47 protein-coding genes are annotated in these 54,815 nt (G+C 45.6%); 31 read left to right on the top strand and 16 right to left on the bottom strand.

Translation table 11 applies throughout. The features are described 5' to 3' along the window. Window positions 1-171 precede the first annotated feature (171 nt). Entirely contained in the window at window positions 172-1,065 is an 894-nt protein-coding gene (locus tag AB4517_RS13970) for a DMT family transporter (protein WP_017070098.1), read from the bottom strand. 138 nt (window positions 1,066-1,203) lie between these two features. Between AB4517_RS13970 and rmuC the strand changes: the two genes are divergently transcribed. The 7 genes from rmuC (at window position 1,204) to tatC (ending at window position 7,539) form a co-directional block, all read left to right on the top strand. Then, complete coding sequence (gene rmuC / locus AB4517_RS13965; protein WP_017063049.1) at window positions 1,204-2,736, top strand: DNA recombination protein RmuC; 1,533 nt, start codon at window positions 1,204-1,206, stop codon at window positions 2,734-2,736. A 65-nt stretch (window positions 2,737-2,801) separates the two neighbouring features. Beyond that, window positions 2,802-3,581, top strand: coding sequence for a bifunctional demethylmenaquinone methyltransferase/2-methoxy-6-polyprenyl-1,4-benzoquinol methylase UbiE (ubiE, locus tag AB4517_RS13960; protein ID WP_026012235.1), 780 nt, complete (start codon window positions 2,802-2,804; stop codon window positions 3,579-3,581). 98 nt (window positions 3,582-3,679) lie between these two features. Next, complete coding sequence (locus AB4517_RS13955) at window positions 3,680-4,285, top strand: SCP2 domain-containing protein (protein ID WP_017063051.1); 606 nt, start codon at window positions 3,680-3,682, stop codon at window positions 4,283-4,285. Next, on the top strand, window positions 4,282-5,916 hold the full coding sequence (gene ubiB / locus AB4517_RS13950; RefSeq protein WP_017065813.1) for a ubiquinone biosynthesis regulatory protein kinase UbiB: 1,635 nt from the start codon (window positions 4,282-4,284) through the stop codon (window positions 5,914-5,916). Before AB4517_RS13955 ends, ubiB begins: the two co-directional genes overlap by 4 nt. 53 nt (window positions 5,917-5,969) lie before the next feature. After that, the gene (gene tatA, locus AB4517_RS13945) at window positions 5,970-6,224 is read left to right on the top strand and encodes a Sec-independent protein translocase subunit TatA (protein ID WP_017060154.1); all 255 of its coding nucleotides are present in this window, start codon (window positions 5,970-5,972) and stop codon (window positions 6,222-6,224) included. Between the two features lie 3 nt (window positions 6,225-6,227). Further along, window positions 6,228-6,635: a Sec-independent protein translocase protein TatB gene (gene tatB / locus AB4517_RS13940; RefSeq protein ID WP_017060155.1), complete on the top strand. Its 408-nt coding sequence runs from the start codon at window positions 6,228-6,230 to the stop codon at window positions 6,633-6,635. 148 nt (window positions 6,636-6,783) lie between these two features. Beyond that, a complete protein-coding gene (gene tatC, locus AB4517_RS13935) occupies window positions 6,784-7,539 on the top strand; it encodes a twin-arginine translocase subunit TatC (RefSeq protein ID WP_017060156.1) in 756 nt (251 codons plus the stop codon). A gap of 288 nt (window positions 7,540-7,827) precedes the next feature. Here tatC and AB4517_RS13930 read toward each other — a convergent pair whose 3' ends face one another. Beyond that, on the bottom strand, window positions 7,828-8,589 hold the full coding sequence (locus AB4517_RS13930; RefSeq protein WP_372148500.1) for a TatD family hydrolase: 762 nt from the start codon (window positions 8,587-8,589) through the stop codon (window positions 7,828-7,830). A gap of 208 nt (window positions 8,590-8,797) precedes the next feature. Between AB4517_RS13930 and hemB the strand changes: the two genes are divergently transcribed. The 3 genes from hemB (at window position 8,798) to polA (ending at window position 13,831) form a co-directional block, all read left to right on the top strand. Then, window positions 8,798-9,841, top strand: coding sequence for a porphobilinogen synthase (gene hemB / locus AB4517_RS13925; protein WP_017060158.1), 1,044 nt, complete (start codon window positions 8,798-8,800; stop codon window positions 9,839-9,841). A gap of 76 nt (window positions 9,842-9,917) precedes the next feature. Further along, window positions 9,918-10,352: a GNAT family N-acetyltransferase gene (locus AB4517_RS13920; RefSeq protein WP_017063054.1), complete on the top strand. Its 435-nt coding sequence runs from the start codon at window positions 9,918-9,920 to the stop codon at window positions 10,350-10,352. A 680-nt stretch (window positions 10,353-11,032) separates the two neighbouring features. Then, window positions 11,033-13,831: a DNA polymerase I gene (polA, locus tag AB4517_RS13915; protein ID WP_372148499.1), complete on the top strand. Its 2,799-nt coding sequence runs from the start codon at window positions 11,033-11,035 to the stop codon at window positions 13,829-13,831. A 507-nt stretch (window positions 13,832-14,338) separates the two neighbouring features. Here the strand turns inward: polA and AB4517_RS13910 are convergent. Further along, the gene (locus AB4517_RS13910; RefSeq protein ID WP_017060161.1) at window positions 14,339-14,938 is read right to left on the bottom strand and encodes a GTP-binding protein; all 600 of its coding nucleotides are present in this window, start codon (window positions 14,936-14,938) and stop codon (window positions 14,339-14,341) included. 218 nt (window positions 14,939-15,156) lie between these two features. After that, the gene (yihA, locus tag AB4517_RS13905) at window positions 15,157-15,819 is read right to left on the bottom strand and encodes a ribosome biogenesis GTP-binding protein YihA/YsxC (protein ID WP_372051193.1); all 663 of its coding nucleotides are present in this window, start codon (window positions 15,817-15,819) and stop codon (window positions 15,157-15,159) included. A gap of 148 nt (window positions 15,820-15,967) precedes the next feature. On the opposite strand from yihA, the gene AB4517_RS13900 reads away from it, so the two are divergent. The 5 genes from AB4517_RS13900 to hemN all read left to right on the top strand — a co-directional run bounded on the left by AB4517_RS13900 (window position 15,968) and on the right by hemN (window position 20,571). Further along, window positions 15,968-16,585 carry a cytochrome c gene (locus AB4517_RS13900; protein WP_012602993.1) on the top strand — a complete coding sequence of 206 codons (618 nt, stop codon included), beginning with the start codon at window positions 15,968-15,970 and terminating at the stop codon, window positions 16,583-16,585. Between the two features lie 557 nt (window positions 16,586-17,142). Then, window positions 17,143-17,781 (top strand): class I SAM-dependent methyltransferase, encoded by a 639-nt coding sequence (locus AB4517_RS13895; protein WP_010433503.1) that lies wholly within the window; start codon window positions 17,143-17,145, stop codon window positions 17,779-17,781. Further along, window positions 17,781-18,338 carry a Der GTPase-activating protein YihI gene (yihI, locus tag AB4517_RS13890; RefSeq protein ID WP_372148498.1) on the top strand — a complete coding sequence of 186 codons (558 nt, stop codon included), beginning with the start codon at window positions 17,781-17,783 and terminating at the stop codon, window positions 18,336-18,338. The genes AB4517_RS13895 and yihI overlap by 1 nt, the downstream gene beginning before the upstream one ends. 6 nt (window positions 18,339-18,344) lie before the next feature. After that, window positions 18,345-18,833 (top strand): DUF2489 domain-containing protein, encoded by a 489-nt coding sequence (locus AB4517_RS13885; protein ID WP_017060164.1) that lies wholly within the window; start codon window positions 18,345-18,347, stop codon window positions 18,831-18,833. A gap of 346 nt (window positions 18,834-19,179) precedes the next feature. Then, the gene (hemN, locus tag AB4517_RS13880) at window positions 19,180-20,571 is read left to right on the top strand and encodes an oxygen-independent coproporphyrinogen III oxidase (RefSeq protein WP_017070103.1); all 1,392 of its coding nucleotides are present in this window, start codon (window positions 19,180-19,182) and stop codon (window positions 20,569-20,571) included. Between the two features lie 83 nt (window positions 20,572-20,654). Here the strand turns inward: hemN and AB4517_RS13875 are convergent, their stop codons facing one another. The 5 genes from AB4517_RS13875 to glnA form a co-directional block, all read right to left on the bottom strand. Beyond that, a complete protein-coding gene (locus AB4517_RS13875) occupies window positions 20,655-23,237 on the bottom strand; it encodes an EAL domain-containing protein (RefSeq protein WP_372148497.1) in 2,583 nt (860 codons plus the stop codon). A gap of 108 nt (window positions 23,238-23,345) precedes the next feature. Then, window positions 23,346-24,749, bottom strand: a complete 1,404-nt coding sequence (glnG, locus tag AB4517_RS13870; RefSeq protein ID WP_017063059.1) for a nitrogen regulation protein NR(I) — start codon at window positions 24,747-24,749, stop codon at window positions 23,346-23,348. 121 nt (window positions 24,750-24,870) lie between these two features. Next, window positions 24,871-25,947 carry a nitrogen regulation protein NR(II) gene (glnL, locus tag AB4517_RS13865; protein WP_019826501.1) on the bottom strand — a complete coding sequence of 359 codons (1,077 nt, stop codon included), beginning with the start codon at window positions 25,945-25,947 and terminating at the stop codon, window positions 24,871-24,873. Between the two features lie 168 nt (window positions 25,948-26,115). Continuing rightward, the gene (locus AB4517_RS13860; protein WP_137002243.1) at window positions 26,116-26,685 is read right to left on the bottom strand and encodes a DUF4124 domain-containing protein; all 570 of its coding nucleotides are present in this window, start codon (window positions 26,683-26,685) and stop codon (window positions 26,116-26,118) included. A gap of 392 nt (window positions 26,686-27,077) precedes the next feature. Continuing rightward, entirely contained in the window at window positions 27,078-28,487 is a 1,410-nt protein-coding gene (gene glnA / locus AB4517_RS13855) for a glutamate--ammonia ligase (protein WP_017059221.1), read from the bottom strand. A 562-nt stretch (window positions 28,488-29,049) separates the two neighbouring features. Here glnA and typA point away from each other — a divergent pair. After that, entirely contained in the window at window positions 29,050-30,885 is a 1,836-nt protein-coding gene (gene typA, locus AB4517_RS13850; protein WP_017059220.1) for a translational GTPase TypA, read from the top strand. A gap of 162 nt (window positions 30,886-31,047) precedes the next feature. Here typA and AB4517_RS13845 read toward each other — a convergent pair whose 3' ends face one another. Then, window positions 31,048-31,578 (bottom strand): AAA family ATPase, encoded by a 531-nt coding sequence (locus AB4517_RS13845; RefSeq protein WP_171732302.1) that lies wholly within the window; start codon window positions 31,576-31,578, stop codon window positions 31,048-31,050. 31 nt (window positions 31,579-31,609) lie between these two features. After that, entirely contained in the window at window positions 31,610-32,251 is a 642-nt protein-coding gene (locus AB4517_RS13840; RefSeq protein ID WP_029235101.1) for a DUF2959 domain-containing protein, read from the bottom strand. Between the two features lie 204 nt (window positions 32,252-32,455). On the opposite strand from AB4517_RS13840, the gene AB4517_RS13835 reads away from it, so the two are divergent. Genes AB4517_RS13835 through AB4517_RS13825 form a run of 3 tightly spaced genes read left to right on the top strand, consistent with a single transcriptional unit; the run spans window position 32,456 to window position 34,755 of the window. Beyond that, window positions 32,456-33,397 (top strand): virulence factor BrkB family protein, encoded by a 942-nt coding sequence (locus tag AB4517_RS13835; RefSeq protein ID WP_032546762.1) that lies wholly within the window; start codon window positions 32,456-32,458, stop codon window positions 33,395-33,397. Continuing rightward, a complete protein-coding gene (gene dtd, locus AB4517_RS13830) occupies window positions 33,369-33,803 on the top strand; it encodes a D-aminoacyl-tRNA deacylase (protein WP_004735590.1) in 435 nt (144 codons plus the stop codon). The genes AB4517_RS13835 and dtd overlap by 29 nt, the downstream gene beginning before the upstream one ends. A gap of 16 nt (window positions 33,804-33,819) precedes the next feature. Beyond that, a complete protein-coding gene (locus tag AB4517_RS13825) occupies window positions 33,820-34,755 on the top strand; it encodes a bifunctional GNAT family N-acetyltransferase/hotdog fold thioesterase (RefSeq protein WP_017065806.1) in 936 nt (311 codons plus the stop codon). A 64-nt stretch (window positions 34,756-34,819) separates the two neighbouring features. Here AB4517_RS13825 and AB4517_RS13820 read toward each other — a convergent pair whose 3' ends face one another. The 4 genes from AB4517_RS13820 to hslR form a co-directional block, all read right to left on the bottom strand. Next, window positions 34,820-36,790, bottom strand: coding sequence for an AsmA family protein (locus AB4517_RS13820; protein WP_372148496.1), 1,971 nt, complete (start codon window positions 36,788-36,790; stop codon window positions 34,820-34,822). A gap of 154 nt (window positions 36,791-36,944) precedes the next feature. Further along, window positions 36,945-38,570 carry a phosphoenolpyruvate carboxykinase (ATP) gene (gene pckA, locus AB4517_RS13815; RefSeq protein ID WP_017062492.1) on the bottom strand — a complete coding sequence of 542 codons (1,626 nt, stop codon included), beginning with the start codon at window positions 38,568-38,570 and terminating at the stop codon, window positions 36,945-36,947. A 337-nt stretch (window positions 38,571-38,907) separates the two neighbouring features. Further along, window positions 38,908-39,801 carry an Hsp33 family molecular chaperone HslO gene (gene hslO / locus AB4517_RS13810; protein WP_017063067.1) on the bottom strand — a complete coding sequence of 298 codons (894 nt, stop codon included), beginning with the start codon at window positions 39,799-39,801 and terminating at the stop codon, window positions 38,908-38,910. Window positions 39,802-39,819: 18 nt separating this feature from the next. Next, complete coding sequence (hslR, locus tag AB4517_RS13805) at window positions 39,820-40,206, bottom strand: ribosome-associated heat shock protein Hsp15 (protein WP_017062490.1); 387 nt, start codon at window positions 40,204-40,206, stop codon at window positions 39,820-39,822. A gap of 331 nt (window positions 40,207-40,537) precedes the next feature. On the opposite strand from hslR, the gene gspC reads away from it, so the two are divergent. The 12 genes from gspC to AB4517_RS13745 all read left to right on the top strand — a co-directional run bounded on the left by gspC (window position 40,538) and on the right by AB4517_RS13745 (window position 52,070). Next, the gene (gspC, locus tag AB4517_RS13800; protein WP_017062489.1) at window positions 40,538-41,419 is read left to right on the top strand and encodes a type II secretion system protein GspC; all 882 of its coding nucleotides are present in this window, start codon (window positions 40,538-40,540) and stop codon (window positions 41,417-41,419) included. A gap of 41 nt (window positions 41,420-41,460) precedes the next feature. Beyond that, window positions 41,461-43,485, top strand: coding sequence for a type II secretion system secretin GspD (gene gspD / locus AB4517_RS13795; RefSeq protein ID WP_102428475.1), 2,025 nt, complete (start codon window positions 41,461-41,463; stop codon window positions 43,483-43,485). Further along, entirely contained in the window at window positions 43,485-44,987 is a 1,503-nt protein-coding gene (gspE, locus tag AB4517_RS13790; protein WP_065585034.1) for a type II secretion system ATPase GspE, read from the top strand. Before gspD ends, gspE begins: the two co-directional genes overlap by 1 nt. Window position 44,988: 1 nt before the next feature. Then, on the top strand, window positions 44,989-46,209 hold the full coding sequence (gene gspF / locus AB4517_RS13785) for a type II secretion system inner membrane protein GspF (protein ID WP_102320993.1): 1,221 nt from the start codon (window positions 44,989-44,991) through the stop codon (window positions 46,207-46,209). A gap of 88 nt (window positions 46,210-46,297) precedes the next feature. Then, window positions 46,298-46,741 (top strand): type II secretion system major pseudopilin GspG, encoded by a 444-nt coding sequence (gspG, locus tag AB4517_RS13780; protein WP_017062485.1) that lies wholly within the window; start codon window positions 46,298-46,300, stop codon window positions 46,739-46,741. 78 nt (window positions 46,742-46,819) lie between these two features. After that, window positions 46,820-47,413: a type II secretion system minor pseudopilin GspH gene (gspH, locus tag AB4517_RS13775; RefSeq protein WP_017062484.1), complete on the top strand. Its 594-nt coding sequence runs from the start codon at window positions 46,820-46,822 to the stop codon at window positions 47,411-47,413. Then, the gene (gspI, locus tag AB4517_RS13770; RefSeq protein ID WP_017062483.1) at window positions 47,400-47,795 is read left to right on the top strand and encodes a type II secretion system minor pseudopilin GspI; all 396 of its coding nucleotides are present in this window, start codon (window positions 47,400-47,402) and stop codon (window positions 47,793-47,795) included. Before gspH ends, gspI begins: the two co-directional genes overlap by 14 nt. Then, window positions 47,782-48,549, top strand: a complete 768-nt coding sequence (gene gspJ / locus AB4517_RS13765) for a type II secretion system minor pseudopilin GspJ (RefSeq protein ID WP_372055319.1) — start codon at window positions 47,782-47,784, stop codon at window positions 48,547-48,549. The genes gspI and gspJ overlap by 14 nt, the downstream gene beginning before the upstream one ends. Continuing rightward, entirely contained in the window at window positions 48,533-49,582 is a 1,050-nt protein-coding gene (gene gspK, locus AB4517_RS13760; RefSeq protein ID WP_372148495.1) for a type II secretion system minor pseudopilin GspK, read from the top strand. The genes gspJ and gspK overlap by 17 nt, the downstream gene beginning before the upstream one ends. Next, a complete protein-coding gene (gspL, locus tag AB4517_RS13755; protein ID WP_372055315.1) occupies window positions 49,551-50,780 on the top strand; it encodes a type II secretion system protein GspL in 1,230 nt (409 codons plus the stop codon). Before gspK ends, gspL begins: the two co-directional genes overlap by 32 nt. Before the next feature lie 20 nt (window positions 50,781-50,800). Beyond that, window positions 50,801-51,289, top strand: a complete 489-nt coding sequence (locus AB4517_RS13750) for a type II secretion system protein M (protein ID WP_019826466.1) — start codon at window positions 50,801-50,803, stop codon at window positions 51,287-51,289. Between the two features lies 1 nt (window position 51,290). After that, entirely contained in the window at window positions 51,291-52,070 is a 780-nt protein-coding gene (locus AB4517_RS13745) for a type II secretion system protein N (RefSeq protein WP_372148494.1), read from the top strand. Between the two features lie 83 nt (window positions 52,071-52,153). Here AB4517_RS13745 and AB4517_RS13740 read toward each other — a convergent pair whose 3' ends face one another. Beyond that, a complete protein-coding gene (locus AB4517_RS13740) occupies window positions 52,154-54,631 on the bottom strand; it encodes a cadherin-like domain-containing protein (RefSeq protein WP_372148493.1) in 2,478 nt (825 codons plus the stop codon). Between the last annotated feature and the right edge of the window lie 184 nt (window positions 54,632-54,815).

The raw sequence follows: 54,815 nt of genomic DNA, 5'->3' as shown, positions 1-54,815 counted from the left end.
GCTTTGCAGCAGGCCAGTGGGTTTAAGCTTTTAGTTTACTCACTAGATTTTAAATTATATAAAAATGGCGAGTCATACGACTCGCCATTTTTGTATCTAACATTGTGCTCTAGCTCTAGATTCGACTTTATCGATAGCTTTTCGTGCTCAATTGAATCTTTTAGCTCTTATTTACGCCGGTTTGTTTTTTGAAAACTTGATCTGTTGAATCACTAAGCCAGCAATGATCAGTACCAAGCCAAACAGGGTCGCTGGGTGAATCTCTTCGCCGATAATAGTGGAAAGTAGCATCAACGAGATAAACGGCGAGGCAAAAATTAGGTTGCTGATACGTGCCGTGTTGTTGGTCAGTTTTAATGCCGAGAGCCACAAGACAAAGGTAATGCCCATCTCGAACAGGCCAACATAAGTTACGGCCATCCAACCTTTCGCTGTGATTTGGCTAAAGCTCTCGCCTTCAAAAAGGGTTAAACCGATCGCGAAAGGTAATGCCACTAAGAAACCAAGCAGTACGCCAACCACTGGGTCAGCCTTGTTTTTGGTGTTGAGAATCCAATATCCTGCCCAAAGCAGAGTAGAAAGCAGCGCCAGTGCCACACCGAGTGGGCTATCGAACTGCATGCCTAACACATCGCCTTTGGTGGCAATAACTACCACACCCGCATAGCTGAAGGTACACGCAATCCAATCTTGCTTACGAATCTTTTGCCCCAGAAAAACCGCCGCCATTAAGGTTAGCGTGATAGCCCAGCTGTAGTTGATGGCTTGAGCTTGAGAAGCGGGCAGCAGGTCGTAGGCTTTGAATAGAATCAGGTAATAAGCCAATGGGTTAACCAAGCCGAGCAGCAGGTAATACCAAGGGTTTGAAAGGAACGTTGTACTCAGCTGAGAGAGCTTACCTTGAAAGGCGCAGACTGCGATCAGCGCAATCGACGACACAATACTGGCAATGGTCAGCATTTGAATCGGTGAAAACTCAGCAAGGGTCAGCTTAAAAGCAGTAGCGACCGTTGACCACAGCAGTACTGCGGAAAGGCCAAAGCCCAAGGCACGACGTTCGTTCATGGCAACTCATTCTAATTTGATGGGACAGAATACGGAGCGCCTAGTCTATCTGTCGAATTTTAATACGGCAAACTGGACATTTATCCAGTATCAAAATACCATTTAATGAGTTATTTCCAATTAGGCTAAATCATTATCATGCAATGGATTATCGAACATCAGGCAACGCTTATTGCTGCAATTTCTGGCGCGCTCGTCAGCGGCGGTGTCGTGGGTTGGTGGATTAAACAGAAGCTCTCTTTTCAGCAGCGATTGCTCGAGCAGCAGCTAGAGTCCGATCGTTTGTTGCATGAATCTCAGCAAGCTCAGCTCAAAGCATCACTCGCAGAGGCGCAACAAGAGCTCGATGAGTTAGATGATGACCGAGACAAAGCGGCATTCGAGCTCAAGCAGGCGCACGGTAAGGTGATGGCTGCAATGGAAAAACTGCGCTACTTTGAGGCGGTAAAGCAAGAGCGCCAGCAGTACGCTGATGAGATCAATGTGCTTAAAGATCATAAGTCTGAATTAGAAGCCGAGCTGCGCGAGCAAGAAGCAAGGCATGACCAAGAAAACCTCGCCAATAGCGAAAAGCTGCAGTTGCTAGAGCAAGCTGAATCACGACTTAAGCAGCAGTTTGAATTGTTAGCGAACCAACTGTTTGAAACCAAAACCGCTAAGGTCGATCAGCAGAATAAGCAGAGCTTAGAAGGTTTGTTGTCTCCACTAAGAGAGCAGTTGGAAGGCTTTAAGAAGCAGGTTAACGATAGCTTCAGCCAGGAAGCCAAAGAGCGTCATACTTTGGTGCATGAGCTTAAAAACCTGCAGCGTCTTAATGAGAGTATGACGCGTGAAGCGGTGAACCTGACTCAAGCGCTAAAGGGTGACAACAAACAACAAGGTAACTGGGGCGAGGTGGTACTGGCACGGGTGCTTGCTGAATCAGGACTGCGCGAAGGGCACGAATACCAAACGCAAGTGAACCTACAAAACGATGCGGGCAAGCGTTATCAACCGGATGTGATTGTGCATCTGCCACAAGATAAGCAAGTGGTGGTCGATTCCAAAATGGCGTTGGTGGCATTTGAACGCTACTTCAATGCCGAAACCGATCAGCAACGCGATGCTGCATTGCGCGATCACTTGGTGTCACTGCGAGCGCACATCAAAGGCTTGAGCCAGAAAGATTATCATCAGCTCAAAGGCATACAGAGTCTGGATTACGTGTTGATGTTTATCCCGGTTGAACCAGCATTCCAAGTGGCGATTCAGGCGGATCCTAGCTTGGTGAAAGACGCGATGGAGCAAAATATCATCTTGGTCAGCCCAACCACTTTGCTGGTGGCACTGCGTACCATTGATAACCTGTGGCGTAACGACAGACAGAACCAGAACGCACAGGTTATCGCAGAACGTGCGAGCAAGCTTTACGACAAGCTGCGCCTGTTTGTTGATGATATGGAAGGCCTTGGCAGCTCACTTGATAGAGCAAACCAAAGTTATCAAGGGGCGATGAATAAGCTAGTCACAGGGCGAGGCAACGTGATTCGTCAGGCCGAAAGCTTCAAGCAATTGGGTGTTGAAGTGAAGAAACCGATCTCGATTGGTTTGGCCGAAATGGCGCAAAATGAGGCTTTTTCAGAAAATGCCTCCTTAGTAGAAAGACAACCCGCTGAGGATAAAGTAAACTAATCGGCCGCAGCGCCTCTAAACACGGAGCGTGCTGTCGATGAGAACTTACCATGGTAGATAACAGCATTATGGACACAAGCGTGCAGACAAATTCAGCAGTAGAGTCAGAAACCACACACTTTGGTTTCGAAACAGTCGCGAAAGACGAAAAAGTCGCGAAAGTAGCAGAGGTATTTCACTCTGTAGCCGCTAAATACGACATCATGAATGACTTAATGTCGGGTGGTGTTCACCGCTTGTGGAAGCGATTCACGATTGATTGCAGTGGCGTTCGCCCTGGTCAGCGTATCCTAGATCTTGGTGGTGGTACTGGCGACCTTACTGCGAAATTCTCGCGTATCGTTGGTGAAAAAGGCCACGTGGTTCTTGCTGATATCAACAACTCAATGCTGAATGTTGGCCGTGATAAGCTGCGTGATAGCGGCATTGTTGGCAACGTACACTACGTACAAGCGAACGCTGAAGAGTTGCCATTCCCAGATAACTACTTCGATTGCATTACCATCAGCTTCTGTCTGCGTAACGTAACCGATAAAGACCAAGCGCTGCGTTCTATGTACCGCGTACTTAAGCCGGGTGGCCGTCTGTTGGTTCTTGAGTTTTCTAAGCCAGTGCTTGAGCCACTATCAAAGGTTTACGACGCATACTCTTTCCACCTGTTGCCAAAAATGGGTGAGTTGATTGCTAACGATGCAGACAGCTACCGTTACCTTGCAGAATCTATTCGTATGCACCCAAATCAAGAGACTTTGGAAGGCATGATGCAAGAAGCGGGCTTTGAAAATACAAAATACTTCAACCTAACGGGCGGCATTGTTGCGCTGCACCGCGGTTACAAGTTCTAGTCGAACTTGGTAGCAGGCTCTTAGGGCGTGCTAAACAATAAGAATAAAGACAGAACGGATAGGTTAAGGCTTATCCGTTTTCAAAGGTAAGGACAGTCATGCCATTTGATCCATTGGTAACCGCGGTTATTGAAACCTCTTTAAATACTTTCGTGAACGATGATCCAGCCTTGGTTCGTCGTTTGTCTCGTTTAAAGGGGCAGATCATTCAAGTTAATTTGAAAGAGTTGAATAAAACGCTCACTTTCGTTTTCAGCCAACAAATCGATGTGTTGTCGGAATACGAAGGGCAGCCTGATTGCTACCTATCTTTGAATTTATCGGTGTTACCGGAACTGCGTGAGCAATCGAACATCACCAAGCTGATCAAGCAAGATAAGCTGATCTTAGAGGGTGATATTCAACTGGCACAGAAATTTGCTCAGCTGATGACAGACTGCAAGCCTGATTTGGAAGAGTGGTTATCGCGCGTAACGGGTGATGTGGTTGCGCATACCTTGGTGCAAGGCGTTAAAAACGTCGGTGGCTTTGTGGCAAAACAGGCGACTAAGCATCAAAACCATGTTGCTCAAGTTCTGACTGAAGAGTGGAAGATCGCACCTGCACCGTTAGAAGTCGCGCATTTTTGCGACCAAGTTGATGACGTAAAAAGCTCTGCTGCTCGTCTTGAAGCTAAGTTGAACGCTCTGTTGGAGAAAGCATGACCCCAGCAGAACTGAAACGTCTTTATCATATTATCAAGGTACAGTTGGAATACGGCCTTGATGAGTTGATGCCGGAACACCAACTGACTAAAGCCCCTTTGTTGGCGCGAAAGTCACTGTTTTGGCTCAAGAACAAGCATCAAGATAAAGAGTTGGGTCATCGCTTGCGCCTTGCGCTGCAAGAACTTGGTCCAGTGTGGATCAAGTTTGGACAGATGATGTCGACACGTCGTGATCTGTTCCCTCCTCATATCGCCGATCAGTTGGCGTTGTTGCAAGACCAAGTTGCGCCGTTTGATGGTCAATTGGCGAAGCAAGATATGGAAAAGGCGTTGGGTGGCAGTTTAGACAACTGGTTTACCGACTTTGATATCGAGCCACTGGCTTCTGCTTCTATTGCTCAGGTGCATACCGCAAAGCTTAAAGAGAGCGGTCGCGAGATTGTTCTGAAGGTCATTCGACCTGATATTCGCCCGGTGATTGACGCAGATCTAAAACTGATGCACCGAATGGCGCGTATAGTCGCTAAGTCGCTTCCTGAAGCACGTCGTTTGAAACCGGTTGAAGTGGTTCACGAGTACGAGAAAACGTTACTTGATGAACTCGACCTGCGCCGTGAGGCGGCCAATGCCATTCAACTGCGACGTAATTTTGAAGGCAGTGAAGAGCTGTATGTTCCAGAGGTTATCCCTGATCTAAGCAGCGAAACCCTGATGGTGTCAGAGCGAATCTATGGTATTCAAGTCTCCGATATTGAGACGCTAGAAGCCAACGGCACCAACATGAAATTGCTCGCGGAACGCGGTGTGACGGTATTCTTCACCCAAGTATTCCGAGATAGCTTTTTCCATGCAGACATGCACCCGGGCAACGTATTTGTTAACCCAGAGAATCCAGATAACCCTCAGTGGATTGGTTTGGATTGTGGCATTGTTGGTACGCTCAATAGCGAAGATAAGCGCTATTTAGCAGAGAACTTGTTGGCTTTCTTCAATCGAGATTACCGTAAAGTTGCTGAGCTACACGTTGATTCGGGGTGGGTGCCACACGACACTAACGTCAATGATTTTGAGTTCGCGATCCGTATGGTGTGTGAGCCAATCTTTGCAAAACCACTTGGCGAGATCTCATTTGGCCATGTGTTGCTAAACTTATTTAATACAGCAAGACGTTTCAACATGGAGGTTCAACCTCAGTTGGTGCTTCTGCAAAAGACCTTGTTGTATGTCGAAGGCCTAGGCCGTCAGCTGTATCCGCAACTTGATTTGTGGGCAACGGCGAAGCCTTTCCTTGAAACCTGGATGATGAATCAGGTGGGGCCGCAAGCTGTGATCAACGCAGTAAAAGAGCGTGCGCCATTCTGGGCAGAAAAACTGCCAGAGCTGCCAGAGCTACTTTATGACAGCTTGCGCCAAGGTAAAGCGATGAACCACAGAATGGATCAGCTTTATCAAGGTTACCGAGATAGTAAGCGTCAGCAAGCAACTGGAAAGTTTTTGTTTGGCGTTGGAGCCACTTTAGTCGTATGCTCCGCAATATTAGTTTCAAGCCCTTATGAGCAGCTATCTATGGGCTGTGGCATCGCAGGTGTCACATTTTGGTTGCTTAGTTGGCGAGCTTACCGTCGTTAGACAGTAGACTCTCTTAATATTTTTATGTGTAGACAGACCCGAGGACAATGACAATGGGTGGTATCAGTATTTGGCAACTTCTAATCATTGCTGTAATTGTAATTTTGCTATTCGGAACAAAGAAACTGCGCGGTATGGGTGGTGACTTAGGTTCAGCGGTTAAAGGCTTCAAAAAAGCGATGAGCGATGAAGACAAGCCTGCAGATAAGAAAGATGCAGACTTCGAACCAAAGAATATTGAACAGCAGAAGACAGAAGCTCACGCTGAAACAACTGCTGAAACAAAGAAAGACAAAGAGCAGGCGTAAATCGTGTTTGATATCGGTTTTTGGGAACTGGTATTAATATCTGTCGTTGGGTTAGTGGTTTTAGGGCCTGAGCGTTTGCCCGTGGCGATTCGCAGTATTTCCAAGTTTGTTGGACAAGCGAAAAGCATGGCAAACAGTGTGAAAGATGAACTTTCTCATGAGCTTAAGGTGCAAGAGCTGCAAGAAAACCTACGCAAGGCGGAAAAAATGGGTATGGAAGATTTATCTCCAGACCTTAAAGCGTCAGTCGATGAACTCAAGCAGGCCGCTGCTGAGGTTCAACGTCCGTATGCTAAGCCTGAGTCTGATAAGCCAAGTGAGACTAAACCTAGTGTCATGGAAACTGTGGAATCTGAAACCATTCAGGTCAACAGCGAAGCTTCAGCACCGTCAGATAAGAAAGCCGAATAGTCTCGCAAGGAGGAGTCGCCGGATACTTGATTCGCTAGATGTTTAAATAGATATCTATTCAAGTAAATAACTATTCAAGTGGATACCAATTTAACTGGATAGATACACGCGCGGCTCCTTTTCGATCTTCCTGTTTAAGAGGTTTGACATGTCTTCGACTGAGCAGACACAGCCTTTAATTAGCCACCTTCTAGAACTACGTAATCGCCTACTACGTGCGATTGTCGCGGTGCTAGTGATATTTGTCGGGCTAATTTATTTTGCTAATGATATTTATGAATTCGTATCAGCACCTTTGGTAGATCGTCTACCGGAAGGGGCGACGATGATCGCAACCGATGTTGCATCGCCATTTTTCACACCGCTGAAATTAACCTTGATCGCGTCTATATTCCTCGCGGTTCCGTTTATTTTGTATCAGGTGTGGGCTTTTGTTGCTCCGGGTTTATACAAGCATGAAAAACGCTTGATCATGCCGCTATTGGCTTCAAGTTCATTGCTGTTTTACTGTGGTGTGGCGTTCGCTTACTTTATTGTATTCCCGTTGGTATTTGGCTTTTTTACGGCCATATCATTAGGGGGAGTAGAGTTCGCAACCGACATCTCGAGCTATCTTGATTTTGTACTCGCGCTGTTCTTTGCTTTTGGTATTGCCTTTGAAGTGCCTGTTGCGATTATCTTGTTGTGTTGGACGGGGGCAACAACGCCTCAATCTCTGTCTGAAAAGCGTCCTTACATTGTGGTGGGTGCTTTCATCATCGGTATGATGCTGACACCACCAGATATGATCTCGCAAACACTGTTGGCGATTCCAATGTGTATTCTGTTTGAGATTGGTCTGTTTTTCGCACGCTTTTATACGCGTAAGCCAGATGCGGATGAAGAGGAAGAAGCTGAATCTTGATTCGGAATGCTTCAGTAAAAATCACATAATAAAAAAGCGGCCTAGGGCCGCTTTTTTATTATGTCTGTTTATCGAATTTTTAACTGATAGCCACAGTTCTGACATATATAGAGCTCTTTGATGCCCAAAATTTTATGCCATAGGGTTCGATGTTGACGTTGTAAGTGTTGTGAATGGTCACACATAATCAACTACCTCAATATGCAGGTGGTTGATACTATACATGTCACTTAGCTTTCTCAAATAAATTCAGGAAAAATCCGTAATAATTACTTATTAATAGATTTGTCATAAATTAAACAATGCCTTAGCATTTTTGGTGGTTATGTTTTCGACTTCTTCAAGGGTAATTCCGCGTAATTCGGCGATGCGTTTTGCTACTAATTCTGTGTAGGCTGGTTCATTGCGTTTACCGCGATTCGGTGTTGGTGCCAAGTATGGGCAATCTGTCTCTAGAATGACGTAATCCATATCGAGATGTGGGATCACCTTGTCCATCCCAGAGTTCTTAAAGGTCGAAACGCCGCCTAAACCTAAATGAAAGCCTAGCTCGTTGATCGCTTGAGCTTCCTCTAAGCTGCTACCAAAGCAGTGGAATACCCCGCGTAAGCTGCCATCTTGTTCTTTACGAAGTAGGGCAAGTGTCTCTTCAATGGAATCACGAGTGTGGATCACCACAGGTAGATCAAGCTCTTTTGCCCACTGCAGTTGAGTCACAAACGCCATCTCTTGTTCAGCCTTGAAGGTTTTATCCCAGTACAAGTCGATACCAATCTCACCCACGGCGATAAAGTCATGCTTATCAAACCAAGCTCGAATGGTTTTGAGGGTTTGCTCGATATTCGCATCCACATGACAAGGGTGTAAGCCCATCATTGAACGGCACACATCAGGAAACTGCGCTTCCGTTGCTAACATTGGTTCGATAGATTCTAAATCGATGTTCGGCAATAGAATGGTATCAATCCCTTGAGCCAGTGCGCGCTGCACAACTTGTTCGCGGTCTTCATCGAATTCACTAGCGTAAATATGAGCATGGGTGTCGATCATTGTTTTGTCCTGAAAGCGGTCTTTACTGAGTTGTCATGAGTATACGGCAGTGTGAGGAGAAGGTCATTTTTTGCCACTTATCCCTATTTTTGAGTGGGTTTCATATTTTACTGCTAGCGTCCTGAGCCATCAGTGATATGCTTTTGCCTGTATTTAGCACTTTTCATATCTAAGTATTTCGGTGCTTAGACTAGGCAAGGAGAATCTAGTGTCTGTTTCAATTCAAGGTCAATTCCCAGGTCGCCGTATGCGCCGTATGCGTAAGCACGACTTTAGCCGTCGCCTAATGGCAGAAAATCAATTGTCTGTGGATGATCTAATCTACCCAATGTTTATCCTGATGGGTAAAGACCGCCGCGAGCCTGTCGAGTCAATGCCAGGTGTTGAACGCTTGTCGATCGACTACATGCTTGAGGAAGCAGATTACCTGTCAAAGCTGGGTGTTCCTGCGATTGCTCTATTTCCAGTCGTGAACCAAGATGCTAAAAGTTTATGCGCAGCTGAAGCTCATAACTCAGAAGGTTTGGTGCAGCGCGCTGTACGTTTACTAAAAGAGCATGTGCCAAACATTGGCGTTATTACTGACGTAGCACTAGACCCGTTCACCACTCACGGCCAAGACGGCATCATCGATGAAGATGGTTACGTGATGAATGACGAGACGACTGAAGTCTTGATCAAGCAAGCATTATCACACGCTGAAGCGGGTGCTGACGTAGTTGCCCCATCGGATATGATGGATGGTCGCATTGGTAAGATCCGTGAAGCGTTAGAAGAAGCGGGCCATATTCATACTCAGATTATGGCGTACTCTGCAAAATATGCATCGTGCTACTACGGCCCATTCCGTGATGCAGTTGGCAGTGCTTCGAACCTGAAAGGTGGTAACAAGAAGAACTACCAGATGGATCCAGCCAACAGCGATGAAGCGATTCATGAAGTCGCGATGGATCTTAATGAAGGTGCGGACATGGTGATGGTGAAACCAGGCATGCCTTACCTTGATATTGTTCGTCGTGTTAAGCACGAACTGCAAGCGCCTACGTTTGCTTACCAAGTATCTGGTGAATACGCGATGCACAAAGCGGCGATTCAAAACGGCTGGCTGAAAGAGCGCGAAACCGTCATGGAATCACTGTTGTGCTTTAAGCGTGCTGGCGCTGATGGCATTCTTACTTACTTCGCTAAAGATGTCGCAGAGTGGCTTGCTGAAGATAACGCACAAGCTGCTGAGCATTTAAAAGAAAAGTAACCGTGTAGATCTCACTTAAGTGATCAGTAAAGGGTTGGCCATTGTGCCAGCTCTTTCGTTTATAAGGATGAATAAGATGTCAGTTGTCGTACGTGAAGGTTCTTTAGAAGAAGTGGTGTCTGTGGTCGAGCAGATCTCTGAGTTCGCTAAAAAAGAGAGTGTCGCTTCTCTGTCAGAGCGGCTGGCAGGGAAAAAGAGCCTTATCTTAGTGGCTGAAGAAGCTGGCGTGTTGCTTGGCTTTAAGATCGGCTATGAATTGGATCAAGATACTTTTTACAGCTGGTTTGGTGGCGTGTCACCGCTCGCGAGGAACAAAGGCGTTGCACAGGCGCAATTAGACGTTCAGGAACAGTGGGCGAAAGAGCAGGGCTACAGACAGTTAAAGGTTAAGTCTCGTAACCAGTTCCCTGCAATGTTGCGCCTGTTATTGAGAAACGGTTACCTAATCGAAAGATTTGAAGAAAAAGAAGACATTAATGACCATAGAATCCATTTTTTGAAGCAAATTTAAGCACTGCTGTTAACGGTTTATAAATCAAATGAGATTTATTATCATTTAATTGTTGACTATTAAATGAGAATCATTATTATTAACTTCGTCTTAGGGAATGAGGAAATGTTCACAAGGATGTTAAGTACTCAAGTATCTACTTGGTTACCCAACAGAATTCTCGCGAACTTGTACTAAGTTCTTTTTGACACGACATTGCTCACATTGCTTCCAGTGTAATTTATAGCTTTTAGGTAAAGCTGTGGTATTCAATTTGAATGGCTTTACCGGTTTTTGCTAGGCGACATCTTCGGGTGTCGCTTTTTTTTATACCTACCATTTCAACAAGATGCATATTTAGTGGCACGTATTTTTATGAATAAAACGCCATCAGCATTCTTTTCCACAATGCAAGATCGAGAAAAGATCGTTGATCATCTGTTCGATCTGTAAAATTATTCTTTATTTTCAGTTGTTTATTGGTGTTTTTTGAGTTGTTCACCGTAGTTCTCAACAGGGTGGATAAATAATATAAACAGAGTTATCCACAGAACGCTTGCGTCTAAGAACAAAAAATAACAACAAATCGATTATAACGAACACAACCGAGTGAACGGATACAGATCGACAACGTGGAATCCAACCAACAGACGTGGCATTCTTAACAGATAATTTCTGTACTTACTGGATACACAAACATTATGGCTCGTATTCCTGATAATCCATTGATTCTGATCGATGGCTCTTCTTACCTATATCGCGCGTTTCATGCTTACCCTGGCACCATGAGCAATGGTGATATCCCGACTAACGCGGTTTACGGTGTAGTTAACATGCTGCGCAGCATGATGCGTCAATTTGCTTCTGATCGTATTGCGGTTATTTTTGATGCAAAAGGAAAGACGTTCCGTGATGACATGTACCCAGAGTACAAGGCTAATCGTCCACCTATGCCGGATGATCTACGTTGTCAGATCGAACCTTTGCACAACGTGATTCGCGCAATGGGTCTACCACTTATCTCGATCCCAGGCGTTGAAGCGGATGATGTGATTGGTACGCTAGCTTCTCAAGCATCTAAAGCGGGCATGCCGGTTTTGATCAGTACTGGCGATAAAGATATGGCGCAGCTGGTTGATGACAACGTTACTTTGATCAACACCATGACCAACGTGGTTATGGATCGCGAAGGCGTGATAGAGAAGTTTGGCATCCCACCTGAGCTGATTATCGACTACCTTGCACTGATGGGCGATAAAGTGGATAACATTCCTGGCGTTCCAGGTGTTGGTGACAAAACAGCAACTGCTCTACTACAAGGCATTGGTAGCATCGAAAAGCTGTATCAAAACCTGGATGATATTGCCGCTCTTGGCTTCCGTGGTTCAAAAACCATGGCTAAGAAGCTGATTGATAATAAAGACAACGCTGAGATGTCTTACCAGCTTGCAACGATCAAACTGGACGTCGAGTTAGAAGAGACACCTGAGTCGCTTGTAAAAGCACAACCAAATACGGATGAGCTGATTAAGCTATACGGTCAACTGGTCTTCAAATCTTGGTTGAACGAGCTACTGGAAGGCGGCAGCGGTGTGGTTGAGGCGGATGAAAAGTCGGGTGCTGTACGTAGCAGCACGGCATCAACCACTTCTACCGTAGAAATGAACACCTCTGCAGTGACGATTGATCGCAGCAACTACGAAACCATCTTAGATGAAGCCTCTTTTAATGCGTGGCTAGAGAAACTGAAAGCGTCAGAGGTGTTTGCCTTTGATACTGAAACAGACAGCTTGGACTACATGGTGGCTAACCTTGTTGGTCTATCATTCGCAACCGAAGAAGGCGTTGCCGCTTACGTACCGGTTGCCCATGATTACCTAGATGCACCTCAACAACTCGACCGTGATTGGGTACTTGAACAGCTTAAGCCGATTCTTGAAGATGACGCACAGGCTAAAGTCGGTCAAAACCTGAAGTACGATATGAGCGTTTTAGCGCGCTACGGTATCGAGATGAAAGGCATCAAGCACGACACCATGCTAGCGTCTTATGTTTTTAATAGCGTTGGCGGCAAGCATGATATGGATAGCCTAGCGCTGCGTTTCCTTCAGCACAGCTGCATCTCATTTGAGCAAATCGCAGGTAAAGGTAAGAAGCAGCTTACTTTCAACCAGATTGAGCTGGGTGAAGCGTCTCCATACGCAGCAGAAGATGCTGACGTGACTTTACGTCTTCATAGCCGTTTGATGGAAAACATTGAGCAAGATGAAAAGCTAAAAGCCATCTATGAAGAAATCGAAGTACCACTGATCCCTGTTATGTCTCGCATTGAACGCACTGGCGTATTCATCGATGACATGCTGCTAGGCGCTCAATCGCAAGAGATTGCGGTTCGATTGGATGAGCTAGAACAGAAAGCCTACGAGATTGCAGAGCAAGAGTTCAACATGAACTCGCCAAAACAGCTGCAAACGATCCTGTTTGAGAAAATGGGTCTGCCTGTTATCAAGAAAACGCCATCAGGTGCACCTTCAACCAACGAAGAAGTGCTGCAAGAGTTGGCTCTTGATTACCCGCTACCTAAGCTGATCATTGAGTATCGTGGCCTTGCGAAACTAAAGTCGACCTACACAGATAAACTACCGAAGATGATCAACGCTGAAACGGGTCGTGTTCATACGTCTTATCACCAAGCGGTGACAGCAACGGGTCGATTGTCTTCAACAGATCCAAACCTGCAGAACATCCCAATTCGTAATGAAGAAGGCCGTCGTATCCGCCAAGCATTCGTTGCACAACATGGTTGGAAGATTCTAGCGGTCGATTACTCTCAAATTGAATTGCGTATCATGGCGCATCTTTCGGGTGATAAAGCGCTTCTGGAAGCATTCCAACAAGGCAAAGATATCCACGCGGCAACGGCTGCTGAGATCATTGGTGTTGATATTGAGAGTGTGACCACAGAACAACGTCGTCGTGCTAAAGCCGTTAACTTCGGTCTTATCTACGGTATGAGTGCCTTTGGCTTGGCTAAGCAACTGGGTATTCCTCGTGGCGAAGCACAGCACTACATGGACACTTACTTCGAGCGTTACCCTGGCGTAATGCAGTATATGGAAGACACGCGCAGTGCTGCTTCAGAGCAAGGCTTCGTGGAAACCATTTACGGTCGTCGACTGCACCTTCCTGAGATTCAATCTCGTAATGGCATGCGTCGTAAAGCTGCTGAACGCGCGGCGATCAATGCGCCAATGCAAGGCACAGCAGCGGACATCATTAAGAAAGCGATGTTGTTGGTGGATGAGTGGATTCAAGCGGAAGGCGATGGTCGTGTAAAACTGCTTATGCAGGTACACGATGAATTGGTGTTTGAAGTGGAAGAGTCATCTTTAGCCGAAATTGAAAGTAAAGTACAAGAATTGATGGAATCCGCTGCAGAGCTAGAAGTGCCGCTTGTCGCGGAAGCTGGCCACGGTGACAACTGGGATCAAGCCCACTAATCAGTTTTTGACCTTAATAAGCAAATTAGTATGAGCCAGTGCACAAACACTGGCTTTTTTTTGTCTCAAATAAAGTTAAGTCGTAATAAGAATTTAGGTGTTTTAATAAAACATTCATGAAAAAAAACTACAAAAGTTGTTTTCATTTCTGAGCAATTGTTGTACATTAAATCTCGTAGGGTACAGAGGTAAGATGTTCTATCTTTCAGACCTTTTGTTTCACGTTATTGGATTAGGCTGATTCAGCCGCCCCAGTCAGTATTTGACTGGGGCGTTTTTTCTTGTGCGAAAGAAAAATATTTCCAACCTATCATTCCCCCGTAAAACCTCTCATTTTTAGTGCCTTTTATTACACTTTCTCAAGCACAGTGATAAACCCCTGATTTGCCTTAGATCTGAAATTCGATCAGCTTTTGGTAATTTAAATCCGTCTCTAAGTCGATTGTTTTATCACTTGAAATAACTTTTATTTTACAAGTTATCGATAAAGGATTGATGGATCACGCCTTATTTATCAGTGTATTGAGTCGGTGAATGCTCAATGTAATCCATGATTTTCTGTTGTTTCTCGGTGCTGTATTTCAGTGCTTCGGCGGTGATCTGGATGGATTGTGCCATCGAAGAGATATTGTTGGTCGCTTTTACCAAGGTTTGCTGCATGGGTTTCAGGATAAGCAGATAGATAGCGGTCAAAGCGATAATAATGACGGCGATAACGGCCGCCAGCGCAATGATGATCTTGGTCTGAATGTCATCCAACAGCATTTGACTGGTTTGTTTAAAGGCGAGTCGAGATTGGTCTAAGGCTTGTGGCAGTTGATTGAGTGATGTCTTGGTGGAGCTCGCAAGCTTATTGATACTTTCAACGGTTTGATTGAGGGCTTGTTGCTGGTCGTCGCTTAGGTTGGGGTTGTTGACTATCGCCTGCAAAGATTGCGATATCACCTCAAGAGACTCACTCGCATCTTGGGCGTACTTTTCCATGCCATCGAGGTCTAAGGTCATATCGACATTGATCAGTGGGGCTTGTTCTTGTTCTGCTTCAGAGGCAAACCCTGTCAGTGAGACCAACATAAGTGCAATGATGGCCAATGGTGTTTTCCACATGAGTATTCCTTTCTCATTGTTCTGATTATTTAGATGTGTCTTTTAGTATGGTTCACTTCTATTGGTTTTAGTGGCTAAATCCGATTTTTAACACTAAAAACTTAGGCTTAACTCACTCATTTTTGGGCAAAAAAATACCCCACCTATATAAGGAGGGGCATTGATAAGGCTAAATCACGTGTTGTAAGTGCTCTAACCTATAGCGATAAGTAGAGGAACTACTCTGAGTCGTTGTGCTCTTCGTCTGCTAACTCATCAATGATTTGATCAGCAAGAAGCGCAGGCGCAAACCACTCATCCATCTTGGCACGCAGTTGGTCAACGCCGATGCCCTTCATTGAAGAGAAGACATCAACCGCAACATCACCACCGAAAGATTTTGCATCGTTACGGATTTTCAGTAGCTGTGCTTTACGCGCACCACTTTTCAGTTTGTCTGCTTTTGTTAACAAAACCTGTACTGGGATGCGGCTATCGATAGCCCAGTAGATCATTTGTTGGTCAAGGTCTTTCATTGGGTGACGGATATCCATCAATACCACTAAACCTTTCAGGCTTTCACGTCGTTGTAGGTATTCACCTAGCGACTTCTGCCATTTTTTCTTCATCTCAAGTGGTACTTGAGCAAAGCCATATCCAGGTAAATCGACGATATGACAACCGTCCGTTACCTTAAATAGGTTGATTAGCTGAGTTCGACCGGGTGTTTTACTGGTTTTCGCCAAGCTTTTTTGGTTTGTAACGCGATTTAGCGCGCTAGATTTACCAGCATTGGAGCGTCCTGCAAACGCAATTTCGATCCCTTCGTCTTCTGGTAAATGACGAATATCAGGTGCACTGGTAATGAAATGCGTGTTTTGATAATGAATTTTTACGCTCACTGTTAACTCCATCTCGACTTTGTGTAGTCGATTGATTACTTTTTTGTGAATTTGTGTAAAATAACCGTGCTCGGCATAAGGTCGCCTATTGTACCATGAGTGGCAACATAGAGTGGTACTGGAAGCTTGATAATTATAATGGAATGTCATGAAGAAATTAGCGCTAATTTTGAGTCTTTTAGCCAGCTGCTCAGTATGGGCTCAAGGTAGTATTGAAGCTGGTAAAGCCAAATCACAAACATGTGTTGCCTGCCACGGTGCTGACGGCAACAGCCTGATCACTCAGTACCCTAAGCTGGCTGGTCAACATGAGAAGTATCTAGAGAAGCAGTTAAAAGAGCTTAAGCTAGGTATGACAAGTGGTGGTAAGCAAGGTCGTTACGAACCTGTAATGGGTGCAATGGCGATGCCTTTATCTGAAGAAGATATGGCTGACCTAGCGGCATACTACGCCTCTCTACCTATCTCTAGTAACTCTACTCCTGAAAATGTAGTAGATGAAGGTAAGGTTCTTTACACAGCGGGTAACGCAGAACGCGGCGTAACGGCGTGTATTGCTTGTCATGGCCCTCGTGGTAATGGTACCGAACTTTCTGGTTTCCCTAAGATTTCAGGTCAGCACGCAGATTACATCAAGGCTCAACTTGAAAAATTCCGCGATGGTGACCGTAATAACGACATGAATGCGATGATGCGTGATGTAGCTAAAAAGTTAACAGACGCTGATATTGATACCTTATCGAAGTACGTTGGTGGTTTACACTAATTTGTCGGTTTCTTGCTCTTAGCCAGAGTAAAGGAATGTACGTTCGAGCGAGATTGAAGAGACGCCCCGATCAGTAATGGTCGGGGCGTTTTCTTTTGTATTGGTTTTATTAATGCGTTTTGTGTTTATGTCTGATTTATCAATGTGTGATCGATTTGTGTACAAAAGTGTGAAGTCGCACTCTTGTAGTCTTTTTGTAACACGGTAAAGTAACCGCCATCAGCTAGGAGCTGACTTAGATATGGATGATCATCTAGTCTAACGGTATAGACAGAAATGGATCAGGCTAGGACAGCCCAGCAACAAGGTGTTAGAAAAGGATAGCCAAAACTCATCAGGACGATGAACAACAAACAAATTTGGCATGGAAAGCACCAATAACAAATGGAGATTTGTGTACCAAGTTGAGTATGCAAATTTTGGCCGATATAGGCAGATTTAGAGAGCGATAGGTTTTCCTATCGCTTTTTTTATTGATTTGATGAAAAAACACCCAATACCTCTCCACTATAAACTCAGTTTCTGGTATGTTTCGCATCCCTGTTTAAGGATGTGCTATGTATACTTGTCCCTTATGCCATCACCAAGGCGTGAATCACTATTTTGAAGACAAACGCAGAGCCTATCTGCAGTGTCAGCAATGTGAACTGGTATTTGTTAAACCTGAACAAAGGTTAGAAGCAAAAGAAGAAAAAGCACACTATGATCTCCATGAGAACGATCCTAGTGATGCAGGCTATCGCCGCTTTTTATCTCGCATCGCGGATCCACTAACAGACAAAATTTCATCTAACTCACACGGGTTGGATTTTGGTTGTGGCCCAGGCCCTACGCTATCTATTATGTTAGAAGAAGCCGGACACACCATGGAGTTGTACGATATCTATTACCACCCAGAACCCTCTGTGTTGGAAAAAACGTATGACTTTATGACTGCCACGGAGGTGATAGAGCATCTTTATCACCCAGACAAAGTGTGGCAGCAATGGTTGAATTTAGTTAAACCCAAGGGCTGGATTGGTCTTATGACTAAACTAGTAATAGACGTAGACGCGTTTGCTGGTTGGCACTACAAGAATGACCCGACACATGTCGTCTTCTTTAGTCGTCAAACATTCCAGTTTTTGGCAGAGCGGGATAAGCTCGAACTAGAATTTTTTGGAAATGATGTAATTTTACTGAGGAAAGTGCAGTAATGGGTCGTAGTAAGAAATCAAGAAAGCCGGGAGCACTTGGCGCTCCGGAGCCTATGGTTACTCGTAACCGTAGTGAATCTGATGTTGAAGGTCGTGAACGTAAGCGTGTTAAAAAGCGTAAAGGCCTTAAGTCTGGCAGCCGTCACTCAGATGGTAGCGAAGCAAAACAGCGTAAAGCTGCACAAGCTCGTGATCCACGTTTAGGCAGCAAGAAAAAAATTCCGCTGATCGTTGAACCAGCGAAGAAGACGACTAAACAAGAGCGCAAGCTATCTAACGAACAAGAGTTAGAGATGCTTGAGAATGACGCTCAACTGAACACACTCCTAGATCGTATCGAAAATGGTGAAAACCTAGGTGCTGGTCTACAGAAGTTTGTTGATGAGAAACTTGATCGTATCGAACACCTAATGGGACGCTTAGGTCTACTAGAGCCAGAAGACGATGAAGAAGAGATCTTCGAAGAAGCACCGGTTGCCTCTAAGAAGAAAGCGAGCTCTGACGAAGACTTGCTATCTCAATTCGAAGATTTCGATTTAGACAGCTTTAAAGGTTAATAGCCAGTGAACGTAACCTTATTAGCAATTGCTGGTGGAATTATCATTCTCGGCTTGGGCTCTTACGCAGGTTACCTTCTACTTCAAGTGAAGAAGCAGACGGAGTTGCAAAAGCAGCATCAAGCACTAGCCATTGAAAAACGCAACGCGACGATTTACGAAAACGTAAATACTTTGTGCTTAGCGGGCATTCAAGGGCAATGTGACTTACCTGAGATCAGTATCCGAGTGTGTATCATTATGGATAATGTTCAGGGTGATGAGCGTGTCGATTTTGATTCTGAGTATCCTGCTCTTTCTGAGCTGTACCATATCGTAAAAGATATGGCTCGCGGAGAGGCAAGACAGGAACTGACGAAGAAAGAGCGCATGCAGCAGAATCTCACGCGCCATAAGGCAGAGACTCGCTTGAATGATGCGGTCATTGAAGATCTGAAAAGGTTGCAAGAAAAGGTTAAACCTCTCAACAACCAAATCAACATTCAGATGATCTAGTCGCTAAGACTATTTAAAATAGAGGCTTGTTTAACATTCCGTTTTTAGACGCGCTGCTTTTAATACCTATGCATTTAAGACTTTTCATCTTAAATGCATCTTGTTTTTAAGTCGCCTTATCTTTTAATAGACAATGTTAAATGAGCCTTCTTACCTTTTGCGTCTCGTTAATCCCGACGCTTTGTTAGTGATCAAGCTAGCAGTTCTGAGTTTTTGTCTGAAAAATTGATTTTGTCTTGGAACGACCTTACTGGTCGTGTGGCAAAATAACCCGTCTATATTTTAATGTATGTAAAATGATTTGAGAGACCTTAGGTTCTCGCGGATCTAAATTGGAATTACCGCTATGTCGAGCAAGCCAGTAACAACGAATCAGCAAATCGTTTGGGATCAAGAGATCTTAAACAAGTACAACTATTCGGGACCTCGTTACACTTCATATCCAACAGCGTTGGAGTTTCATGAAGCGTTTACCGTCGCTGATTACGACATGGCGTGTACTCAGTACCCTGAGCGTCCACTCTCTCTTTACGTGCATATCCCGTTCTGCCACAAGCTTTGTTACTACTGTGGTTGTAATAAAGTCATTACTCGTCACTCGCATAAAGCGGATGAGTACCTTGATGTGATTGAACATGAAATCCGCCAACGCGCCTCTTTATTGAATGGCCGTGAAGTGACGCAATTGCACTTCGGTGGTGGTACGCCAACGTTCTTGACCAAAACACAAATCACTCGTTTGATGAGTATTTTGCGTGAAGAGTTTAACTTCACCGCTGACGCTGAAATCAGTATTGAAGTTGACCCGCGTGAGATTGAGCTAGACGTACTTGACCACCTGCGTAACGAAGGCTTCAACCGCCTGAGCATTGGCGTGCAAGACTTCAATAAAGAAGTGCAGAAACTGGTTAACCGTGAGCAAGATGAAGAGTTCATCATTGCGATGGTTAAACGAGCGAAAGAGCTAGGCTTCCGTTCAACTAACCTGGATTTGATCTACGGCCTACCAAAGCAGACTCAAGCTTTGTTCGCTGAAACATTGAAGCAAGTGTTAGAAATGAAGCCGGGCCGTTTATCGGTATTTAACTACGCACACATGCCTCAGCTGTTTGCGGCGCAGCGTAAGATTAAAGACGAAGATCTACCTGAAGCGAAAGAGAAAATGGCTATCTTGCAAGATACCATCGAGACGCTAACGGGAGCGGGTTACCAGTTCATTGGTATGGATCACTTCGCACTACCTGAAGATGAGCTAGCCGTAGCACAGCGTGAAGGTATTCTGCATCGTAACTTCCAAGGCTACACCACCCAAGGTGAAGCTGACTTAATTGGTTTCGGTGTTTCTGCGATTTCTATGGTTGGTGATGCTTACGCACAAAATCAGAAAGAGCTGAAGAAGTACTACGCTCAGGTGAATGACCTGCGTCATGCACTTTGGAAAGGTGTTGCTCTAGACAGTGACGACCTTCTACGTCGTGAAGTGATCAAGCAGCTGATTTGTAACTTCAAGCTTGATAAAACAATGATCGAATCTGAGTTCTCGGTTAACTTTAATCGCTACTTCAAAGAAGATTTAGAGCTTCTACAAACCTTCATCAACGATGATTTGGTTGAAGTCGATGACAAAGAAATCCGCGTTACTCTACGTGGCCGCTTGCTGATCCGTAACATCTGTATGTGTTTTGATAAATACCTACGTGCCAAGGCTCGCCAACAGCAATTCTCTCGCGTTATCTAATCGCTCGATAGAGAATAGAACAATAAAAAATGCCAGCATCATGCTGGCATTTTTGTATCTGACTCATTCGATTTCTGCCTGGTTTAGGTGAGACTCTCAGTGGTATTTTGTTTGACCTTGGCACTTTGCTTGGAGTTGATGAGGTCGGTAGGCCATTGGTCAAACGGAACTGGGCGACTGTATAAGAAGCCTTGAGCAAGCGGGCACTGCAGCTGCTTGAGAAGTTCAGCCTGTTGCTGTGTTTCAACGCCCTCTGCCACCAAGCTTACTTTGAAGCCCTTAGTGATGTTAACGATGGCCGCGACGATGGAGCTATCTAGGTTCTCTTTATCAAGTTTGCTGACAAAGCTGCGGTCGATCTTAAGGCAGTCGAATGGCAGTTTGTGTAAGTAAGCCAGTGACGAATAGCCGGTACCAAAGTCATCAATCGCAATTGATATCCCTAGTGCTTTTAGAGTCAGCATGTTATCGATGATGGTCGGGTCGTTGTCGACGATGCGTGATTCGGTGATCTCTAGTGTCAGGTTGCTTGCTGGCAGATTTGTGTCTCGCAACGTGCCTTTTACTTGTTCCACAAAGCCACTTTCACTCAGTTGATCGACCGACAGGTTAACGTGAATAGAGAAGTCCTTGCTCCACTTTCCTGATTCAATCGCGATGGCAGTATCTCGACACGACTTATGTAGAATTTGCTTGCCGATATCGTCAATGAGCCCGCTCTCTTCCGCGAGAGGAATGAACTCGAGTGGCGAGATCACCCCTTCATCCGTTATCCAGCGAGCTAAAGCTTCTGCTCCTATGGTCGAGCCAGATTCTAGATCAATAATAGGTTGATAGAAGGGTTCGAACTGTTGAAGTTCAATCGCTCGGTTCATCCGCGCCAGCATCTTAGTGCGATGTCTTGATGCTTTACCCATCTCAGGGCTGTAAATGCTGACACTAGCTTTGTCCTGTTTTGCGTTGCTCAAAGCAATGCTACTACTACGCAGCAATAGCGCAATGTCGTGGACGTTAGATACACCGACGACTCCCATCGATACCTTAATGACGACACTTTCTGATTCCATTGAAAATGGGGAAGCAAAGGTTTGAAGCAAGCGATTCGTCAGCAGTTGAGCTTCCTCGCTTTGGATGACGTTCGGGGCGTAAATGGCGAATTCATCACCGCCAGTGCGAGCTAATAGGTACTCGGATGGCAATGTGCCTCTTAAACGAGCGGCCGCAATGATAAGCAATTGGTCACCATTGTAATGACCAAGGCTGTCATTGATGTCTCGGAAGCGATCAATACCCACTAAATAAAGTGTGCCTTTTTCGTTTGCAGGGTTTTTCTTGGCAGCGTCGATAAAGCCTTCGCGGCTGTATAGCTTGGTTAATGAGTCATAGGTAAGCTGAGACTGTAATGCTTGAAAGGAAGCCTTTAAGTTGTTGGCCATTTCATTGAATGACGCCACCAACATGCTGGTTTCATAGATATACCCTGTCTTTGGCATGCTCGTGTCCCAATCGCCTTTAGCAAGACGCTTTGCCGCATCCGCTGTTGAAGTGATGGGTTGGGTTACGCGATTAAAGGCAATTAACCCAGCAATGACACCAATGCAACTCAGCGCTAGCCCGAGCAACCAACTGTTTCTTTGGTTTTCAGGTAATTCACCGAGTAGGTTGCTTTCAGGGATCGACATACCAATAAACCAAGTGATGCCGTGCTCATCTTCATAAGGGGTGATCTGGTTGAAGTATCGTTCGTTGTCTAGGCGAAAACTAAAGCGCTGCTCGCCCAAATTCTCGATTAGGTGGAATTGCTCTACGTAGCTAGCACTCTCACGTATGACTGGATTAGCACTCTCTGTTGCTAGTTTGCGTTGCCCTTTGTTGGTTTGTCCTGTGCCCCATGAAACGACACTGCCTCCGCCTGAGTGCGCGACCAAGCGTTGCTGCTTATCGATGATGTAAACAGAGGCATCCGTTCTATCTTTGAGCTTTCTGAGAAACGCATTGAAGGTATTGATTTTGATGTCGCTGACTACGACGGCTTTGAATTCATTATCATCATAGATAGGCGCTAGAGCAGATAAGGTGATTTCTTGACGTTCGTCAGCATTGGCATAAATTGGTGACCATAACGGTTTTTTCTGTGTCGCAATGGGTGTGTACCAAGGACGGATTCTAGGATCGTAACCTGAAATCACCGATCGAATGTCTTCACTAATTTTGCTGCCACGGTAAATGACCAGCTGATCATTGGTGCGTTCGTCTTGCACCATCAAGGTGTAGCCTTTGTTGGCTTCTTTGCGGAAACCGACGTAGTTACCATCTTCAGAACCAAAGCCGATCGCATCGAGTTGAGGTACAGCAGTGTAATGGTCTGAAAACGTATAAAAAATATAGTCTTGGACCTTACTAAGATTGCCTGCTTGATAAAGATGGTGGTAGCCGATGTTATGGCTGAGCGAGAGGTTGGCGTGAAATGGCTTTTCTAAAAAATTAGACAGGCTTTGATGAACATTGTCAGTCAGTGATGTCAGCTGGCGTGCACTAACATCACTCACCATCTCTTTGTAGCTTAGCTTTTGAGTGAAAACCATTACACCCATAGTGAACAGAAAAATCATCACGAATGGCAGAACCACTGCGGTTCTCAAAGTAATTTGTGTTTTCAAAGACATCTTTAGCTACAACTTTGGTGAATAGTGTACTGTAATTGTACCGACACTATTCAAACCAAGCGACACTTTTTTGGTTAAAAAGTAGCTGCATCGAGAATCATATAAGGTCTAGTACAGTTCTTTGAGTTTACGAGTTAGGGTGTTTCTTCCCCATCCCAAAACCTTAGCTGCATCCTGTTTATGACCATTAGTGTGGTGGAGTGCAGCTTCTAGCAGTATACGTTCAAATTCTGGCAGAGCATAAGTTAGCAGCTCTTTTTCTCCTGAATCAAGCGCACACTTTGCCCAATTAGCGAGCAGTTGCTGCCAGTTATCCCCAGAACCTGAAGTGGTCACGACTTTTTCTTCCAACAATTCCGGTGGTAGATCGGAAGGCAGTATCTCGCTGCCGCTAGCCATCACCGTTAACCAACGACAAATATTCTCAAGCTGACGTACGTTACCAGGCCAATTGAGCTGGTTGAGCTTCAAAATGGTCTCAGGATGCAGTGTCTTCACTTCAACACCGAGCTCTTCGGCGGCGGATGCTAGGAAGTGATGAGTCAGCTTTTCAATGTCTTGTTTACGTTCGCGAAGTGCCGGGATATGGATTCGGATAACGTTGAGTCGGTGGAAAAGGTCTTCACGGAAGTCGCCTTCATGCACTAAGCGCTCAAGATCTTGGTGGGTTGCGGCAACGATACGAACGTCTACCTTAACTGCAGAGTGACCGCCGACACGATAGAACTGACCATCAGAAAGTACACGCAACAAGCGAGTTTGGATATCGAGTGGCATGTCACCGATCTCATCCAGAAATAGGGTGCCGCCGTTGGCTTGTTCAAAGCGTCCTTGGCGAACGCTGTTAGCACCGGTAAAGGCACCTTTTTCGTGGCCAAACAGTTCAGACTCGATCAGATCTTTGGGGATTGCTGCCATGTTCAAGGCAATGAAGGGCTTCTTAGCTCTTGGGCTGTGACGATGCAGAGCGTGAGCGACCAATTCTTTACCGGTACCCGATTCACCATTGATCAGCACGGATATGGATGAGCGAGACAAACGGCCAATCGCTCGGAAAACCTCCTGCATTGCCGGTGCTTCACCGATGATTTCTGGCGCGTTGGTGTCTTCAGCGACCTCACTGGCTTGTTCGCGTTTCTGCTCTTGGCTGTGCGCGATCGCTCGTTCGACTAGAGTCAGTGTTTCATCAATATCGAACGGCTTTGGAAGATATTCAAAGGCGCCTTTTTGATAAGCATTCACCGCCGCATCAAGGTCTGAGTGCGCGGTCATAATGATCACGGGCAGGTCGGGAGAGCGTTGATGAACCTGATGCAACAGCTCAATCCCGTCAATGCCGGGCATGCGAATGTCAGACACCAATACGTCCGGTGTCTCGCGCTCAAGCGCAAGCAACACGCTCTCAGCATCAGCAAATGTTTCACACTTAATATCCGCAGATGAAAGTGTTTTCTCTACTACCCAGCGGATAGAGCTGTCGTCATCGACGACCCAAACGTATCCCTTACTCATAATTCAATTCCTTTACAGCCAAATCTATTGTGATAATCATTGTTGTTTTTATGATGTCTTAATCTTTGTGTTACCGAGCTAAGCCTTTCATCTCGCTGTCCAATAGCGAGGTTCTTATGACCTAAATCGGTAGATAAATCGTGAATGTGGTGTTGCCCGGCCAGCTCTCAACATCAATTTTCCCATTGTGTTGATCGATCAGGTTTTGAGAAATCGATAGCCCCAGCCCTGTTCCACCTTCTCGTCCGCTGACCATTGGGTAAAACAGCGTGTCTTTTAAATCATCGGGGATGCCCGGACCGTTATCGCTGATCTCAATACGAGCTGCGAGTTTGTGTCGCTGCCCGTGAATATTTGCTTGATGCACCGTTCTGGTGCGAATGGTGATTTTGCCAGAATCTTGAGTCTTTAGAATCTGCGCTGCATTGCTCACGATATTGAGCATCGCTTGTTCAACCTGTGCCGAATCCATCAAGATGTCCGGTAGGCTCGGGTCGTAATCCCTTTCGATGGCGAGCGTTGAACCCGACTCGAGCTCTACGAGCTGCCTGACTTTCTCAAGTATCTGGTGAAGGTTCTCTTCTGATTTAGTCCCCGGCTTCTGTGGGCCAAGCAGGCGGTCGACTAATGCTCTTAAGCGGTCGGCTTGCTCAATAATGATCTGCGTATATTCATTAAGAGACTGATCAGGAAGCATTTTCCCAAGTAACTGCGCCGCACCTCTTAAGCCACCTAGTGGATTTTTGATCTCATGTGCTAACCCGCGTACCAGCAACTTAGCCGCTTGTTGTTGTGCATGTTGGTTGAGCTCTTGGCTAAGGCGTCTTTGCTGGTCTATCTTGCGCATCTCAACCAATAACAGCGTCTCTCGCTGCCAAGATATTGGGCTAACCGTGACTTCAAGCATCAGTGGGCGGTTATCAACAACGAAGGTAACGTCACTGTCGGTAATGCTCTGGCCACTTTGTAGCGGTTGCGTCAGAAGCGCCAAATCAAGTGAAGCGTGTTGGATAAGTTGGCTCAGTGGATGATCAACGATGCGTCGTGCGCTCTGTGAAAAGAGCTGCTCAGCCGCCGGATTTGCGTATCGGACATACAATTGCTCATCGAGCATTAATGTCGAAGTCACCATATTGTCGAGAATGGCGCTGGAAAGATGGTGTGTATCTATGCTGTCGCTTTTGGCTGATCGATTCACTATTTCGTCCTTGAACTGGTGTTTTTCTCACTGCACCAAATTGGTGCGTGGCTAAGTTCAAGTATGGCGCATATCAACCAGAAGCTAAAGATAATTCATTAGAGTCGCTGAAAGCTGCTTCGATTAGGTGAAAAGTAGAGGTTATTTGGCCTCTTTTAACACATTGGCCTACTTGAGCGTCGCTCGATGTAAATACACGGTGACTGGACTAGTAGATGCAATAAGCTTGCCGCTTCTATGTGCTTGAATTGCAATGGTGTGAGTACCTCGATCGATACCTTTTAATTCCCAAATAGGCTGGGTCTGTGGGGCGCCATATCGACGGCCATCAAGCATCAATTGTAATTGCTCCCCAATACCAAGTTTTCGGTTGAGCTCTATCTGAATCGGGATTAAGCCGCGGTTGTTGCGAATGGTTTGATCATGAACTGGAGTCAGCATGGTGAGGGTTAATTGAGTGGGAACCTCGCGCTCTGTGGTTTCGGTTTCTGCCTGGGTTTTGGCTGGCGTTGCCGTTTTAGTTGTAGAGGAAGCAGCAGCGTCAACCGGAGTTGAGGCCTCAAATTTAGGGGCGGGTGCTGAAGCTTGCACATCTGGCAGGCGAAGAGCCTCGGCATCTTGAGCGCTAGGGTTATCACTAAAGTGGAGCACGCCATCTTCATCTATCCAGGTATACACCGTTTGAGCAGAGCACGAGAGCGCGACTGTTAACCCGATTAGGAACAGTATGTTTTTCATATCTTTAGCCTCTTTTCACCGCTAGGTGATTTCACGTTTGGCGTTGGTTTTATTGTATTTAGCGCGACAGCCTCTGAGGGCTTTTATTAAATGCCAATCACAGTAAGTTAATGCTCAGAAATAGCGCAGGAAAAAGGCTTGAGAACGAGGCAGCCCTGCTCGGCAAAAATAGTTTCGATAAGTAGTTATTCTACAATCAAAAAACCTAACGATGTTATCGAGTGTTTTAACAAGCTAGGCTGAGTAGTTATTTACTACGATTGGTATCTAGTATGGTACGAGGAAGCGGGGGGAGGGAGAATATAAAAAAGGCCCGCCTGCGAGGCGAGCCTAATATTTAGTCAGCGATTCTTACAAGGTTGCAGTAAGAAATGGCTTATCTCTACAGGAGATTAAACTGAGTAGTACAGTTCAAACTCAAGTGGGTGTGTAGCCATGTTCACGCGTTGTACGTCGTCAGATTTCAGAGTGATGTAAGAATCGATGAAATCGTCAGAGAATACGCCGCCAGCTGTTAGGAACTCACGGTCTTCGCTAAGCGCTGCTAGAGCTTCTTGTAGAGATTCTGCAACTGTTGGGATTTCAGCTGCTTCTTCTGCAGGAAGGTCGTATAGATCTTTATCCATAGCTTCGCCTGGGTGAATCTTGTTCTTGATGCCGTCAAGGCCAGCCATAAGCATTGCTGAGTAGCATAGGTATGGGTTAGCTGCTGGGTCACCAAAACGTAGCTCGATACGACGTGCTTTAGGGCTTGGTACTACTGGGATACGGATAGAAGCAGAACGGTTACGTGCTGAGTAAGCAAGCATTACAGGTGCTTCGAAACCAGGTACAAGACGCTTGTACGAGTTAGTTGATGGGTTAGCAAACGCGTTGATTGCACGAGCGTGCTTGATTACACCACCGATGTAGTAAAGAGCCATTTCAGATAGGCCGCCGTACTTATCACCAGCAAACAGGTTAACGCCGTCTTTTGCTAGAGATTGGTGAACGTGCATACCAGAACCGTTGTCACCAACTAGTGGCTTAGGCATGAATGTCGCTGTTTTACCAAATGCGTGAGCAACGTTGTGTACAACGTACTTGTAGATTTGAGTTTCATCAGCTTTCGCTGTTAGCGTGTTGAAGCGAGTAGCGATTTCGTTTTGACCCGCAGTTGCTACTTCATGGTGGTGAGCTTCAACAACTAGGCCCATCTCTTCCATTACTAGACACATTGCTGAACGGATGTCTTGAGATGAATCTACTGGAGCTACTGGGAAGTAACCGCCTTTAACGCCAGGACGGTGACCTTTGTTACCGCCTTCGAAGTCAGAACCTGTGTTCCAAGCTGCTTCTACGTCATCGATCTTGAAGAAAGAACCAGACATGTCGTTTGAGAACTTAACGTCGTCAAATAGGAAGAATTCTGGCTCTGGACCAACTAGAACTGTGTCTGCGATACCTGTAGAACGTAGGTACTCTTCAGAACGTTTAGCGATAGAGCGTGGGTCACGGTCGTAGCCTTGCATTGTTGCAGGCTCAAGGATGTCACAACGGATGTTTAGTGTTGCGTCTTCTGTGAATGGGTCCAGTACAGCAGATGCTGCGTCTGGCATCATTACCATGTCAGATTCGTTAATGCCTTTCCAACCAGCTACTGAAGAGCCGTCAAACATTTTGCCTTCTTCGAAGAAGTCTGCATCAACTTGGTGAGAAGGAATAGAGATATGCTGCTCTTTACCTTTTGTATCAGTAAAACGTAAGTCGATAAATTTAACTTCGTTCTCTTGGATCAGGGATAGTACATTTTCTACTGACATCTTGGATAACCTCCAGTGTTATTAATTCGGTATTAGCTCGATTCGGTTGAAACTAGCATTGATTAATGTCTATAAGTGCATTAATCGATGCTGATTTATCTATAGCCAAAAACGTGCCAAAAAAATTATTCCATTAATTTCAATGATTTACTTTTTTTTCGGTTTTGCTTAATTTGGTTTTTGCACCAAAATGATCTCCGGGCGCACCTTATTGGTGCAATTGTTTGTCTGTGCACCAATATGAGACATAAGCGAGCACCATTCAGCAATGAATTGCCTAAGTTGTCAATCCACTTTTGTTATTTTGCGGGAGATTTGGTTCGCCACTCGCAGGTGATACTTTTTTAGAGTCCTACGAATTGGGCTGTTCAACACTGTACTGAATCAAAGTTAAGCGGATATGAATCGCTAATAAAGAAAAAAGCCCCGGTTCAGATCACATATTTCTGGGTTTTTGTCTAGAATCTGGTATATTATTGACCGTTTTTTAAATCAAGCTAGCGGTTATTATCCAAACTTTTGAGATAAGTGACGGCTACTTTTATGAGTGAATCGAGAATCCATGTCTACTCCACAGATTGATAAGTTAAGAAATATCGCGATCATCGCGCACGTTGACCACGGTAAAACGACTTTGGTTGATAAACTGCTACAACAGTCAGGCACTCTTGAGTCTCGTGGTGAAGCTGAAGAGCGTGTCATGGATTCGAATGACATCGAAAAAGAGCGTGGCATTACCATTCTTGCTAAGAACACAGCAATCAACTGGAATGATTACCGCATCAACATCGTAGATACTCCGGGACACGCGGACTTCGGTGGTGAAGTTGAGCGTATCATGTCTATGGTTGACTCTGTTCTGCTTATCGTTGACGCAGTTGATGGCCCAATGCCTCAAACTCGTTTCGTAACGCAAAAAGCATTCGCACACGGTCTTAAGCCAATCGTTGTAATCAACAAGATTGACCGCCCAGGCGCTCGTCCTGATTGGGTTATGGATCAAGTATTCGACCTTTTCGACAACCTAGGTGCTACTGATGAGCAACTAGACTTCACAGTTGTTTACGCTTCAGCTCTGAACGGTTGGGCAACAATGACTGAAGGCGAAACTGGCGAGAACATGGAACCATTGTTCCAAGCTGTTGTTGATACAGTAGACGCGCCTGCAGTTGACCTTGACGGTCCACTACAAATGCAAATTTCGCAACTTGATTACAGCTCTTACGTAGGTGTTATCGGTGTTGCTCGTGTTACTCGTGGTTCTGTTAAACCAAACCAACAAGTAACTATCGTAAATGCAGAAGGCAAAAAACGTAACGGTAAAGTAGGTACAGTTCTTGGTTACCTAGGTCTTGACCGTCACGAAGTTGAGCAAGCTAACGCTGGCGACATCATTGCAATCACTGGTCTTGGTGAGCTGAAAATTTCAGACACTATCTGTGACGTAAACAATGTTGAAGCAATGACTCCGCTTTCTGTTGATGAACCAACAGTAACAATGACGTTCCAAGTAAACACTTCTCCGTTCGCGGGTAAAGAAGGTAAGTTCGTTACTTCACGTAACATCCTTGAGCGTCTAGAGAAAGAACTAGTACACAACGTTGCACTACGTGTTGAAGAAACTGATAACCCAGATCGTTTCCGTGTTTCAGGTCGTGGTGAACTTCACCTATCTATCCTGATCGAAAACATGCGTCGTGAAGGTTTCGAGCTAGCTGTATCTCGTCCAGAAGTTATCATCAAGAAAGACGAAGATGGCAACCTAACTGAACCGTTTGAAACTGTGACTATCGACGTGCTTGAAGAGCACCAAGGTGGCATCATGGAAAACATCGGTCTACGTAAAGGTGAGCTAACTGATATGTCTCCAGATGGCAAAGGCCGTGTTCGCATGGACTTCATGATGCCTTCTCGTGGTCTTATCGGTTTCCAAACTGAGTTCCTAACTCTAACGTCTGGTTCTGGTCTTCTTTACCACTCATTTGATCACTACGGTCCTCACAAAGGCGGCGTAATCGGTCAACGTAACAACGGTGTTCTAATCTCGAACGCAACTGGTAAAGCTCTGACTTACGCACTATTCAACCTACAAGAACGTGGTCGTCTATTTGCTGAGCACGCGGATGAAGTATACGAAGGTCAAATCATCGGTATTCACAACCGTTCAAACGACCTAACAGTAAACTGTCTGAAAGGTAAGCAGCTAACGAACGTTCGTGCATCTGGTACTGATGAAGCACAGGTTCTTTCGCCACCTATCCGTCACACTCTAGAGCAAGCTCTTGAGTTCATCGACGAAGACGAACTAGTAGAAGTAACGCCAGTAAGCATTCGTATCCGTAAGAAGCTTCTTACTGAAAACGAACGTAAGCGTGCAGCACGTCCAGCTAAGGCTTAATTGCCAGCTGACTAGCTTTTAGCTAACAAGCAATACGTTTTAGAATAAGTAAGAAAGCCCCGAGTAGCCTAGCTGCTCGGGGCTTTTGTTTTTTAGTTTGTTTAGATACGGTTAAACGAGATTTCGTCATCCTCAAGAGGGAGGAACGACCGAGTTGGGGATCTAGCTTTTGATACCTAAGTAACGCTCAACGAATTGAAGCCGTTCTTCGACTGGCATAAACGGCACTTCAACCACCTCATAACCAAGTTCTTGGTAGACTCTTTCTAACGCGTGGTGAATCTCTAACGCCTCCTCAAACGGATAAGGTCTCACATCATCTTGTACATAAATTGAAGCCTCAGGGCGACAGAACAACACTTGGGGGTGATAACCTTGGCTCGCTTCTCGGTAGGTTGTGTTTATCTCTAGTTTCGCCTGAGCCAAGTAGCCACAGATATCTGGAATGGCGCGATCGAGAAAGGCAACAGGATGCTGACTGGCTTGGTCTTTGTGTTCGCTCATGACGGTTAAACATAGGCGAGCAAAGCCTGGAAGGTCTAACCAAGGTAAGATACCGTTCTCAAGTTGACTCTGCTGTTCGATTAACTGGCGAGAGGACTCAGCGAAGGTGGGGTAACCCGCATCACCCAAAGCATTGATCAATGTGGTTTTTCCGGCGCCAGGGCCGCCAGTAATAATGATTGGGTTCATACGGGCTTATCTTTATTTGTGCCTACGGGCGTTATTTCTGGTTTAGTTGAGCAAGGAACTTATCCGATTCGGCGATCGCAGCATTCATCTGTTCTATTGCGTAGGCGATGTCTTTTTCTAAGCTCATAAACTCACCTTGCAGCGAGCCGACAGCGCTCGCATTGAGGTTGTGCTTCAAGTAAAGCGTGTTGTCGCGAAGGGTATTGAGCACTGGGTCCATTTTCTTCTCGGCGCGCTTCATTGCTGACAGCATCGTTTGGTAAGACAATTTAGTTTCACGAAGCTTTTGCTCGCTCGAGCGGCGCAGTGAATCACTGGTGTAGAGATCTAACTCACTCTGCCACTCTTCAAACAGCGCATCCGACACATCTTCAATCGCAGCAATGCGGTCACTGACATTTTGCGCGGCTTTCTCGCTGTCTTGGTATTTATCATTGATTTGGTTGTACATGTCTTCAAGGTCGCCGCCACTGAAGTTAGTCAGGCTGCTGAGTGCTTCAAGTGCGCTGGTAAACTCTTCCTGAGCATCCTGCTGTGACTCTTTAGCGTCTTCCACTCTATCAACCATAATGTCACGCTTGTGATAGCCCACTTGCTCCATTGCGGAGTAATAAGCTGATTGGCATCCAGTAAGAGTAAAAATAGAGAGGACTATAACTATTAAATAAGGCATCCTAGTTTCCTATAGTTAAATAATATCAATCGTAGTAAATAACTGCCCAACCTAGCTTGTTAAAATGCTCGATAACGGCGTTAGAATTTTTGATTGTAGAATAACTACTTATCAAAAAATCTGCCTTGTTCTCAAGCCTTTTTCCTGCGCTATTTTTGAACATTTACTTACTGTGATTAATATGTCGGAATATTAATTAGGACTATGAACGAGTTACAAGGGAGTTACAAGTTGAAGATAAAAAAGGTCGCCACACTCAGTATTCAGTTTTCTCGCTATCTTTTGGCGCGAATGACGCACGATAGAGTCAACGTGAATGCGGGCTACTTGGCGTACATTACTTTGCTCTCGATCGTACCGATGTTGACGGTTCTGCTCTCTATCTTGTCATCATTTTCCATCTTTGCTGATGTTGGCATCGTGATTCAAAACTTCGTTATTATCAACTTTGTTCCAGCGTCAGGAGATGCGGTGCACGGTGCCTTGCTCGAGTTTGTTGCCAACACGGGTAAGATGACGGCGGTCGGTAGTGTGTTCTTGTTCATTGCGGCACTGATGTTGATCTCGAATATCGATAAGAACCTAAACTACATCTGGCGTGTTAATGAGAAGCGACGTGCGGTATTGTCGTTCTCAATGTACTGGATGGTGCTAACACTTGGGCCGATCTTGGTTGGGGCGAGTATTGCTGCCACTTCTTATGTGACATCATTGAGCTTGTTGCAAAACGAAGTGGTGTCTGGCGCCTTTAACACCGTGATTCGCAAACTTCCTTTGATTCTCTCTTTCTTTGCGTTTTTCGGTCTGTACCTGTTGGTTCCCAACAAAAAGATACACTTTTCTCATGCGGCTGCAGGTTCTCTAGTGGCGGCTCTGTTGTTCGAACTCAGTAAGAAAGGCTTCGCGGCCTACATTACTCAATTCCCTTCTTACCAGTTGATTTATGGCGCATTGGCGGCAATACCAATTCTTTTTGTCTGGGTTTATTTGTGCTGGTTGATTGTGCTGGTGGGTGCTGAGGTGACCGCTGCATTGGGTGAGCAGGAACAGTGGAGTGACTCGAAAGAAATGGTACACTCGTCGGATAAAGACAAAATCACAGAGCAAGGAAACAACAGTGATAGCACTGATCCAGAGAGTAAGTGAAGCTGCCGTCCGTGTTGATGGCGAAGTAGTGGGTGAGATTGAGCAAGGCTTATTGGTTCTGTTAGGCGTAGAAAAAGGTGATGACGAAGCCAAAGCCAAACGTTTGATGGAACGAGTGACCACTTATCGTGTCTTTGGAGATGAAGACGATAAAATGAATCTCAATGTAAAGCAGGTAGAAGGTAAGGTATTAGTGGTTTCTCAATTCACTCTGCCGGCCGATACCAAGAAAGGGACTCGAGCAGGGTTCTCTCGTGGTGCTCACCCAGAAGATGCTGAGCGTCTTTATAACTATTTCTCTGACCAGTGTGAATCAGTGTTACCAACGGAACGTGGCCGATTCGCAGCCGACATGAAAGTGTCTTTGGTTAATGATGGCCCAGTGACATTCTGGCTGCAGGTTTAGGCTTAAAGGAATAAGCATGTTTAAACTCATAACACCAACCACCGAAAATCAGCTAAACAAGTATTACCATTTTCGTTGGCAGATGCTCCGTGAACCTTGGCGAATGCCGGTAGGTTCTGAGCGCGATGAATATGACCCAATGAGTCACCATCGCATGATTGTTGATGGTCGTGGTCGCCCGATGGCGATTGGTCGTCTGTATATCACCCCAGACCTGGAAGGTCAGATCCGCTATATGGCGGTGAAGAAATCTCGCCAAAGTAAAGGCATGGGTTCGTTGATTCTAGTCGCGCTTGAATCACTGGCTCGCCAAGAGGGTGCTAAGCGCTTGGTGTGTAATGCACGTGAAGATGCGATCTCATTCTATGAGAAGAATGAATTTGAACGTCGCGGTGAGATTAACGATCAACGTGGCCCTGTGCGTCACCAACAGATGGTTAAGCATCTTGACCCAATGGCAGACGTTCTACGCAAGCCTGAGTGGTGTAATGAGCTTCAGCAGCGCTGGGAACATCAGATCCCGATCAGTGACAAGATGGGCATCAAGATCAACCAATACACGGGTTACCAATTTGAGTGTAGTGCTCAGCTGAATCCTAACTTGAACCCTCATAACACCATGTTTGCAGGATCTGCCTTTACCTTAGCGACCTTAACTGGTTGGGGTATGACTTGGTTATTGATGAAAGAACGCGGGCTGACCGGTGATATCGTGCTGGCAGACAGTAATATTCGTTATCGTCACCCGGTTGAGCAAAACCCTGTTGCCTCTACTTCATTGGATGGGATCAGTGGTGACTTGGACCGCCTTGCGTCAGGAAGAAAGGCACGTATCATCATTCACGTGACCATTCATAGCGGCGATGTGGAAGCGGTAGAGTTTACGGGAACCTATATGCTGATCCCTGACTACAAAAAGCGATTATCAACAGACTCCAACGTAAACGTATAGCTGACACTGGCTAACAGATACAGATACAGATACAGATACAGATACAGATTAAAGATACAAGGCGCTACTCCTGAGGAGTGGCGTTTTTTTGTTGGCAGTCGTTAATCTCCGAATACTCAGCTTGGGTGAGCTTTCCTGAGATTTGATGACATGGGTCCGATAGGGTAATCGAGAGGGTGTGTTGCTCAGCTTTAAGCAAGTCGAGTTCTCCAGAAGCCTCGCCATTGAGCGTTTGAACCCTTTGTTCGCCTTGCTCTGCTGATGATGCACCAATAATATGCATCGGTTCGAGAGTGAAGCGCCCACGGTCAAAATGCGCATTAAGCTCTGGAATTTCAAACACGTTATCAGTCGATGTTTCAGAAAGCTTGTCATTAAAGGTCATCACACCCTGGCGAACGCTGCCAATGAGTTGCCCTGTGGTTGAGTAACCGAGCATCAGTGAGTCGCCATATAAACCTGCGGCTTGAAGTTCAAACTCGCCATAGCCGGTTGCATCGAGTGGTAATTCAAGTCGCTGCAGCATAGGCGCAATGGGTAACCCATCGGCAGAAATATCTAAGCTCCATGGCTTGCTGATTTGGTTAAAATCGAGCGTTGCATTGGCTTCAATGTAGCCATTCCTGAGTGGTGCAAACAGACGAGTCAGCGTCCATTTTCCTTGTTCGCTATTCATCTCAACCACAGGCTGTGCGCTGAGAATATTTTGGTAGCTGGCATCATTGGCGCTCGCCATCAGCTTCCCTTGCCACAAGCCCAGTTTTCTATCTTGCAGCAGTTGAACTTGATGCCCCTCGACATGTAATCCAGAGACCTGCCAGTAAGGCGTTTGTGCTAGTTGGATAAGTTGGCTGCGTTCTATATTAAGTCGGTTAATCTCGACGTTCTGGAGCTGTGTGAGCCAAGGCAATAGGCGAGCGGCCGGTAGAGGGCTATCTTGGTTTTCGGTAATCCACTTGATGCCTTGCAGGTCGAGCTGCGCCAATTGAATGCTGCTAGGGGCGACTTCGCCATTGAGCTGAACAGTGCCCTGCAGGAATTGAGTATAGAAATCCTCAATCAGAATCCGGTTTGCTTCTAGGTTGAGCTTGAGGCTTGGCTCGATGAACATGTCATCATCAATGGTCACTCCTTCTGCCTGTAGAGAAAAAATGGCTTTCTGTTGTTTCCAGATTTCAAAAGGCAGTTGGATATTTTCTAATGAGGCATCAAAGGCAGCGAGGTGGCCATCTTGCCACTCTACGTCGCTACGCAGAATATCTAAGCTATTGATGTGATTAATCTTAATGCCTGCAACATCCCACTCTTTGCTTAGTAGGTTTTGGGTCTGTTTCTGATTGAGTCGTAAGCCATCGACGGTCACATTCACCAACGACCAATCTTGTTGATATTGTTCAGCTTGCCCAGAAATCTTGGCGCCACGCCAGTCAAACGAAGCACCATAAAGGGTGCTGTCACTCGGCTTGAGGTCTAGATCAATCAACAGATTATCGAATGCCTCACCTTGCCAATACAGTTGTGAGGCAGAGAGTTGGGTTTTTCCATAAGGTAGCAGCGAGTTATCGTTGTTCCACGTTGGGGCGGAGATCTGTAGGTCGATGCCTCGCGCATTAAACTCTGGCGTCGAAAAGTCGAGATTGTTGATGGCCAGCTGGTGGAGCTTGATGTTTGGTTGGGTAAATAAAGAAGTCAGTGTTTTTAGATCGTCTGCCTCTAATTGTAGGCCGCTGATCAAAACAGATTCAAAGACCAGTTTGGCCTCTGTCATCGAGCTGGGGCTGAACCAAAGATCGATCTTGTCGATATACAGAGGTGTTTGCTTTTTTGGTTGGCTTTGGGTAATGCCCATTAAGGTGATGTGATAAGGCGCCTGATACTCAACATCTTCAATGAATACAGGTTGTTCAATCGTATGTTTGATAAAAAAGTTGGCAACATCCGCACGGTATTGGGTCTGCAGGCTTAATAGCAGCGCTGCGATAGTTGCAACGGCGATAGCCAACACAATGCCGAACACCATGAATACCTTTTTCATTCCCTGAAAGCCTTAAATTTCAATAGTCTTAAAACAGAGTGGAACAAAAAGGGTCAAGCATCAACAAAAAAGCCCCTCAAAAGAGGGGCTTGCTACAAAAATATCATTTTAAATTGGGCGTTTGCTTTTGGCTAAGCCCGAGCAGATGGTTGGATTAGTCCAGTTGAGGACCAGCTGCAACCAGTGACTTACCTTCAGCGTTGTCTGTGTACTTATCAAAGTTGTTGATGAAGCGCTCGGCTAGATCTTTCGCTTTGCTTTCCCATTGTAGAGGGTCAGTGTACGTATCGCGTGGGTCAAGGATCGCTGGGTCAACATCGTGCAGCGCTAGTGGCACTTCTAGGTTAAACATAGGGATAACCTTAGTTTCAGCGTTGTCGATTGAGCCATCTAGGATAGCGTCGATGATGCCTCGCGTATCTTGGATAGAGATACGTTTACCAGTACCGTTCCAACCTGTGTTCACTAGGTAAGCTTCAGCGCCAGCTGCTTCCATACGCTTCACAAGCACTTCAGCGTACTGAGTTGGGTGGAGAGTTAAGAATGCCGCACCAAATGCCGCAGAGAACGTTGGCGTTGGCTCAGTAATACCACGCTCAGTGCCCGCTAGTTTTGCAGTGAAGCCAGATAGGAAGTGGTACTTCGTTTGCTCTGGAGTCAGTTTAGAAACGGGTGGCAGTACACCGAATGCATCAGCAGTCAGGAAGATAACCTTTTGAGCGTGACCGGCTTTTGATACTGGTTTAACGATGTTATCGATGTGGTGAATCGGGTAAGAAACACGAGTGTTCTCAGTTTTTGAACCGTCATCAAAATCGATAGAACCATCACCACGAACTGTTACGTTTTCTAGTAGTGCATCACGACGGATTGCATTGTAGATTTCAGGTTCTGCTTCTTTAGATAGACGAATCGTCTTCGCGTAACAACCACCTTCGAAGTTGAAGATACCATCGTCATCCCAACCGTGCTCATCATCACCGATTAGCTCACGCTTAGGATCGGTTGAAAGCGTAGTTTTACCTGTACCAGATAGACCGAAGAAGATGGCTACATCGCCTTTCTCGCCGACGTTTGCACTACAGTGCATTGAAGCAATGCCTTGCAGAGGAAGCAGGTAGTTCATCATTGCGAACATGCCTTTCTTCATCTCACCGCCGTACCAAGTACCACCGATGATTTGAACGCGCTCTGTTAGGTTGAAAGCAACGAAGTTTTCAGAGTTTAGACCCTGCTTTTCCCAGTTAGGGTTAGTTGTTTTAGCACCGTTCATTACCACGAAATCAGGTTCGAACGTTGCTAGCTCTTCGTCAGTTGGACGAATGAACATGTTCTTAACGAAGTGCGCTTGCCACGCTACTTCAGTGATAATACGCACGCTTAAGCGCGTATCAGGGTTAGCACCACAATAACCGTCGATGACAAACAGGCGCTTGCCAGATAGCTGAGTTGTCACAAGCTCTTTCAGCTCATTCCATACTTCAGTTGTAATCGGTTTGTTGTCATTTTTGCCTTGATCTGACCACCACATGGTATCGCGGGTCGTGTCATCTTTAACAATGTACTTATCTTTTGGTGAGCGGCCAGTAAAGATACCAGTGTCTACCGCAACAGAGCCTAGTTCCGTTACTACGCCTTTTTCGTAGCCTTCCAAACCTGGCAGTGTTTCTTCAACGAATAACTGCTCGTAGCTAGGATTACGAAGAACTTCAGTAACGCCAGTCAGTCCGTGCTTAGTTAGATCAATTTGTGCAGCCTTTGTATGTTCCATAACGGTCATAGGTGCTCCTTGTAGGATATTTTGTAGGGATTTTGTATTAATTTTTTATTGTTATCTGCTCACCATGCTAGCAACGAGACTCGGGGGAAACAGGGATATAGCTCAAAAAATATCCATATTAGCCATGGGGTTTTAAGCGTCTCGTCACATATTGGCCCAACTAGTCTATCCTGTACGCAAACCTTTGCGCTAGGGGCGAGAACATTATTAATTGATTAAAATTAAGCGGTGATTTTATTACGAGATGTTACGGAGTTTGCGCTATTTTGATCACAAAAAAGGCCAGCTGAGGGCTGACCTTTTTGGGGTAAATTACGTGTTTTTGGTACGCCGTAAATTAATGAACCGTATTGCTGCCTTTATCTGCTGCTTCTGCGTACAGTGCATCAACATCATTCTTGTCGAACGAGTAGTTTGTGCCACAGTAATCGCAGTGTAGACCAACGCTTCCTTCGGTGCTTAGGATGTCGTAGATCTCTTCTTGAGCAACAGTAATGATTGCTGCTGCACTTCGATCGCGTGAACAGCCACAGAAGAACTCAACCGGTTGTGGTGTGAATAGCTGTACTTTCTCTTGGTTGTACAAACGGTAAAGCAGTTCGTTCGCTTCTAGAGTGAATAGCTCTTCGTTTTTCACGGTGTCTGTTAGTTGCTCTAGGTGCTCGAAGTCGTCTGGAGTACCGGTGCCGTCAGGCATTACTTGTAGCAACATACCTGCAGCGTGTGCTTTGCCTTCATGCTCGCCAGTGCGCAGCCATAGACGAGTCTTAAGCTGTTCAGAGTTAGCGAAGTAGCCTTCAAGCACTTGTGCAAGCGTGTCACCTTCAAGACCAACGATACCTTGGTAACGCTCACCTTTCTTAGGATCGATAGTGATCACTAGATGACCTTTACCCATTAGGGCGTGTAGACCTGCGTCGTCTGCGATATCGCCTTCAAAGCGAGCAACACCACGGATCTTCTGATCGTGATCGCCATTGATAACTGCTAGAGATACTGGGCCGTCACCTTGCAGCTGCATCGTGATAGAACCTTCAAACTTTAGGGTCGCCGTTAGTAGCGTCGTTGAAACCAGTAGCTCACCCAACAGCTTTTGTACTGGAGCTGGGTATTCCTTGCTAGAAATAATCTGTTGGTACGCTTCGTCCATCTGTACCAATTCACCACGTACTGATAGGTCTTCAAATAGGTAGCGATTTAAAACATTACTTGTAGACATTGGGTCTGCCATTTGGCTATTCCTTCTAGCTTATTGAGTCTTGAACTTGATGATGTCACGACGTTGCTTTTTATCTGGGCGACGTTCTGGTGCTGGGCTATGAGCATTTAGCTTGCGCTGTTGTGCAAACTCTTCTCTTTTTGCCAAGCTTTCGGTGGTTTCTTCATAGAGGGTTTGAGCGATCGGAGCTCCACCACGATGGGCTGAGATTTTCTCGATCGTTACCGTCTTTTCTTCATTACCTTGGCGCAGTGTAATCACAGCCCCAAGTTCGACAATTTTACTTGGCTTGCTGCGCTGACCATTATAGTGGACTTTGCCACCATCGACCATGTTGCGAGCAATAGACCGGGTTTTGTAAAAACGAGCTGCCCACAACCATTTATCGAGTCTGACAGCTTCATTAGCAGTTTTCATATAGGGCTGTGCCTTATTAAGTGAGAAATGAATGCGGTTTAACTGTAACGAACAGTGCGCAACATGTTTTTGATGATGCTTATCACATTAAGTAGAAGCTTAAAGTGGAGGCGGTTGGCATTTTTTTCAAGTCATAATACAAAATAGCCATGTTATGCCGATTTATCGATTTGCTATGATATAGTTCAGGATCTTATTGCTTAAATAAGCTTGGTATCGAACGAATGAATAAAAAAGCTGAAAGTTTAATGATTTGCAGCGTTTGTCGTCATGAAAAGGGACTAGGAAAGTGAACTTTTTAGAGCTCAAAAATCGCGTAGGGAATTCTCCTATGTTGAGCCGCTTATTAGAGAATGGATTTGTACTTCAGCAGAAACTAAGCTTAGCGACCTGTTGTGTATTGATTGCAGCTTCCGCATGGATCTTAGGGCAGCTTGCATGGTTTATCGAACCTGCTGAGCAAACTATCGCGCCTTGGACAGCAACGGCTTCATCGTCTTCAGCACCTCAATCGACCCTTGATATCTCTTCTTTGCAGCAGAGCAACATGTTTGGTGCTTACAACCCAAGCACGCCCGCTGTGGTTGAACAGCAAGTTATCCAAGATGCGCCTAAGACGCGATTAAACCTCGTTTTAGTGGGTGCAGTCGCGAGCTCGAATCCAAAACTGAGCTTAGCGGTGATCGCCAATCGCGGCACGCAAGCGACCTACGGAATTAATGAAGAGATTGAAGGCACTCGAGCCAAGTTAAAAGCGGTATTAATCGACCGCGTTATCATTGATAACTCAGGACGAGACGAAACCTTGATGCTTGAAGGTATTGAGTACAAGCGTTTGGCTGTATCAGCGCCTGCGCCACCTCGTAGCTCTTCTTCGGTTCGTGGTAATAATCCGGCTTCAGCAGAAGAGAAGCTTGATGAAATTAAAGCGAAGATAATGAAAGATCCGCAACAAATCTTCCAATATGTTCGACTGTCTCAGGTGAAGCGTGACGATAAAGTGATCGGTTATCGTGTGAGCCCTGGCAAAGATTCAGAACTTTTTAACTCTGTTGGGCTCCAAAACGGAGATATTGCCACTCAGTTAAATGGACAAGACCTGACAGACCCTGCTGCTATGGGCAACATATTCCGTTCCATCTCAGAACTAACAGAGCTAAATCTGGTGGTCGAGAGAGATGGTCAACAACATGAAGTGTTTATTGAATTTTAAAACTTTGCGTCTAACGAAGGACGAAAGTGTAGGAGAAGTACGTGAAGCATTGGTTTAAGAAAAGTGCATGGTTATTGGCAGGAAGCTTGATCTGCACACCCGCAGCCATCGCGAGTGATTTTAGTGCCAGCTTTAAAGGCACTGATATTCAAGAGTTTATTAATATTGTTGGTCGTAACCTAGAGAAGACCATCATCGTTGATCCATCGGTGCGCGGAAAAATCGATGTACGCAGCTACGACGTATTGAATGAAGAGCAATATTACAGCTTCTTCTTAAACGTACTAGAGGTGTATGGCTACGCAGTCGTTGAAATGGACTCGGGTGTTCTTAAGATCATCAAAGCCAAAGACTCTAAAACTTCGGCGATCCCCGTTGTTGGTGACCGTGATTCAATCACTGGTGATAGCGTAGTGACGCGTGTAGTGACGGTTCGTAATGTATCGGTTCGTGAACTTTCTCCTCTGCTTCGTCAACTAAACGACAATGCAGGCGCGGGTAACGTTGTGCACTACGACCCAGCCAATATCATCTTGATTACCGGTCGTGCGGCGGTAGTGAACCGTTTAGCAGAAATCATCAAGCGTGTTGACCAAGCGGGTGATAAAGAGATTGAAGTCGTTGAGCTAAAGAATGCTTCTGCGGCAGAAATGGTACGTATCGTTGATGCACTAAGCAAAACCACAGATGCCCAAAACACACCAGCCTTCCTACAACCTAAATTAGTTGCCGATGAACGTACCAATGCGATCCTTATCTCAGGTGACCCTAAGGTACGTAGCCGTTTAAGAAGGTTGATTGAACAGCTTGATGTGGAAATGGCAACCAAGGGCAACAACCAAGTAATTTACCTTAAATACGCCAAAGCAGAAGATTTAGTCGATGTGCTGAAAGGCGTGTCGGACAACCTGCAATCAGAGAAGCAAACATCAACTAAAGGTAGCTCATCTCAACGTGACAAAGTGGTGATCTCAGCTCACAGTGATACCAACTCGTTGGTGATTACCGCCCAACCAGACATCATGAACGCGCTGCAAGATGTGATCGCGCAACTGGATATTCGTCGCGCTCAAGTCTTGATTGAAGCCCTAATTGTCGAGATGGCAGAAGGTGACGGTATTAACCTTGGTGTGCAATGGGGTAACCTTGATACTGGTGCTGTGATTCAGTATGGCAACACAGGTGCGTCAATCGGTGGCGTAATGGTTGGTTTAGAAGAAGCGAAAGACACTGAAACGACCACCGCAGTCTATGATGATAATGGCGCCTTTTTGCGTAATGAAACGACCACAGAATCCGGTGACTACTCAACGTTAGCTTCTGCTCTTTCTGGCGTTAATGGCGCGGCAATGAGCGTAGTGATGGGTGACTGGACTGCCTTGATCAGTGCAGTAGCGACCGATTCAAATTCAAATATCCTATCTTCTCCAAGTATCACCGTGATGGATAACGGCGAAGCGTCGTTCATTGTGGGCGAAGAGGTGCCTGTTTTAACTGGCTCGACCGCAGGCTCAAGTAACGATAACCCATTCCAAACGGTTGAACGTAAAGAAGTGGGTATCAAGCTAAAAGTCGTGCCACAAATCAATGAAGGTGACTCAGTTCAGCTGCAAATAGAACAAGAAGTATCGAACGTATTAGGCGCAAACGGGGCAGTAGATGTTCGTTTTGCTAAGCGTCAGCTAAATACGTCAGTGATTGTTCAAGACGGTCAAATGCTGGTGCTGGGTGGCTTGATTGACGAGCGAGCGCTGGAAAGTGAATCTAAGGTGCCGTTCTTGGGCGATATCCCTGTTCTAGGACACCTGTTCAAATCAACCAGTACTCAGGTTGAGAAAAAGAACCTAATGGTATTCATCAAGCCGACCATTATTCGTGATGGTATGACGGCCGATGGTATTACTCAGCGTAAATACAACTTTATTCGTGCTGAGCAGTTGTATAAGTCAGAGCAGGGCCTGAAGCTGATGGATGACGATAATATTCCAGTACTGCCTAAATTTGGCGAAAGCATGAATTACCCGGCTGAACTTCAAGCCTTCATTGATCAGATGGAAACAGAATAATGGCTGAATTGGTAGGGGCGGCACGTACTTATCAGCGCTTGCCGTTTAGCTTTGCGAATCGCTATAAGATGGTGTTGGAGTATCAACATCCAGAGCGCGCACCGATACTTTATTATGTTGAGCCACTGAAATCGGCGGCGATCATTGAAGTGAGTCGTGTTGTGAAAAATGGTTTCACGCCACAAGCGATTACTCTCGATGAGTTTGATAAAAAACTGACCGATGCTTATCAGCGTGACTCGTCAGAAGCTCGTCAGCTCATGGAAGACATTGGTGCTGATAGTGATGACTTCTTCTCACTAGCGGAAGAACTGCCTCAAGACGAAGACTTACTTGAATCAGAAGATGATGCACCAATCATCAAGTTAATCAATGCGATGCTGGGTGAGGCGATCAAAGAGGGTGCTTCGGATATTCATATCGAAACCTTTGAAAAGTCACTTTGTATCCGTTTCCGAGTTGATGGTGTGCTGCGTGATGTTCTAGCGCCAAGCCGTAAACTGGCTCCGCTATTGGTTTCACGTGTCAAGGTTATGGCTAAACTAGATATTGCGGAAAAACGCGTGCCACAAGATGGTCGTATTTCTTTGCGTATTGGTGGCCGAGCGGTTGATGTTCGTGTTTCAACCATGCCTTCTTCGCACGGTGAGCGTGTGGTAATGCGTCTGTTGGACAAAAACGCCACTCGTCTAGACTTGCACAGTTTAGGTATGACAGCAGAAAACCATGAAAACTTCCGTAAGCTGATTCAGCGCCCACATGGCATTATCTTGGTGACTGGCCCGACAGGCTCAGGTAAATCAACGACCTTGTACGCTGGCCTGCAAGAGCTTAACAGCAACGAACGCAACATCCTTACCGTTGAAGACCCAATTGAATTTGATATTGATGGCATTGGTCAAACACAAGTGAACCCTAAGGTTGATATGACCTTTGCGCGTGGTTTACGTGCGATTCTTCGTCAAGATCCCGATGTGGTAATGATTGGTGAGATACGTGACTTAGAGACCGCAGAGATCGCTGTTCAAGCCTCTTTGACCGGTCACTTAGTGATGTCGACCCTTCACACCAATACGGCAATCGGTGCAATTACGCGTCTGCGTGATATGGGCATCGAACCCTTCTTGATCTCTTCTTCGCTGCTGGGTGTTTTGGCTCAGCGCTTGGTTCGCACCCTGTGTAACGACTGTAAAGAACCTTACGAAGCGGATAAAGAACAGAAAAAACTGTTTGGGTTGAAGAAGAAAGACAGCCTAACGCTTTACCATGCCAAAGGGTGTGAAAGCTGCAGTCACAAAGGCTATCGAGGCCGTACCGGTATTCATGAACTCCTGATGATTGACGATTCGGTACAAGAGCTGATTCACAGTGAAGCTGGCGAACAGGCAATTGAGAAAGCAATTCGTGGCACAACACCAAGTATTCGAGATGATGGCTTGAGCAAAGTTCTGAAAGGGGTAACGTCCTTAGAAGAAGTGATGCGAGTGACCAAGGAAGTCTAGTATGGCAGCATTTGAATACAAAGCGCTGGATGCCAAGGGTAAGAGCAAAAAGGGCTCGATTGAAGCGGATAACGCTCGTCAGGCTCGCCAGCGCTTAAAAGAACAAGGCTTGATGCCGGTTGAGATGACCGAAGCTAAAGCTAAAACGACGAAAGGTGCACAGCCTTCGACCAGCTTTAAGCGTGGTATCAGCACGCCAGACCTTGCTTTGATTACTCGCCAAATTTCCACCTTGGTGCAATCAGGCATGCCGCTAGAAGAGTGCTTGAAAGCCGTGGCGGAGCAATCTGAAAAGCCACGTATTCGAACCATGTTACTGGCGGTTCGTTCGAAGGTAACGGAAGGTTATTCGCTAGCCGATAGCTTGGCTGATTACCCACATATCTTTGATGAACTGTTTAGAGCCATGGTCGCGGCTGGTGAGAAATCGGGTCACTTAGATGCGGTATTGGAGCGACTGGCTGATTACGCAGAAAACCGTCAGAAGATGCGCTCTAAGTTGCTGCAAGCGATGATCTACCCTGTGGTGCTGGTGGTGTTTGCGGTGACGATTGTTTCGTTCCTGCTGGCAACCGTGGTACCTAAGATCGTTGAACCGATTATCCAAATGGGCCAAGAACTTCCTCAATCGACACAATTTTTATTGGCATCGAGTGAATTTATCCAGAATTGGGGCATCCAATTACTGTTGTTGATCATCGGTGTGATTGTGTTGATTAAGACCGCTCTGAAAAAGCCGGGTGTTCGCATGAGTTGGGATCGCAAGCTATTAAGCATTCCACTGATCGGCAAGATCGCGAAAGGAATTAACACCTCTCGTTTTGCACGAACACTCTCTATCTGTACCTCGAGTGCGATTCCTATCCTTGAGGGGATGAAGGTTGCGGTTGATGTAATGTCGAATCACCATGTGAAGCAACAAGTACTGCAGGCGTCAGACAGTGTTAGAGAAGGGGCAAGCCTGCGTAAAGCGCTCGATCAAACCAAACTCTTCCCTCCAATGATGCTGCATATGATCGCCAGTGGTGAGCAGAGTGGTCAGTTAGAGCAAATGCTAACAAGAGCGGCAGATAACCAGGATCAAAGCTTTGAATCGACCGTGAATATCGCGTTAGGTATCTTTACGCCAGCACTTATCGCTTTGATGGCAGGCTTAGTGCTGTTCATTGTGATGGCGACTCTGATGCCGATGCTTGAAATGAATAATTTGATGAGTGGTTAACCAACTGCTCATAAGACGTTAGTTTTTGGATGAGCGAGAAGAAGGACACTATTACCTTCAACTCGCTGTCTGTAATTTGGAGAAAATAATGAAAAACAGAATGAAGAAACAATCAGGCTTTACCCTATTAGAAGTGATGGTTGTTGTGGTTATCCTTGGCGTATTGGCGAGCTTTGTTGTACCTAACCTATTGGGTAACAAAGAGAAGGCTGACCAACAAAAAGCCATCACTGATATTGTGGCGCTAGAGAACGCGCTAGATATGTACAAACTGGATAACAGCGTTTACCCAACAACGGATCAAGGTCTTGATGCATTGGTTTCTAAGCCAAGCAGCCCAGAGCCTCGTAACTACCGCGACGGTGGCTACATCAAGCGTCTGCCAAACGACCCATGGGGTAACGAGTACCAATACCTAAGCCCTGGTGATAACGGCACTATTGATATTTTCACTCTTGGTGCTGATGGCCAAGAAGGTGGTGAAGGTATTGCGGCGGATATCGGCAACTGGAACATGCAGGATTTCCAATAAGCTTCAGCTTATTGTTTGATTCGTTATTGATGCTTGATACGTTATTGATGGTAGGGCGTAAACAGATGGAGTCTAAAGGTGAAAACTAAGCAAACACAGCCAGGTTTCACCTTGATTGAGATTCTCTTGGTGTTGGTACTACTGTCAGTAACGGCGGTTGCGGTGATCGCGACCATTCCTACCAATAGCAAAGATGTTGCTAAAAAATACGCTCAAAGCTTTTATCAGCGAGTTCAATTACTCAATGAAGAGGCTATTTTGAGCGGCTTAGATTTTGGCGTTCGAGTTGATGAAAAGAAATCGACCTATGTACTGATGGCGCTTAAGTCTGAAGGCTGGCAAGAAGTCGATTTTGAAAAAATCCCCTCTTTAACTGAACTACCGGAAGAACTCGCATTGTCACTGACCTTAGGTGGTGGCGCATGGGAAGACGATGATCGGTTGTTCAACCCAGGAAGCTTGTTTGATGAAGATATGTTTGCTGATCTTGAAGAGGAAAAGAAGCCGAAACCACCACAGATCTACATCTTGTCGAGTGCTGAAATGACGCCATTTGTATTGTCGTTTTATCCAAATACCGGAGACACCATACAAGATGGTTGGCGTATTCGAGTATTGGACAATGGTGTGATTCGACTGCTAGAACCGGGAGAAGAAGATGAAGAGGAATAACCGTTCTCCTTATCGTTTTCGTGGTATGCCCCTTGGTTCTCGAGGAATGACGCTGCTTGAGGTATTGGTTGCGCTCGCTATCTTTGCGACTGCGGCGATCAGTGTGATTCGTGCTGTTACTCAGCACATCAATACCCTCAGTTATCTCGAAGAAAAAACCTTCGCGGCTATGGTCGTTGATAATCAAATGGCTTTGGTGATGCTGCATCCTGAGAAGCTAAAAAAAGCGCAGGGCACACAAGAGTTGGCCGAGAGAGAGTGGTTTTGGAAGGTCACGCCAATCGATACTAGCGATGATTTATTAAAGGCGTTTGATGTGAGTGTGGCAACCAGTAAACAAGCTTCTCCAGTGGTCACGGTGCGCAGCTATGTGGTCAAGTAAAAGCGTGTCGTTAGCTCAGAGCAAGTCGCTAAGTAAGAGCATGTCCGCCAATAAGCGTGTGTCTCGTACACAAGGTCTATCTTCGAACGGGAGAGGCTTTACCTTAATTGAGGTTTTGGTCTCGATCGCTATCTTTGCCACGTTAAGCATGGCGGCTTATCAGGTAGTCAATCAGGTTCAGCGCAGCAACGAGCTTTCAATCGAGCGTAGTGCTCGTTTAAATCAACTGCAACGTAGCTTAGTCATTTTAGATAATGATTTTCGCCAGATGGCGGTGCGACAATTTCGTACCAACGGTGAAGAAGCATCATCTAAGCTGATCTTAATTAAAGAGTATTTACTGGATTCCGACAGCGTTGGCATCATGTTTACTCGCCTTGGCTGGCATAACCCACAGCAGCAGTTTCCTCGCGGAGAAGTCACCAAAGTGGGTTACCGCATTAAAGAAGAAACGCTTGAGCGTGTGTGGTGGCGCTACCCCGATACCCCTGCAGGCCAAGAGGGTGTGATTACGCCTTTGCTTGATGATGTTGAAAGCTTGGAATTCGAGTTTTATGACGGAAGCCGCTGGGGGAAAGAGTGGCAAGCCGACAAATCGCTACCGAAAGCGGTAAGGTTAAAGCTAACCTTGAAAGATTATGGTGAGATAGAGCGTATTTATCTCACCCCTGGTGGCACGCTAGATCAGGCCGATGATTCTTCAAACAGTGACTCTTCAAGTAGTAATGAGGGGAATAATGACTCATCGAACTAATAAGTTTGCACTGACAAGGTCTGCCATGGGGCGCAAGCAGCGAGGTGTTGCGCTGATCATTATCCTGATGCTACTGGCGATAATGGCAACCATCGCAGGCAGTATGTCGGAACGCCTGTTTACTCAATTTAAGCGCGTGGGCAATCAACTGAGTTACCAACAGGCTTACTGGTACAGCATTGGTGTCGAAGCGCTGGTGCAAGACGGCATTAGGCAAAGCTACAAAGACAGTGATACCGTCAACTTGAGTCAACCATGGGCGTTAGAAGAACAGGTATACCCGTTGGATTATGGTCAAGTTAAAGGCCGTATTGTTGATGCTCAGGCATGTTTTAATCTCAATGCGTTGGCTGGTGTGGCGACGACTTCAAGTAACCAAACACCTTATTTAATTACGGTTTGGCAAACCTTGTTGGAAAACCAAGATATTGAGCCTTATCAGGCCGAGGTTATCGCATATTCAAGCTGGGAATTTGTTGATAGTGATACCCGAACCACCTCTTCAGCAGGTGTCGAAGACAGTACTTATGAGGCGATGAAGCCATCTTATTTGGCAGCGAATGGCTTAATGGCCGATGAGTCCGAGCTACGCGCGGTTTATCAAGTCACGGGTGAGGTGATGAATAAGGTTCGCCCCTTTGTTTGTGCTTTGCCGAGCGACGATTTCCGTTTGAATGTGAATACTCTTACGGAAAAGCAGGCGCCGTTATTGGAAGCGATGTTTGCCCCCGGCTTAAGTGAATCGGATGCCAAACAGCTGATAGACAAACGCCCATTCGATGGTTGGGATACGGTGGATGCGTTTATGGCTGAGCCTGCTATTGTGGGTGTGAGTGCCGAAGTCAGCAAAAAAGCGAAAGCATATTTAACTGTAGATAGCGCCTATTTTGAGCTAGATGCAGAGGTATTAGTTGAGCAGTCACGTGTACGTATACGGACGCTTTTCTATAGTAGTAATCGAGAAACAGTGACGGTAGTACGCCGTCGTTTTGGAGGAATCAGTGAGCGAGTTTCTGACCGTTCGACTGAGTAGCGAACCACAAAGCCCTGTGCAGTGGTTAGTTTGGTCGACAAGCCAACAAGAAGTGATAGCAAGTGGCGAACTGTCTAGCTGGGAGCAGCTGGATGAGTTAACGCCTTACGCTGAAAAGCGTAGCTGTATCGCTTTATTGCCGGGAAATGAATGCTTAATTAAGCGTGTTGAGATCCCGAAAGGTGCTGCTCGCCAGTTCGATTCTATGCTGCCGTTTTTATTAGAAGACGAAGTCGCACAAGATATCGAAGACTTACACCTGACTATTTTAGAGAAAGACGCAACGCACGCGACAGTGTGTGGTGTGGAACGTGATTGGCTTAAGCAGGCGCTGGATACTTTCCGCGAAGCGAACATTATCTTTCGTAAAGTATTGCCTGATACCTTAGCGTTGCCTTTAGAAGATCAGGGCATCAGTGCGCTGCAGATCGACCAACATTGGTTATTGCGTCAAAGCAACTATCAAGCAGTGTCGATCAATGAGGCGTGGCTAGCGATGTTCTTACAAAGCGATTGGGTTGCCTTAGATGACGAAGAGCAATCACCAACGATTTTTAGCTACACCGCACTGCCAAGTGATGACGTTCAACTGCAAAGTGGCATTGAGTGGCAAGCTAAACCTGCGGAACTGGTGATGTCTTTACTGAGCCAACAAGCCATTACAAGTGGCGTAAACTTACTGACTGGCACCTTTAAAACCAAATCTTCATTCAGTAAGTACTGGCGTGTATGGCAAAAAGTAGCGATCGCAGCTTGTTTGCTGGTGGCGGTGATCGTCACTCAGCAAGTCTTAAAGGTTCAGCAGTACGAAGCACAAGCCGAAGCGTACCGAACGGAGAGTGAACGTATTTTTAGAAGCGTACTTCCGGGCAAGCAACGTATTCCGACGGTCAGCTACCTTAAGCGTCAGATGAACGATGAAGCCAAGAAATATGGCGGCTCAGGCGATGGTGATTCTTTATTGGGTTGGTTAGCATTGCTGCCTGAAACCTTAGGTCAGGTGAAATCAATTGAAGTCGAAAGCATTCGCTACGATGGTAATCGTTCTGAGATTCGACTCCAGGCGAAAAGCTCTGACTTCCAACATTTTGAGACCGCAAGAGTGAAGCTCGAAGAGAAATTTACCGTCGAACAAGGTCCATTAAACCGTAATGGCGATGCCGTATTTGGCAGCTTTACTCTTAAACCCCATCAATAACCTGCGTAAGGAGATCAGTGATGAGAAATATGATTGAGCCACTCCAAGCGTGGTGGACTTCAATAAGTCAAAGAGAGCAACGATTAGTGATTGGTTGCTCAATTCTATTGGTGGTCGGTGTCGTTTATTGGGGGCTAATCCAGCCACTCAGTCAGCGAGCTGAACTTGCGCAGACCCGCATTCAAAGCGAGAAGCAACTACTGGCTTGGGTAACCAATAAAGCCAATGAAGTGGTTGAGCTACGAGGCAGTGGCGGCATTAGTGCCAGTCAACCTCTGAATCAATCTGTGCCTGCTTCTATGCGTCGCTTTAATATCGAGCTGATACGTGTGCAACCACGTGGCGAGATGTTGCAAGTGTGGGTAAAACCTGTGCCTTTTAATAAGTTCGTTGACTGGCTTACATACCTGAAAGAAAAACAGGGTGTTGAGGTCGAGTTTATGGATATTGATCGCTCTGATAACCCAGGGGTTATTGACGTCAACCGACTACAGTTTAAACGAGGTTAATGTGAAACGCGGTTTATCTTTTAAGTATGGCCTGCTCTTCAGTGGCATCTTTATCGTCTTTTTCTCGGTCAGTTTGTTGCTGCACTTGCCGGCTTCTTTTGCTCTAAAGCAGGCACCTGCTGTGCGCGGTTTGAGTATCGAAGGCGTTGAGGGCACCATTTGGCAAGGCAGCGCTAACAACATCGTGTGGCAGCGCATTAATTACGGTTCAGTGCAGTGGGATTTCCAGTTTTCTAAGTTATTCCAAGCCAAAGCAGAACTGGCGGTTCGTTTTGGTCGTAACAGTGACATGAATTTATCAGGTAAAGGGCGTGTCGGGTACAGCATGAGCGGCGCATATGCAGAAAACTTAGTGGCTTCAATGCCTGCTATGAACGTGATGAAATACGCTCCAGCCATTCCAGTACCGGTTTCTATTGGTGGGCAAGTTGAACTGACGATTAAGCATGCGGTTCACGCTCAGCCTTGGTGTCAATCTGGCGAAGGTACATTGGCTTGGTCTGGTGCCGCAGTCGACTCTCCTGTTGGTTCGTTAGACCTTGGTCCTGTGATTGCGGACATAACCTGTGAAGACAGCACAATTGCAGCGAAAGGCACTCAGAAGAGCGATCAGGTAGACAGTGAGTTCTCAGCGAGCCTAACACCTAACCAACGCTACACGTTGGCAGCATGGTTTAAGCCGGGGGCGGAATTCCCGCCAGCAATGCAGAGTCAGCTTAAGTGGTTGGGCAACCCTGATAGCCAAGGTAAGTACCAGTTTACTTATCAAGGCCGTTTTTAGTGCTTTGTTAAAAAGTGAACGAGTAAGAGAAAGGGCGGTAGAATTAAATTCTATCGCCCTTTGGTTTATCAGGGGGGGGGACACTAGTCAGCGTAGTATTTACTTTCTAGCATTTTTTCTGCGTAGTTTTGCGTTGGCTGAGATGATTTCAGGACTTGGCTACTATAAGCTGCAGCAGGAGTAGTAGCGGAGTCAGGAGTAGCCGCGGAGTCAGGGTCAGTTGTTGACCATTGATTTATTGGAGTTAGGCTGAAACTTAGGTTGTCGCTTACTTCAATTTCAAATACATACCACCAACGTTCTGCATCTCCCTCTGGTGGAGTAAACACAGTGCGATTACCGTCTAAAATGATTTCTACTTTTGTCTCTCGGCGCTGAATATCGCCGGTTCCAGAGTACTTGTATACGCCATAACGATAAGTTCCAGGAACAGTAAAGTCAGGAATGGTCACAACTTCTGGGCCATAACTACTTGTATCATCAACATCTAAGAAAATATTATTGCCAGATTGATTGAAGTTCTTATTGCCATAGTAAACGTGGAATCGACCATCTTCACCATTTGGGCCATAGAAGTGTGTATCTAAGTCTCTAGGGTTTTGTCCCCAGGTTAGTTGGATCTTGGTTGTAGCATCATCAAGGGTTAAGCACTCATTCATGGTTTCATCACGTGAATCGGTGTGTATAGTTTCTGTGCGACTTTGATACTGGCTTTCTGCAGAGATCAGCACTGTACTATCTTGTCTAACCGGTATTCTAAAGTTACCTTGAGCATCACTATAGGCAGATGAGCGACCATTATAGTTAACACCTTCCGAACGAATCCTTGCATTGGCAATTGATTGATTTTCTTTGTCAACGACACAACCATCAACGTATACAGTTTCATAAATTCTATCTGCATTCCATGTTGTGAAGTGAGTAACTTCCCCAACATAGAATCCATCGTCTAAAGTAGCGGTACCGTCTTCTACCCAAATACCTTGTACTTCATCGTAATAGAAGAGTGGGATTGTGGCTGGTGGATTCGAACCTGACGCAGGGATTCTAACTTGTGCGGTTTTACCATCTGCTAATTGTAGCTCATTGCCTTCACTATCAGTAAAGGTTGCAGTGACCGCACCAAAAGATTCAATCAGAACTGTTTCTCCTGAAGGAATCTCAGTAACCATTTCGCCAGGCATCAAATCAATATCCAACGATGGATCGATTACGAATAGTTCGGAACTAATTTGTCCAGTTACGGCTTCCCCTTGCGCGTTCACGAAGCTCTGAGCTTCTACTGAAACAAGAGTTTCATTATCGACTTGTAGATCTGAAGCGACTTGACTATCGAAGTTAACATTTGCGTGAATTGTCGGTAGATACAAGTTTATTGCCGTACCGATATCTGAAAATTGCTTAGATTCTGAAGCTTCAGAAAAGCCTATAGCATCAGCCGATACAATAATTGCTTTATTGGTATCTAAATCAGTGTCTAATACCTTAATACTGTATTTACCTGATGCGTTAGAATTTCCTTCGGCTAAAACAGCTCCATCATTCGAAATTTTGACGACGCTATCTTCAATCGCTGTATTCTCATAATAGCTAGAGACTTCACCTTGTACCGTGTAGTAGAACAATTCAGAGAGTTTGAAAGTGTTTTGCGCAATTACGGCGCCATCTTCTAAGCCATCTTGAACCTTCAAAACGATGTCGTCGTGAATGATTGAGGCAAGAACAGAAGAAGATATCGTCAGTTCTCCGGTCTCTGAAACAGACAGCCCATTAGGCGCGTTGGTCAAAGAGAACTGAATATCAGAACCATTGTTTTCATCGTCTGGATCGGTGACTTGAACTTGAAAAGATAGTGATTCACCAGCTTCTACACTTAAGCTAGCAAAAGACTCTATTTGTACAGGGTCGTTGACTGCTGAAATTATTACAATGCCACTATTACTGATAGTAAATTCTTCATCTGAAACACTAAAAGATAAGTTCGCATCGCCATTGTAATCTTGCAATGCTGTAAGAGTAATCGAGTCACTGTTTTCTGTAATAGTTATGGCTGGGTTATCAATTGATAAGTTTGTAATTGTTAAAATACTAGAGTCGACATCTGTCACATTACTTAGAAGAGTTGCATGAGAAATAGTAAGAGCAACATCTTCATTAGTATTAAGCTGTAATGGTGTCTCTGCTACCGGAGTGTCGTTGACAGGCGTTACAGTTATTGAAAATGTTTGAGTGTCAGATAGGTTTGTATCACTTGAAGCGACGGCCTTAACGGTGATCTCACCAGATGTAAGGATACCTTCTAGTGGTATCCATGTGAGCAAACCATCACTGCTTAAAGTCATACCAGTAGGTATATTGGTTGCAGAGTAGGCCACGGGTTCTGAATGGTTTGTTGATAGTTGATATTGGTATTGAATGTCTTCTGTGGCGGTTGTACTTGCCGTAGAGTTGATTTCAAATGATGAGCTTGGTGGTGTTTGTGGGCTATTATCTGAACTGTCGCTACCGCATCCTGATAGAATTAGAGCGATGGTACTAGCTAGCAAACTAAGACGTTTCATGGAGTATCCATTCCTATTTATTATTAAGTTGCTTTTTATAGATAGGAATGGAACTAACATCAAATCATTTGTATAGAAAATAGTTGCCCATTGAACTTTATTCACATTTTATATTTTAAAGTTAGGGTGAGGTCTCAATGTTATGTAATTGATAAAACTAATCTTTACCCTGAAGTATTTCTGC

This window comes from Vibrio sp. 10N.222.52.C3, assembly GCF_041474195.1.
Lineage (GTDB): Bacteria > Pseudomonadota > Gammaproteobacteria > Enterobacterales > Vibrionaceae > Vibrio > Vibrio crassostreae_C.
Note: the sequence above shows the minus strand (reverse complement) of the source record. Positions and strands in the feature narration are given on the sequence as shown.

Coding starts and splice junctions, on each gene's coding strand:
- AB4517_RS13970 (WP_017070098.1), bottom strand. CDS start 1,065: ATGAACGAACGTCGTGCCTTGGGCTTTGGCCTTTCCGCAGTACTGCTG.
- rmuC (WP_017063049.1), top strand. CDS start 1,204: ATGCAATGGATTATCGAACATCAGGCAACGCTTATTGCTGCAATTTCT.
- AB4517_RS13955 (WP_017063051.1), top strand. CDS start 3,680: ATGCCATTTGATCCATTGGTAACCGCGGTTATTGAAACCTCTTTAAAT.
- ubiB (WP_017065813.1), top strand. CDS start 4,282: ATGACCCCAGCAGAACTGAAACGTCTTTATCATATTATCAAGGTACAG.
- tatA (WP_017060154.1), top strand. CDS start 5,970: ATGGGTGGTATCAGTATTTGGCAACTTCTAATCATTGCTGTAATTGTA.
- tatC (WP_017060156.1), top strand. CDS start 6,784: ATGTCTTCGACTGAGCAGACACAGCCTTTAATTAGCCACCTTCTAGAA.
- AB4517_RS13930 (WP_372148500.1), bottom strand. CDS start 8,589: ATGATCGACACCCATGCTCATATTTACGCTAGTGAATTCGATGAAGAC.
- AB4517_RS13920 (WP_017063054.1), top strand. CDS start 9,918: ATGTCAGTTGTCGTACGTGAAGGTTCTTTAGAAGAAGTGGTGTCTGTG.
- polA (WP_372148499.1), top strand. CDS start 11,033: ATGGCTCGTATTCCTGATAATCCATTGATTCTGATCGATGGCTCTTCT.
- AB4517_RS13910 (WP_017060161.1), bottom strand. CDS start 14,938: ATGTGGAAAACACCATTGGCCATCATTGCACTTATGTTGGTCTCACTG.
- AB4517_RS13900 (WP_012602993.1), top strand. CDS start 15,968: ATGAAGAAATTAGCGCTAATTTTGAGTCTTTTAGCCAGCTGCTCAGTA.
- AB4517_RS13895 (WP_010433503.1), top strand. CDS start 17,143: ATGTATACTTGTCCCTTATGCCATCACCAAGGCGTGAATCACTATTTT.
- yihI (WP_372148498.1), top strand. CDS start 17,781: ATGGGTCGTAGTAAGAAATCAAGAAAGCCGGGAGCACTTGGCGCTCCG.
- hemN (WP_017070103.1), top strand. CDS start 19,180: ATGTCGAGCAAGCCAGTAACAACGAATCAGCAAATCGTTTGGGATCAA.
- AB4517_RS13875 (WP_372148497.1), bottom strand. CDS start 23,237: ATGTCTTTGAAAACACAAATTACTTTGAGAACCGCAGTGGTTCTGCCA.
- glnG (WP_017063059.1), bottom strand. CDS start 24,749: ATGAGTAAGGGATACGTTTGGGTCGTCGATGACGACAGCTCTATCCGC.
- AB4517_RS13860 (WP_137002243.1), bottom strand. CDS start 26,685: ATGAAAAACATACTGTTCCTAATCGGGTTAACAGTCGCGCTCTCGTGC.
- glnA (WP_017059221.1), bottom strand. CDS start 28,487: ATGTCAGTAGAAAATGTACTATCCCTGATCCAAGAGAACGAAGTTAAA.
- typA (WP_017059220.1), top strand. CDS start 29,050: ATGTCTACTCCACAGATTGATAAGTTAAGAAATATCGCGATCATCGCG.
- AB4517_RS13845 (WP_171732302.1), bottom strand. CDS start 31,578: ATGAACCCAATCATTATTACTGGCGGCCCTGGCGCCGGAAAAACCACA.
- AB4517_RS13840 (WP_029235101.1), bottom strand. CDS start 32,251: ATGCCTTATTTAATAGTTATAGTCCTCTCTATTTTTACTCTTACTGGA.
- AB4517_RS13835 (WP_032546762.1), top strand. CDS start 32,456: ATGAACGAGTTACAAGGGAGTTACAAGTTGAAGATAAAAAAGGTCGCC.
- AB4517_RS13825 (WP_017065806.1), top strand. CDS start 33,820: ATGTTTAAACTCATAACACCAACCACCGAAAATCAGCTAAACAAGTAT.
- AB4517_RS13820 (WP_372148496.1), bottom strand. CDS start 36,790: ATGAAAAAGGTATTCATGGTGTTCGGCATTGTGTTGGCTATCGCCGTT.
- pckA (WP_017062492.1), bottom strand. CDS start 38,570: ATGACCGTTATGGAACATACAAAGGCTGCACAAATTGATCTAACTAAG.
- hslO (WP_017063067.1), bottom strand. CDS start 39,801: ATGGCAGACCCAATGTCTACAAGTAATGTTTTAAATCGCTACCTATTT.
- hslR (WP_017062490.1), bottom strand. CDS start 40,206: ATGAAAACTGCTAATGAAGCTGTCAGACTCGATAAATGGTTGTGGGCA.
- gspC (WP_017062489.1), top strand. CDS start 40,538: ATGTTGAGCCGCTTATTAGAGAATGGATTTGTACTTCAGCAGAAACTA.
- gspE (WP_065585034.1), top strand. CDS start 43,485: ATGGCTGAATTGGTAGGGGCGGCACGTACTTATCAGCGCTTGCCGTTT.
- gspF (WP_102320993.1), top strand. CDS start 44,989: ATGGCAGCATTTGAATACAAAGCGCTGGATGCCAAGGGTAAGAGCAAA.
- gspG (WP_017062485.1), top strand. CDS start 46,298: ATGAAAAACAGAATGAAGAAACAATCAGGCTTTACCCTATTAGAAGTG.
- gspI (WP_017062483.1), top strand. CDS start 47,400: ATGAAGAGGAATAACCGTTCTCCTTATCGTTTTCGTGGTATGCCCCTT.
- gspJ (WP_372055319.1), top strand. CDS start 47,782: ATGTGGTCAAGTAAAAGCGTGTCGTTAGCTCAGAGCAAGTCGCTAAGT.
- gspK (WP_372148495.1), top strand. CDS start 48,533: ATGACTCATCGAACTAATAAGTTTGCACTGACAAGGTCTGCCATGGGG.
- AB4517_RS13750 (WP_019826466.1), top strand. CDS start 50,801: ATGAGAAATATGATTGAGCCACTCCAAGCGTGGTGGACTTCAATAAGT.
- AB4517_RS13740 (WP_372148493.1), bottom strand. CDS start 54,631: ATGAAACGTCTTAGTTTGCTAGCTAGTACCATCGCTCTAATTCTATCA.